Genomic DNA, 50,817 nt, shown 5'->3' with positions numbered 1-50,817 from the left:
GCCGCGGTGGTGACTAGGCTGTGGGTCAGGCCACTCTTGGCATCGACACCAATGTGGGCCTTCATGCCAAAGTGCCACTGATTGCCTTTCTTGGTCTGATGCATCTGCGGATCGCGTTGCTGCTCTTTGTTCTTGGTCGAGCTGGGAGCCTCAATGATGGTGGCATCGACCAAGGTGCCTTGAGTCATCATGACGCCTGCTTCGGCCAGCCAGCGATTGATGGTCTTGAACAATTGGCGGGCCAGTTGATGCTGCTCCAGCAGGTGGCGGAAATTCATGATGGTGGTGCGGTCCGGCAAGGCGCTATCCAGGGATAACCGGGCAAACAGACGGATGGAGGCGATTTCGTACAGAGCATCTTCCATCGCGCCATCGCTCAGGTTGTACCAATGCTGCATGCAGTGAATGCGTAGCATGGTTTCCAGCGGATAAGGTCGCCGGCCATTACCAGCCTTGGGATAAAACGGCTCGATGACTTCCACCATGTTTTGCCATGGCAGAATCTGCTCCATGCGGGACAAGAAAATCTCTTTTCTAGTCTGACGGCGCTTACTGCTGAATTCACTGTCGGCGAAGGTGAGCTGATGACTCATGATGAACCCTTTTTCATGGCTCCAGATGACAAACATGATCTCATATCAGGGACTTGTTCGCACCTTCCCTAGGGAAGGTGCGAATAAGTCATATGGCACGAGAGCATTTACTGGTAACCCATTGATATTAAATGACTAAAATTTTCATTTTTTGTTCTTGGGATACTTGTTCGCACTTTCCCTAGTGGAGTTTTTCTCACAGGTTTAGCTAACACTTGTTTTTGTAAAATCACTACTATTGAAAATATCTCAAAAATCAATTTGTGATTATTTAATGCAGTGTTGTTGATTATAATAACTGTACCGATATGGTTATCACCTGACACCGGCCTCAAACCGGTGTTTTGGTTACGCTGATTTAGAGCGCAGTTCCTTCGGTGTCAACTTTTGCCCCTTCTTGAACATACGATAGGAGGTATGTACCTCCAACATCCTACCCAGATGTGGCAGCTGGGTGTTGCAGCGCTCCAGGTAGCGATGTAAGTCTGTCTGAATCTGCCCCACTGACTCATTCCGGGACCTTACGGCTTGGTCGTCCGCCTCTTGATAAGGAAGTGTTCATCCAGCATGGTACGATGCAGTCGTTCGATAAAGTCATTGCTCTGTGGCCTGCGTACCGTGTTAGCCCAGAGTTCAATCCCCCAGTTGCAAGAACAGCTCGTTGGGATGATGGTCAGGGCGTCCGCAGAACGCGCGCCAGTTATCTGACAGGAGATGGGATAGACACACGGTTCATGTGCTTCAAAGAACGGCAGGACCGTTTCATTGAGCACATGAACCGAAGTCACCGGCAACTTGCCGGTATAGTGCCGTCCCCAGGCATGACGGTTTTAGCCGTCCAGCACGATTCCCAGATACACCTTGTCCCCCTTGAGTACACCGACGATGAAGGTATCGCACGCCACCAGTTCCCCAATGTAGTTAACTTCGATCTGGCGTTCGCGAAACTCAGGACTGAAGCGCTAGAGCAGGCGAACTTATTCATCATTGAGCTCCATCGTCTACTCCCGATGGGTTTTCTCGAGGCACAACAAGCGGCCGAGCTTGGAAAGCAGGTCGTGACGTTGTCATACGCCACTCAGATCGCCCGCACTGACGTTGATGCTTTGCAGACACGTCTTTGTGCAGACCACAGCGGGTACTGGGTTGGATTGGTGAGAGAGTTATCGAGGATGGCCTGTTCAATCTCGGGAGCGACCCGGTTGGGATGTGCCCTTTACAGCCGGGCAGTTTGTCGAGCAAGCCCTCGGCCGATCAGCTTGCAGGCTTTGCTTACGTTATTGAGATCTTTGGCGAGCTTTAACAAGCGGAGTTTACAGCGTACTATTTTCTCGTTGCAGGTCAACGGTGACTCCAGATAACACGGTAGGGATACCGTTTTGTTATCCGGTTTGAAGCCATATGACCACTCCCTTGTGGACAACAGTCAGGTGAATAGCACTTTCATACCTTTGTCACCTGCCTCGATTTGGCTTCTCGACATGACAGATAAAAAAACGGGGCGAACCTAGTGGTTCGCCCCTGATGCTTTTTACGTCAACCCCGAGGGGTCAACCCTGTTTGTCTGATGCCGGCTCTGCGTCCTTCGGCGCCTGCCAGCCGCCACCGACGGCCTTGTAGAGGGCGACCTGGTTACTCAGCTGGGCGAGCCGGGTGCTGATGAGCCCCTGCTTGGCGCTGAACAGGGAGCGCTGGGCATCGAGGCGGGTCAGGTAGCTGTCCACCCCTTGCTCGTAACGCACCTCCGCCAGCCTGAAGTAGGTCTGATTGGCATCCACCAGCGCCTGTTGCGCCTGCAGCTGCTGCGCGTAGTCAGCCTGGGCACCGAGGGTATCCGCGACCTCCTTGAAGGCGGTCTGGATGCTCTTCTCGTAGCTCGCCACCGCCTGCCTGGTCCCCACCTCGGCCACGTCCAGATCCGCAACGCGCTTGCCGCCATCGAAGATGGGCAGATTGATCTGGGGCATGAAGGTCCAGGTGCCGGTGCCGCCGTCAAACAGACCGCTCAGCTGGTTGCTGGCGGTGCCCGCCGTCGCGGTGAGCGAGATGGTCGGGAAGAAGGCGGCACGGGCCGCCCCTATGTTGGCGTTGGCCGCCTTCAGGTTGTGCTCCGCCGCCAGGATGTCCGGGCGTTGCTGCAACAGGCTGGAGGGCGCCCCCACCGGGATCGGCGCCAGTTTCACCTCGGCCAGGGTGGCCGGTTGTGCCGCCAGCACCGGGATATCGGTGCCAAGCAGCAGGGCCAGACCGTTTCTGTCCTGCTTCACCAGACGCTGGTATTGCGCCTGGCTGACCTTGGCGTTTTCCAGTGCCGTGCGCCCCTGGGCCAGCTCCATCTCGGAGGCGGCGCCCAGGCGGTATTTGTGCTCGGTCAGGGCATAGCTCTCCTGCTCGGTGGCGAGGGTCGCCTGGCTCAGGGCCAGCAACTCCTGATCCGCCAGCAGGGTGAAGTAGGCATTCGCCACCGAGGCCACCAGCGCAATCTGGGTGCTGCGCTGGGTCTCGATTTGCGCCAGATAGGTCTCAAGGGCCTGATCTTTCAGGCTCTGGATCCGGCCAAACAGATCCAGCTCATAGGCGGTGATGCCGATGTTGGCGCCGTACTGGCTGCTGATGGTGCCCTGCCCCGTACTACTGAGATCGTCGGATCCCTGCTGGCGGGTGCCGCTGCCACTGGCGGCCAGGGTCGGCAACTGGGCCGCCCGCTGGATACGGTATTTCGCCTCGTAGGCCTCGACGTTGAGGGCTGCCAGGCGCAGATCCCGGTTGCTCTCAAGGGCGGTGCCGATCAGCGTCTGAAGGGCCGGGTCCTGGAACTGCTGGCGCCAGGGGGCAAGTTCCCCCTTGGCGGCCAGGTCAGCTTGCCAGGAGGCGCCTTGGGGCAGCTCGGGGCGCTGGTAGTCGGGGGCCATGGAGCAGCCCCCCATCATCAGGGTCACGCCCAGGGCGATCAGGGTCTTAGTCATGGTTGATCTCCTTGGTGTGGACACTCTCTTCCCCGGCATGCTTGCGTTCGGTGAAATAGCGCATCACCAGCACAAAGAACAGCGGCACGAAGAAGATGGCGAGCACGGTGGCACTGATCATCCCCCCCATAACGCCGGTCCCGATGGCGTTTCGGCTGCTGGCGCCCGCCCCGGTGCTGATCACCAGGGGCAGTACCCCCAGGATGAAGGCGAGCGAGGTCATCAGGATGGGGCGCAGGCGCTGACGCGAGGCCTCCACCACCGCATCCCCGAGCCTCATCCCCTTGTCGTGCAGCTCCTTGGCGAACTCGACGATGAGGATGGCGTTCTTGGCCGACAGCCCGATCGTGGTGAGCAGGCCTACCTGGAAGTAGACGTCATTCTCAAGCCCGCGCAGGGTCGCGGCCAAAATGGCCCCCAGCACCCCGAGCGGCACCACCAGCATGACCGAGAACGGAATGCTCCAGCTCTCGTAGAGGGCCGCCAGACAGAGGAAGACCACCAGGAGCGAGATGGCGTACAGGGCCGGCGCCTGGGAGCCTGCCTGACGCTCCTGGAAGGAGAGGCCGGTCCACTCGATGCCGATCCCTTCCGGCAACTGCTTGACCATCTCCTCGATGGCCGCCATGGCATCACCCGTACTCTTGCCCGGGGCCGCCTCACCGACGATCTCCATGGCGGAGACACCGTTGTAGCGCTCAAGACGGGGCGAGCCGAAGCTCCACTCCGTGCTGGCAAAGGCGGAGAAGGGCACCATCTGGCCCGCGCTGTTGCGCACGTACCACAGCTTCAGATCTTCCGGGTTCATCCGGAAAGGGGCATCCGCCTGCAGATAGACCTTCTTGACCCGGCCTCTGTCGACAAAGTCGTTCACATAAGAGGAGCCCCAGGCCGCCGACAGGGTGTTGTTGATGTCGGTGATGGAGAGCCCCTGGGCCAGCGCCTTCTCGTAATCGATCTTGATGTCGAGCTGGGGCGTGTCTTCCATCCCGTTCGGGCGTACCCGCACCAGGTTGGGATCCTGCGCCGCCATGCCGAGCAACTGGTTGCGCGCCTGCATCAGCTTCTCGTGACCCAGACCGCCGCGGTCTTGCAGGAAGAAGTCGAAGCCGGTGGCCGTGCCGAGTTCCGGAATGGGGGGCAGGTTGAAGGCGAAGACCTGGGCTTCCTTGATGCTGAACAGGAACCCCATGGCGCGGCCGATGATGGCATTGGCGCTGCGCTCTTCCCCCTTGCGCTCACTCCAGTCCTTGAGCTTGATGAAGGCCATGCCGCTGTTCTGACCGCTACCGGCGAAACTGAAGCCCGCCACCGTCAGCACGGAGTCCACGTTCTCCTTCTCGTTCTCGAGGAAGTAGTCGCGCATCTCCCCGAGCACCACCTCGGTCCGCTCCTTGGTTGCCCCCACCGGGAGCTGCACCATGGACATGATGACCCCCTGATCCTCTTCCGGCAGGAAGGAGGTGGGCATGCGCATGAAGAGCACCGCCAGCACCGCCAGCATGGCCAGATAGATGATGCCGTAGCGGGTGCCCTGCTTGATCACCTTGCGCACGCCGTTCTGGTAACGGTTGGCGTTGGTGTCGAAGAAGCGGTTGAACCAGCCGAAGAAGCCGCGCTGGGCGCCGAATTCACCGTGCTTCATGGGTTTGAGCAGGGTGGCGCACAGGGCCGGGGTCAGGATCAGGGCCACCAGCACAGAGAGCACCATGGCCGAGACGATGGTGAGGGAGAACTGGCGATAGATGGCACCGGTAGAGCCACCGAAGAAGGCCATGGGCACGAACACCGCCGACAGCACTAGGGCGATGCCCACCAGGGCGCCGGTGATCTGGGTCATGGACTTGCGGGTCGCCTCGAGGGGGGAGAGATCCTCCTCGCTCATCAGACGCTCCACGTTCTCCACCACCACGATGGCGTCATCCACCAAGAGGCCGATGGCGAGCACCAGACCGAACATGGTCAGGGTGTTGATGGAGAAGCCGAAGGCCGCCATGACCCCGAAGGTGCCGAGCAGGACCACGGGCACCGCGATGGTCGGAATCAGGGTTGCCCGGAAGTTCTGCAAGAACAGATACATGACGCAGAACACCAGGAAGATCGCCTCGATCAGGGTCTGCACCACCTCCTCGATGGAGATCTTCACGAACGGCGTGGTGTCGTAGGGATAGACGATCTCCATGTTGGCCGGGAAGTACTCGGAGAGTTCACCCAGCTTGGTCCGCACGTGCTCGGCGGTGTCCAGGGCGTTGGCACCGGTCGCCAGCTTGATGGCGACGGCGGCGGTGGCCTGGCCGTTGTAGAGCGCGGTCGCGTCGTAGTTTTCACCGGCAAGTTCGACCCGGGCCACGTCCTTGAGCTGGACCTTGGAGCCGTCCTGGTTCACCCGCAGCAGGATGTTGTTGAACTCCTCCACGGTGGAGAGCCGGGTCTGGCCCATGATGGTGGCGGTAAATTGCTGATCGCTCACCGCAGGGGTCCCCCCCAGCTTGCCGAAGGCAACCTGGGCGTTCTGGGCCTTGATGGCGGCCTGAATGTCGGCCGGGGTCATCTGCACCCGGTTGAGCTTGTGGGGATCGAGCCAGACGCGCATGGAGTACTGGCTGCCGAACAAGGTGATGTCACCGACCCCGTCCAGACGGCTCAGGGGCTCCTTGATGTTGGCTACCACATAGTCCGCCAGGTCATCGTTGGTCATGGCGCCATCGGTGGAGATGAAGGCGGCCACCATCAGGAAGCTGCTGGAGGTCTTCTGTACCCGCACGCCCTGTTGCTGCACCTCTTGGGGCAGGAGCGACATGGCCTGTTGCAGCTTGTTTTGCACCTGCACCTGGGCGATGTCGGGATCCGTGCCCGGCTTGAAGGTGAGGGTCACGCTGACGTTCCCTGACGAGTCGGATTGCGCCGACATATAGAGCAGGTGATCCAGCCCGGTCATGTTCTGCTCGATGATCTGGGTCACCGAGTCTTCCACCGTCTTGGCGGAGGCCCCCGGGTAGCTGGCGGAGATGCCAACCGCCGGCGGGGCGATGGTCGGGTACTGGGCCACCGGCAGGCCGATGATGGCCATGGCCCCAGCCAGCATGATCACCAGGGCGATCACCCAGGCGAAAATGGGTCTATCTATGAAAAAACGTGCCATGAGGCGACTACTCCATCCTACTGCTTGGTTGCCGGGGTCTGTTGTGCGCTGTTACCGGCACGTTCAGTGGGCGCCACCACGACCCCGGGTTTGACTTTCTGCAGACCGGCGACGATCACCTTCTCGCCAGCCTTGAGACCGGACTCCACCACCCAGCTGTTGCCGGACATGCGGCCGACCTGCACTTCACGCAGTTCCACCTTGTTGTCCGCCGTCACCACCATGACGGTGGCACCGCCCTTGGGGGTACGGGTCACGGCAGTCTGGGGCACCAGCAGGCCTTGCGGGCGCTCGCCCTCCTGCAAGGTGGCGCGCATGAACATGCCGGGCAGCAGCAGTTGATCCGGGTTGGGCACGATCACCCGCAGGGTCACCATGCCGGTCGCCTCGTCCACGGTCACATCGGAGAACTGGAGGGTACCTTTCTCGCCATACTGGCTGCCATCTTCCAGCTGGAAGCTGACACCGGCCCCGTCCTTCTCCCCCTGGGTCAGCTTGCCCTCGGCCACCAGGCGCTTGAGGCGCAGCAGGTCGGCGGTGGACTGGCGCACGTCCACGTACATGGGATCGAGCTGCTGAATAGAGGTGAGGCTGTCCGCCTGCTGGGCGGTGACCAGGGCTCCTTCGGTCACCGCAGACTTGCCGATGCGGCCGCTGATGGGGGCCGTGATGCGGGTGTAGGCCAGGTTGATGTTGGCGGTCTGCAATGCGGCCTTGGCGGCCCCGATCTCGGCCAGCTGCTGTTTCCAGGCCGCGTCGGCGTCGTCATACTCCTGGCTGCTGATGGCTTTCACCTTCACCAGCTCGGCGTAGCGCTGGGCCTTGAGGCGGGCGCTGCGCTCGTTGGCCTCGGCCTTGGCGAGGTTGGCCTTGGCGGAAGCCACTTCGGCCTGATAGACGGCGGGATCAATCTGATAGAGCAGTTGACCGGCCTTGACGTCGCTCCCCTCGGTGAACAGGCGCTTGAGGATAATGCCGTTCACCTGGGGACGCACCTCGGCCACCCGCAGGGGGGCGGTGCGGCCGGTGAGCTCGGACAACAGTTGCAGGGGGGCCGTATGGAGGGTGACCACGTCCACGGCGGCGGGAGGCATCTCCCCCATGGCCTGCTGGGCCCCGTCCTTGTCACCACAGCCAGCCAGCAGGCCGCTTGCCAGCAAGGCAAGGCCGACCGAACGTGCGAGAATATGTTTATGCATCAAGTCTCTGAACCTCAGTTTCAATCAAAAAGAAGTGACAAAACCACAGGGTTTATAAGGCCCCTGTTGGTAAAACGGCGAAGATGATGCAATATACATACATTCATGAATGTATGTAAGAAACTTTTTTCACTTTTAAACAGGACCGGAGTCAATGGCCAGACGCACCAAAGAAGAGGCGCAGCAAACCCGCTGCAACATCATGAGCACGGCCCTGGATCTCTTCTGCCAACAGGGGCTGGCACGCACCAGCCTGACCGATATCGCCAAGGCGACGGACCTCACCCGGGGCGCCATCTACTGGCACTTCAAGAATAAAGAAGAGCTGTTCGTCACCCTGTGGGAGGAGCTGTGTGCCCCCCTCTCCCACCAGCTCGACGCCTGCGTCGACGAGGCGGAGCCGGATCCTCTGGGCAAGCTGCGCAGCTTTCTCAAGGAGGTGATGCTCAAGATCAGCACCGAGCCCGCCCACCAGCAGATGTTCACCATCATGTTCAATCTGGAATCCATGGAGGGAGAGGCCGCCGTCATGCGCGAGCACATGCACCTGCAATCCATGAATTTCTTCAGGGATCTGGAGATCACCCTGGCCAATGCCGTGCGTCGCGGCCAACTGCCCGAGGGGCTGGATCTGCGCCGCGCCGCCACCCTGCTCCACTGCACCCTGGACGGCTACATCATCAACTGGCTGCACTTCCCGGATCGCATCGATCTGATTGAGGAGTCGGACTTTCTCCTCGATACCCTGTTCACCCTCATCGCGAGCCCCACCCTTCGCCGCCACCCCTGAGTCTGCAAGACGCGCCGCCCCCGCCAATGCTCAACAGCCGGGGGCAAACCTGCTAGACTAACGCCCCCCACCACGATGAGCCCGACACCCTTGCCACACGCCCCCGCGCCGGCGCACGACGCCGCCCCTCGCCCCGCCCTCGTGGCAGGCGCCCATGCCCCCTTCCTGGCCCTGCTGGGCAGCGGCCGTCATCTGCTGGAGGCCGGTTGCGGGGCAGGAGAGGATCTGCGCCTCTTTCGCCAGCAGGACCTCACCGTGACCGCCTTCGATGCGAGCCGGGCGCAGGCCGCCGCCGCCTCGCGCCTGTGCGGCCAGCCGGTGCGAGTCTGCCGCTTCGAGCAGATGCAAAGCGTCGTTCCCTATGACGGCATCTGGGCCAGCGGCTCCCTCCCCTGTCTGCCCGAACACGAGATAGTCCCGGCGCTCGGTCATCTGGCCACCCTGCTCAAGGCCGGGGGCCCCCTCTACGCCTCCTTCCCCCACGGGAAGGGCGAACCGCTGCCACGGTCGGGGGAATATCCCCTGCAGACCCGGCTCGACGAGGCGGGGCTGCGACGCCTGATCGCTCCCCTCCCCTTCACCCTGCACCATGGCTGGGTGGGGGAAGATGAGGTGAACGGCCCCTGGCTGCACGCCTTGCTGGTGCGGTGCTGATCCGCGAAAGCCCCCGGGGACAGTGACACCTCACGGCATTCAGCCCATTAACAATATTTAACCCTGAGTTAACCACCATAAAGCAGACAAGATGCGGCGTTTGTGTTAAAAAGCGGCATTAAAATCAAAATTAAATAACAAATCAGACACCAACACCTGGATTCCCCCATGAAACTCGTTCTCAATCTGGTTGCCGGTATCCTCGCCGGCCTGCTGCTCGGTCTCTATGCCCCCGAATGGGTCGCCCGCGTGCTGTTCACCGCCAAGACGGTGATAGGCCAGCTCATCACCTTCACCATCCCGCTCATCATCCTCTTCTTCATCATGAGCGGCATCGCCAGCCTGCCGAAGAACTCCGGCAAGCTGCTGGGCAAGACGGTGGGGCTCTCCTACTGCTCCACCATACTGGCGGGCCTGTTCGCCTTCACCGTGGCGAGCCACCTGATCCCGCACCTGACCACGGCCGCCGAACCCACCGCCGAGGCAGCCACCAAGCTCGCTTCCTACATCAATCTCGAGATCCCGCCCCTGTTCGGGGTGATGTCGACCCTGGCCGCCGCCTTCGTGTTCGGCATCGGCATCAGCGCCACCCAGGCCACCGACCTGCGCCGGGTCGCCGATCAGGGCCGTGACATCATCGACCGCCTGCTGGCACGCGTGATCATTCCCCTGCTCCCCTTCTACATCGCCGGCGTCTTCGTCGAGATGACGGTGGAAGGCACCGTCTTCGCCACCCTCAAGACCTTCGGAGTGGTGCTGGTGATGGCCATCGTCATGCACTGGATCTGGCTCTGCGTCCTGTTCGTCGGCACTGGCCTCGCCCAGGGGCGCTCCCCCGTCATGCTCATCAAGAACATGCTGCCCGCCTACTTCACCGCCCTTGGCACCATGTCCAGCGCCGCCACCATTCCGGTGGCCCTGCAAGCCAGCAAGCGCAACGGCGTGAGCGACGGCATCGCCAACTTCACCGTGCCCCTGTGCGCCACCATCCACCTGTGCGGCTCCACCATCACCCTGGTGACCTGCGCCACGGCGGTGATGTTCCTCTCCGAACACCTGGCCATTCCGGGCTACGGCACCATGGTGCCCTTCATCATGATGCTGGGCGTCATCATGATTGCCGCGCCGGGCGCACCGGGTGGCGGTGTCATGTCCGCGCTCGGCCTGCTTACCTCCATGCTCGGCTTCGGTGAGGCCTCCATCGCCCTGATGATCGCCCTCTACCTGGCCCAGGACAGCTTCGGCACCGCCTGCAACGTCACCGGTGACGGCGTCATCGCCCTGTGGGCCGATCGTTTCGCCCAAAGTGGCGAGCCAGGGCTCAGCACCGAGCAGGACGCAGCCTGATAGCGTAGGCAATAAAAAACGGGAGCCATCGGCTCCCGTTTTTCGTTGGCGCAAGGGGGCGTCTCAGCCCCGGCGACGGATCACCCCTTCCTGCATGGTGCTCGCCACCAATACCCCATCCCGGGTGAAGAACTGGCCGCGTACCAGACCCCGACCGCCGCTGGCGCTCGGGCTGTCCACCACGTAGAGCAGCCAGTCGTCCAGCCGGAACTCCCGGTGGAACCACATGGAGTGATCGATGGTGGCCACCTGCATGTCCGGCTCCCAGTAGGAGACCCCGTGGGGCTGCAGGGCGGCGAACAGGAAGTGGAAGTCGGAGGCATAGGCCAGCAGGTAGTTGTGGACCCGCTGATCGTCCGGCACCGGGCCATTGGCCTTGAACCAGGTGTAGCGAAGGGGCTCGTGGACATCCGGGCGGATGGGGTCCACCAGGGTCACCGGGCGAATTTCGATGGGCTTCTCGCACAGGATCTTGTCCCGCAGGGCCGCCGGGATCATCTGCTCGTAGGGACGCACCAGCTCCAGCTCGCTCTTGAGCTGCTCGGGAGGCGTGATGCCGCCCGGCATCTTCGCCTGGTGCTCGAAGCCCTCGGCCTCCACCTGGAAGGAGGCGTTGAGGTAGAAGATGGGCTTGCCATTCTGGATGGCCTTGACCCGGCGGGTGGAGACGGTCTGGCCGTCGCGGATGTTCTCCACGTCGTAGACGATGGGCTTGTTGGCATCCCCGGGCCGCAGAAAGTAGGAGTGGAAACTGTGGACCTGGCGGTCGCTTGCCACCGTCTGCTTGGCGGCTGACAAGGCCTGCCCCATCACCTGTCCGCCAAACACGGATCGCAACCCGAGATCCTGGCTCTGGCCCCGAAACAGGCCCTCCTCGATCTTTTCGAGCGCCAGCAACGCCAGCAGCTCATCCAGTACCTTGCTCATTGGTTTCTCCTGTCTTTGTGCGCGAAAGGCTAACAAGCCCGTCCCGGCAGGGCAACAGCTCCCTCGGCAGGGTCGAAAAAAAGAAAGACAAATTAATGACAACAAAAATGCATTAGCAAAAGGAATGAAAAAGCCCCCTGCGCCGCCCTCTTTGTCGTACCAGGCCGGGAACATGTCCGGAACACAAAAAAGCCCGCACCTTGGGGGGCGGGCTTGTGGCGTGTCCGGGGCGAGCGGCCCGTGGCGGCGGCTTACTTGCTGCCGGTGCCGGAATTGCGGGTGGAGGAGGTCGGCTTGCGACGGGCGGTGGTGGCACGGGCGCGCGGCTCCTTGCCCTGCATCTCCTTGTGGCGCTTCACGGCGCGACGGATCTGGGCGGCCTGCTTGTGGCGGGTGCTCTTGCCATCCTGCTGCAGATCGACCTTGGATTCGGTCTCGTTGGGCAGGTTGACCAGGCCGCGCAGGTAGTTCACCTCGGGGAGTTTCAGCTCCTGCCAGCCGCCGCGGGGGATGCCGCGATCCAGCTTGACGTCGCCGTAGCGGATACGCATCAGGCGGCTCACCTGCACTTCCTGGGATTCCCACAGGCGGCGCACTTCCCGGTTGCGGCCCTCGGTCAGGGTGACGTTGAACCACTGGTTCAGCCCTTCACCGCCGGCCGGCTTGATCTTGTTGAACTTGGCCATGCCGTCTTCCAGCTGCACGCCCTTGCGCAGGCGCTGCAGCATGGCTTCGGTGATCTCGCCAAAGACCCGCACCGCGTATTCCCGCTCCACTTCGTGGCTCGGGTGCATCAGGCGGTTCGCCAGCTCGCCGTCGGTGGTGAACAGCAAGAGGCCTGAGGTGTTGACGTCGAGGCGGCCGACCGCAATCCAGCGGGCGCCATCCATCTTGGGCAGACGATCAAACACGGTGGGACGTCCTTCCGGATCGTGGCGGGTACACATCTCCCCTTCGGGCTTGTGGTAGGCCAGCACGCGGCAGATCACTTCCTCTGCGGCGCGGGTCTTGACCTGGTGGCCATCCACCCGGATCACGGCGTTCACTTCGACGCGATCCCCCAGCGTGGCGACCTTGCCATCCACGCTGACCCGACCTGCGGTGATCAGGGCCTCCATCTCACGACGGGAGCCTTGACCCGCGCGGGCCAATACTTTTTGCAGTTTTTCACTCATCGGGTTTACCTGATTGTTGATCGCTGCCCGCCGACATCGCGGACAACCTTGGCTCTTGTGGGACGGCCCCGTTGGCCTCCCCACCATGTTCATGCTCTGCACGGCCTGCCAGAGGCTGACCGTCACCGCCCTCGCCCGGCATGAGCGACAAGGGGGCCTGCAGCTCGGGGTCCAGCTCGGGGAGCTGCTCCAGACTCTGCAGGTTGAAATAGTCCAGAAATTCACGGGTGGTGGCGAGCAGCTCGGGGCGACCCGCCACCTCCTTGTGGCCGATGCTGCGCACCCAGCCACGCTCCTTGAGGGTGTTGACGATCTGGCTCGACACCGCCACCCCGCGAATGGCTTCTATCTCCGCCCGGGTGATGGGCTGACGATAGGCAATCAGCGTCAGCGTCTCCATCACGGCGCGGGAATAACGGGGAGCCCGCTCGCTCCACAGGCGCGACAGCTCCTCGGCGTACTCCTGGCGGGCCTGGAAACGCCAGCCGGAGGCCACCTCTTTGAGCTCGACCCCCCGCTCGCTGTAATCCTGTCTGAGCTCTGCCAGCAGCAACTGGACATAGCGGCCGGTGACCGGGTAGTCCGAGAGCACGCTGCCCTTGATTTCGCTCACCGTGAGGGGACGCCCCGCCACGAAGATCGCCGCCTCGATCAGGGTCTTCAATCGTTCAGCAGGCAGCGCCACGGTGGACCTCCCGGGTCCGCGCCCCTCGCTCAGTGTAGATGCTCATGCTCCTCCCCTTTCCCCTGACTGGCCAGGGCAAAATGGATGGGGCCCAGGGGCTCCGCCTGCAAGATCCAGATCAATTGCTCCTTGCACAGCTCCAGCAGGGCCAGGAAGGTCACCAGCACCCCCATGCGCCCCTCCTCGGCCCGCAGCACCTGCTCCAGGCGCAGGGTCTGGCCCAGGGAGAGCATGGCGAGGATCTCCGCCATCCGTACCCTGGTCGGGATCTGCTCGCGGCGGATCTGGTGATGTTCAAAATGAGTCGCGCGTTTTACCACACTTTGCATGTAAAGGGCGAGTTCAACCAGAGAAACATCGGGCGCCAATGGCTTCAAGGCACCAAAATCCGGCGCCATGGCGGCGGCGACGAAGATCTCCCGCTCCACCCTCGGCAGGGCATTGACCCGCTCCGCCCCCAGCTTGTAGCGCTCGTACTCCTGCAGGCGACGAATGAGGGTGACGCGGGGATCTTCCCCCTCCTCCTCGTCTTCCAGCTCCGGGGCCTTGGGCAGCAGCAGGCGGGACTTTATCTCCGCGAGCCAGGCCGCCATCAGCAGGTATTCCGCCGCCAGCTCGAGGTTGAGGCCCTGCATCAGATCCACGTACTCCATGTACTGGGCGGTGATCTGCAGGATGGGCAGGTTGAGGATGTCGAGCTGCTGGCGCCGGATGAGGTAGAGCAAGAGATCCAGCGGCCCCTCGAAGGTGTCGAGAAACACCTCCAGCGCATCGGGGGGGATGAATAAGTCCTGGGGCAGCTCATGGTAGGGCTGCCCCAGCACGGTGGCGATGGGCGGGGGAAGGGAAGCCTCCCCCGTCGTGCCCGCGGGGGTTGTCAGCGCGGGCACGGGGTCGGCAAGATCACTCAAACGGCGTCGGATCCCCGGCACCGCGGCGACGCAGCACGGGCTCGTCGTCGGAGAAGTCCACCACAGTGGTGGGCTGCTCGCCCAGATACCCGCCGTTGACCACCAGATCCAGCTGCTTGCCAAGCTTGTCGGCAATCTCCTCGGGGTCGAACTCCGCCATCTCGGAGCCCGGCAGGATCAGGGTGGTGGAGAGCAGCGGCTCACCGAGGGCCTCGAGCAAGGCCAGCGCGATGTTGTTGGCCGGGACCCGGATGCCGATGGTCTTCTTCTTCTCGTTCATGAGGCGACGCGGCACCTCCTTGGTGGCCTTGAAGATGAAGGTGTAGGGTCCGGGGGTGTTGTTCTTGACCAGCCGGAAGGCGGTGTTGTCCACCTTGGCATAGGTGGAGATCTCCGAGAGATCCCGGCACACCAGGGTGAAGTCGTGGTTTGGCTCGATGCGACGGATGCGGCAGATGCGCTCCAAAGCATCCTTGTTGCCCATCTGGCAGCCCAGGGCGTAGCCGGAGTCGGTGGGATAGACGATGACGCCGCCGTTTTGCAGGATCTGCACCGCCTGGCTGATGAGGCGAACCTGGGGATTGTCGGGATGTACGTAAAAATGCTGACTCATATGCTCTTCTCGCGATAGGGGGCACGCTCGTTGCCCGCTTCATGGTCAAGGGCCCCTTGGCCCATGACACTACCTTAACCTGTTTGACGCAGACTCGCCTGCATCAAAGATGCCGGCCCGGGGGGTCAGCGGCTGGCCAGCAGGCCCGCATGCTCCTCGGGGGTGAGCCCGAAATGACCGGGGTGACCGAGCCACAGCGGCATCCCCTCCTTGGGGAGCCAGAGGTGGCGGCCAAGCTCGGTCCAGTTGGAGGGGAAGTGAAAATCGGACCCCACCGAAATATAGAGATCGTGCTCCCTGGCCCACTGGCCGAGATTCGCCCGCTCCTGTGGGCTCTGCTGGGGCAGGGAGACCTCCATGGCATCCCCCCCGACGGACTTGAAGGCCACCAGCAACCGCTTGATCCACTTGGCGGTGAGATTGTAGCGGCTCGGGTGGGCCAGCACCGCCAGCCCGCCTGCGGCGTGGATGGCCTCGATGGCCTCCCCCATCCCAGGCCACTCGGCGGGCACATAGCCCTTGTTGCCCCGGCTCAGGTACTTCTTGAACACCTTCTGCATATTGTCGGCCACCCCGCGCGCCACCAGCACCCGGGCAAAGTGGGCCCGGGTCACGGCGGCGTCACCGGCAAGCTGCTTGGCCTCTTCATAGGTGCCCGGGATGAGGCACTTCTCCAGACGACGCCCGATCTCCTCGGCGCGCGCCTCCCGGCGGGCTCGCTGCCCTGCCAGAAAGGCGAGCAACTGGGGATTTTTCTCGTCCACCCCGAGGGCCACGATGTGGATCTCGTGATGCTCCCACCCGGTGGAGATCTCCACCCCGCTCACCAGGCGCAGTGGCAACTGGTCGGCCGAGATGGTCTGGCGCACCTCCTCAAGCCCGTCGAGGGTATCGTGGTCAGTGACCGCTAACACCTCCACCCCTTTTTCGGCGGCGCGGCGCACCAGGTCGGCGGGGCTCAGCACCCCGTCCGAGGCGGTGGTGTGGCAATGAAGATCGAATCTCATCGGCGTGTTTCGCTCTTGTTTGGGACCTGCCTGGAAAAGGCCGGCAAAAAAGCGACTTGACTTGGCCGCGGCTTTATCGTTTTCTGTAGGCACTTCATTGCAAACATCTTTTTACAGGACTCAATCTCATGCAAGCGACTTCCATCCTGACCATCTGGTGGTGGCACACTCCCTGACATGCGGGCGTGTGGTCGTTGCTGTACCTGTAATCTGACAGCAAGTTAAGAACCCAAAGAAAAAGCCCGCTGACCCCAGCGGGCTTTTTTATTATCCGGCAAATGGACCTGTGATGAAACCGACAATTCAGAGAAGCACACTGACATGGCGATGGCGAACTCGCTGACGTGACCCGAACCCGACCCATTTTCAAGAGAGACAGCGCCATGACCATCGGTGACACACAACACATGCAAGGGAAGGCATTATGACAGGCAACAAGACCCGTTTGTCCCTGGGCGAATTCGATACCATCCGGCTCAATGCCCCCTATGTGACAGACCCCCTGGCACTCTATACCCGACTCTGCCAGGACAGACCCAACAACCTGCTGCTCGAATCGGTGGAGATCGACTCCAAGGCCGGCACCCAGAGCCTGCTGCTGGTGGACGCCTGCCTGCGCATCGAGTGCCGCGGCCGCGCCGTGCAGGTGCGCCCCCTCGGCGACAACGGCGCCGCCCTGCTGCGCCTGCTGGAGCAGCGCCTGCCCGCCGTAATCACCCAGACCCGGGTGGCGGACGAGCTGCACCTCGACTTCCCGGCGTCCGATCGGGAGCTTGACGAAGACAGCCGCCTCAAGGGCAGCAGCGTGCTGGACGTGCTGCGCACCCTGCAGCGGGAGCTGCAATGCCCGCAGGGCAAAGAGGCCCTCTTCATGGCGGGCAGCTTCGCCTACGACCTCATCGCCTCCTTTGAAGACTTGCCCGAGGTGCCAGAGGGGAGCAACGACTGCCCTGACTACTGCTTCTATGTGGCCGAGACCCTGATCACCATCGACCACATCAAGCAGAGCACCCAGTTGGTGGCCTGCCTGTTCGGCGGCGAAGAGGATGAGCAGCTGGACGCGCGCTACGCCCGCCTGACCGCTCGCCTCGAGTCCTTCAAGCAGGCCTGTCAGCAGCCGCTGCATGCGCCGCAGGGCTCGGCGCCGCTGACCGGCGTCCTGGCCGTCGACAAGGGGGACAAGCAGTTCTGCGCCGAGGTCGAGAAGCTCAAGGGCTTCATCCGCCGTGGTGACATCTTCCAGGTGGTGCCGTCCCGCAGCTTCTCCCTCCCCTGCCCGGATCCTGTCGCCGCCTATCGCCGCCTCAAGCAGACCAACCCTAGCCCCTACATGTTCTACGTGCAGGACGAGGGCTTCACCCTGTTTGGCGCCTCCCCCGAGAGCGCGGTCAAGTTCTGCGCCAACAGCCGCCAGGTGGAGATGTACCCCATCGCCGGCACCCGCCGCCGTGGCCTCAACCCGGACGGCAGCATCAACCTGGATCTGGACGGCCGCATCGAGCTGGAGCTGCGCCAGGACGAGAAAGAGGTGGCCGAGCACCTGATGCTGGTGGATCTGGGTCGCAACGACATCGCCCGCATCTCCGCCCCCGGTACCCGCTACGTCAAGGATCTGCTCAAAGTGGATCGCTACAGCCACGTCATGCACCTGGTCTCCCGGGTGGTGGGCACCCTTCGCGCCGACCTTGACGCCCTGCACGCCTACCAGGCCTGCATGAACATGGGCACCCTGACCGGTGCCCCCAAGCTGCGCGCCAGCGAGCTTATCCGCATGGTGGAAGGCAAGCGTCGCGGCAGCTACGGCGGCGCCGTGGGTTACCTGAACGGCGCGGGGGAGATGGACACCTGCATCGTCATCCGCTCCGCCTTCGTGAAAGAGGGGGTAGCCCATGTCCAGGCCGGCGCCGGGGTGGTCTATGACTCCAAACCCCAGGCCGAGGCGGACGAGACCCGTGCCAAGGCGGCGGCCGTGCTGGCCGCCATCGCTGCCAGCCATGGCACCTCCCTGCAGGCCCTCAGCGCCCAGCAGGAACAACACAAGGACGTGAGCCATGACTAACATCTTCCTGCTCGACAACTTCGACTCGTTTACCTACAACCTCGTCGACCAGTTCCGCACCCTGGGCTACCCGGTGCGCATCTACCGCAACAGCCTGCAGGCGAGCCGCATCATGAGTGAGATCGACGCCTGCGAAGGGGACGCCGTCCTGGTGCTCTCCCCGGGGCCGGGCGCGCCCCATGAGGCGGGCTGCCTCATCGACCTCATCAAGCTGGCCCGGGGCCGGGTGCCCATCCTCGGCATCTGCCTCGGTCATCAGGCCCTGTGCGAAGCCTACGGCGGCACCGTCGGGGCGGCGGGGGAAATCGTCCACGGCAAGCGCTCCCTCATCGAGCACTACGGCCATGGCGCCTTCGCGGGGCTGCCGAGCCCCTTGCCGGTGGCCCGCTACCACTCCCTGGTGGCCACCTATGTGCCACAAGAGTTGCAGGTGATTGCCCACTATCAGGGCATGCCCATGGCCATCGAGCAGCGTGACGAGCGGGTGCTGGGCTTCCAGTTCCACCCGGAATCCATCATGACCAGCGAAGGGGCCCGCCTGCTCACCCAGGCCCTCGCCCATGTCACCCGTCCAGAAAGCCACGTGCGGTAAGGAAGAGACCATGCATCAACATCTCAACACCCTCTATCAGGGTCAGTCTCTCACCCGCGACGCCGCCCGCGACGCCTTCGGCCAGGTGGTTCGTGGTGAAGTGGATCCCATCGTGCTCGCGAGCCTTTTGACCGCTCTCAAGATCAAGGGGGAGACCCCGGAGGAGATCGCCGGCGCCGCCGAGGCGCTGTTGGCCGAAGCCCGCGACTTCCCGCGCCCGGACTATGCCTTCTGCGACATCGTCGGCACCGGAGGGGACGGCCTCAACACCATCAACGTCTCCACCACCTCGGCCCTGGTGGCCGCCGCCTGCGGCCTGAAAGTGGCCAAGCACGGCAACCGCTCGGTCTCGAGCAAGTCGGGGTCGAGCGATCTGCTCGATAAAATGGGCATCAAGCTCGACATGAGCCCGACCCAGGCCCGCCGCTGCCTGGACGAGCTCGGGGTCTGCTTCCTGTTCGCCCCCCAGTACCACGCCGGGGTGCGCCATGCCATGCCGGTGCGCCAGGCCCTCAAGACCCGCACCCTGTTCAACGTGCTGGGGCCGCTCATCAACCCCGCTCGTCCCAGCTTCCAGCTGATGGGGGTCTATGCCCCCGAGCTGGTGCGCCCCATCGCCGAAACCCTGCTGGCACTCGGCCTGAAAACCGGTATGGTGGTGCACGGCGCCGGTCTCGACGAGATTGCCATCCACGGCCCGACCCAGGTGGCGGAAATCCGTGACGGCGAAATTCGCGAGTACTTGCTCACCCCGGCGGACTTTGGCCTCGACACCTACCCGGTCAGCGCCATCCAGGGCGGTGAGCCCGAGGAGAACCGCGCCATCACCGCCGCCATCCTGGAAGGACGCGGCAGCCCGGCCCACAACGCCGCCATCGCCGCCAACGTGGCGCCGCTCCTGGTCATGGCGGGCGAGGCCCCGGACTTTAGGCAGGCCGCCGCCCGGGTGCTGGCGGTGCTGGCAAGCGGCCAGGCCGCCCTCCTCGCCCGGGATCTCGCCACCCTGAGCCATCAGGAGGCATGATGTCAGCCACCACCGCAGCGTGCCCCAGGGGCACTCACCCAGAACGCCCGACGGGCAACAGCCAGCTTCGCAAGGATAACGAGATGTCAGATGTCATTGCTCCCCACGCCTTTCTGAACATGGCCTCCATCAGCCAGACCATTCTCGGCAAGATCGTGGCGGCCAAGCAGGAGTGGGTCGCCGCCCGCAAGGAGAGCCAGCCCCTGGCGAGCTTCCAGGACGCGCTCACCCCGAGCGATCGGGACTTCGAGGGGGATCTGCGCCAAGGCTCCACCCGCTTCATTCTGGAGTGCAAGAAGGCCTCCCCCTCCAAGGGCTTGATCCGCAACGACTTCAGCCCGGAGGCCATCGCCGACATCTATGGCCACTACGCCACCGCCATCTCGGTGCTGACGGACGAGAAGTTCTTCCAGGGGGATTTCGCCTTCCTGCCCCGGGTACGGGGCCGCGTCCAGCAGCCGGTGCTCTGCAAGGACTTCATGATTGACCCCTATCAGGTCTATCTGGCCCGCCACTATCAGGCGGACGCCATCCTCCTGATGCTCTCCGTGCTCACCGACGAGGGGTATCGCGCCCTGTTCAAAGTGGCGAAAGAATTGGGCCTCGGAGTGCTCACCGAGGTGAGCAACGAGGAGGAGCTGACCCGCGCCATCGACCTCGGCGCCCCGGTGATTGGCATCAACAACCGGGATCTGCGGGATTTGAGCGTCGATCTCGCCCGCACCCGGCAGCTGGCGGCCAGGATCCCGGGGGATCGGGTGGTGATCAGCGAATCCGGCATCAACCACCGCGCCCAGGTGGCGGCCCTGCGCCACCACGCCAAGGGCTTCCTGGTGGGCTCTTCCCTCATGGCGGAGCCGGATCTGGAGGCCGCGGTGCGCAAGCTCGTGCTCGGCCAGAACAAGGTGTGCGGCCTGACTCGTCCCGAGCACGCCGCCGCCGCCCATCAGGCGGGCGCCGTGTTCGGCGGCCTTATCTTTGTGGCGAAAAGCCCGCGCTACGTGGACATTCCCGCCGCCCGCGCCGTGATGGCGGGTGCGCCGCTCTCTTACGTCGGGGTGTTTCGCAATGCCCAGCCCGCCACCATCGCCAAGACGGTGGATGCGCTGGGGCTCGCCGCCGTGCAACTGCACGGGGATGAAGATGCCGCCTATGTCGAGGCACTGCGCGCGCTGCTGCCGGCAGGCTGCCAGATCTGGAAAGCGGTTGGAGTCACAAGTGGCGAGCCCCTGCCCGCCCTCGACTACCCGGCGGATCGCCTGCTGCTGGATACGAAAGTCGGCAGCCAGAGCGGCGGCACCGGTCAGGCGTTCGACTGGACTCTGCTGGCTGGGCTCGACAAGAGCAAACTGATGCTGGCAGGGGGGCTCAACCCCGACAACGCCCTCGAGGCCGCCCGGGTGGGCTGTGTGGGCCTTGATTTCAACTCCGGGGTGGAGAGTGCCCCGGGCAGGAAGGATGCCCACAAGCTGGCGGCCGCCTTTGGTGCCCTGCGCCAACTGTGAGCGCCCCGTGACTCATTCAACGAATTAATGAACTGCGTTTGCCCATAAGCACAAGGAATAATGTATGACCCTGCTCAATCCGTTTTTCGGTGAATTTGGTGGTATGTATGTGCCCCAGATCCTCATCCCCGCCCTGCTCCAGCTGGAGAAGGCCTTTGTCGATGCCAAGGATGATCCGGCCTTCGTCGCCGAGTTTCAGGCGCTCCTGACCGAGTACGCCGGTCGCCCGACACCGCTCACCCTCACCCGCAATTTGACCAAGGGCACCAAGACCCGCCTCTACCTCAAGCGTGAAGATCTGCTGCACGGCGGCGCCCACAAGACCAACCAGGTGCTGGGTCAGGCCCTGCTTGCCAAGCGCATGGGCAAGCACGAGATCATCGCCGAGACCGGCGCCGGTCAGCACGGCGTCGCCACTGCCCTGGCTTGTGCCCTGCTCGGCCTCAAGTGCCGGGTCTATATGGGCGCCAAGGATTGCGAGCGCCAGAAGCCCAACGTATTTCGCATGAAGCTGATGGGCGCCACCGTCATCCCGGTGCACTCCGGCTCCAGCACCCTCAAAGATGCCTGCAACGAGGCACTGCGCGACTGGGCTGCCAACTATGAAACCGCCCACTACCTGCTCGGTACCGCCGCCGGCCCCCACCCCTTCCCCACTATCGTGCGGGAGTTCCAGAAGATGATCGGGGAAGAGGCCAAGGCCCAGTGCTTCGAGAAGGAGGAGCGCCTGCCGGATGCGGTGATCGCCTGCGTCGGCGGCGGCTCGAATGCCATCGGCATGTTTGCGGACTTTATCGACAACCCTGAAGTGCGCCTTATCGGGGTCGAACCCGGTGGTCACGGCATCGAGAGCGGCGAGCACGGCGCGCCGCTGGGTCACGGCAGCAAGGGGGTCTTCTTTGGCATGCACTCCTTCCTGATGCAGGACAACCAGGGCCAGATCCAGGAGTCCTACTCCGTCTCGGCGGGGCTGGACTTCCCCTCCGTCGGCCCCCAGCACGCCCACCTGGCCGCCATCGGCCGCGCCGAGTACCCCTCGGTGACCGACAAGGAGGCACTGGACGCCTTCCAGGAGCTGGCCAAATCCGAAGGGATCATCCCGGCGCTGGAGTCCTCTCACGCCCTGGCTCATGCCCTCAAGATGGCCCGCAGTGAACCGGAAAAAGAGCAGGTGCTCATCGTCAACCTCTCCGGCCGTGGCGACAAAGACATCTTCACCGTTGCCGACATCTTTGAAAAAGAAGGAACCTTGTCATGAACCGTTACGCTCAACTCTTCTCCCGTCTGGACAAGGCCAATCAGGGCGCCTTCGTGCCCTTCGTGATGCTGGGTGACCCCACCCCCGAACTGTCCCTGGCCATCGTCGATGCCCTGGTCCAAGGGGGCGCCGACGCCCTCGAGCTCGGTATTCCCTTCTCCGATCCGGTGGCGGACGGCCCCACCATTCAGGGTGCCGCCCTGCGTGCCTTTGCCAGCCACACCACCCCGGACGACTGCTTCGGCCTGCTCGCCCGCATCCGCGCCAAGTACCCGCAGCTCCCCATTGGCCTCCTGGTCTACGCGAACCTGGTCTATGTGCGCCACATCGACGGCTTCTACGAGAAGTGCCAGCAGGCGGGGGTGGATTCGGTGCTGGTGGCCGACGTGCCGGTGCAGATGTGCGCCCCCTACAAGGCGGCGGCCGACAAGTTCGGCATCGACAGCATCTTTATCGCCCCGCCCAATGGCGACGCCGAAACCCTGAAGCAGGTGGCGGAGCTGGGTAACGGTTACACCTATCTGGTGAGCCGTGCTGGCGTGACCGGTGCCGAGACCAAGGCCGGCATGCCGGTGGAGGGCCTCATCAACTCCCTGCGCGAGTTCAACGCCCCCCCCGCCTTGCTCGGCTTTGGCATCAGCGAACCGGCCCAGGTACGCGATGCCATCAAGGCTGGCGCCGCCGGCGCCATCTCGGGTTCGGCAGTGGTGAAGATCATCGAGACCCACCACCAGAACCCGGAGCATATGCTCACCCGTCTGAAGGAGTTTGTGGAAGGGATGAAGGCCGCGACCAATCGATAAGGGGCGCACTGGCCACATGCCCTTGGCCGTGAATGGTCCGGCTGCGTATCCGCCTCAGCCATAATGATATCAGCGTACCAAAGGGAGCCTAACCGGCTCCCTTTCTATTTCGTATTTGTTATGATCATTAACATCGTTGTACCGTTTCTTGGGAAGGCAATAGGAGAAGAACACTTGAGAACTAAACAATCAGATAATCCAACACTAAGCTTAAAGTGTTAGGCTTAATGACGAATATATTGACTCTGCACGTATTTTCATCAAAAGAGACTTTCATACCATCTGTATCTATGATGAGTGCACCGGTCATCCCCTCGAAAAGGCATCATATACCTTACAGTTTATCGTGATAACGAAAATCACCCCCATGAGCATTTCACAATAAACTAATCCTTGGTGCTATCTCACTGCAACAAGCTCAGCGCTAATTTGGGACGACTGTTAGCTTGACTTAATATACTGGCACTGGCCTGCTGCATGATCTGCACCCGAACCATGCGTGCAGACTCACTCGCTATGTCAGCATCCCGAATCCGTGCGCGAGCAGCACTCAGATTTTCATGGCTCGTACTCAAACTACGCCCTCTCGCTTCGAGTGAGTTAGCCTGAGCGCCAATCTGGGATCGCTGTACGCCAAGCTGCTTCATGCCTGCATCCAGGGTCCTAATAGCACGACTGGCGTTGCTCTCGCTCAGCACATCAATGTTATCAACTGTATATTTCTGCTTATCTTGAAGGAAAAATCCAAGAGAGCCCAACGTGTTACCTTCCATATCAATATTTGAATATCGAGTACCTGATGAGCTCAGTTCAAGTTGTCCAATATAAGTTGTACTACTCACATCCGTGAGAAGGGCAGAAAGTGACGGATTAGCAGAGATTGGTGGAATAGGAGGAGCCGGAGGTGCAGGCTGGGGTGGCTGGGGTGGATGAATGCTGCCATTTGCCAGAGTAAGGCTATTTCCTTGAGAGCTATATATCGTAAGCTGATTATTAGCAGGGTTGTTGTTATACGAACCACTGACGGAAAATCCAAGACCTGCAGATTGTGCCGCAATGTTGATCCGATGGACGACCGTTGCCATCAACCAACTATTTTCCGACGTGGGGTTCACAGGATCCCAGCCAGTCATGTCGATGCCCGTTGTCAAATCCACCGTCTGTCCTTCGATATCGATATAGGAAGGAAGAGTGGACAGATCGATTGACGATCTTACCGAGAATGGGTGCTGTACAGCTTCTATCGGGCTCTGGTTATTTGGGAAGCTAGTGCTATTGATGTCAGCAACAAACGCTTCTAGCGTTGGATAGTTTGTGTCGAACGTCACGCCGTTGAGTGTGATAGGTTGGGCACCTAACTGAAGACCATCAATGCTGTGAGCACCAGGTTTACTGCTGGTTGGACTGCGAGACTGCCAAACCATTTCTCCAAGGTTTTTGGTTTGCGCATTCATATCTGTGATGACCATGTTTTGACCAGCATAAGCTCCTATAGAAAACACCCCTTCATATGTCCCGGCCAATAGGCTCTGTCCAGCAAAAGTTGTCTTGGTTGCGATCCGATCCATTTCCAAACGCATCTGCTGGAACTCCATATTGAGTGCTGCCCGGTCATCTGCCGAATTGATGCCACTACCAGCCTGCAGAGCAAGTGTACGCATACGCTGCATGAGATTCATCGACTCGTCCATTGCCCCATCAGCAACATTGATAACGGAGATGGCATCATTGATATTTCGAATCGCTCCATTGCTACCATTGATTTCGCTTGTCAGACGATTACTGATCTGAAGTCCCGCAGCATCATCTGCTGCGCTGTTGATACGCAAGCCCGAAGATAAACGCTTGAGAGATGAGTCAAAAGACCCCATCAGACTACTAAGATTACGTTGTGCAGCTATTGCAGTACTATTGGTGCGAATTGAGAGTAACATAGTGTCCTTGCCGCAGAGTCTAAGATTCAATCTAGTCTTCAATTACTATCGGCATTACCATATGAATCTTTATTAAAAATTGACTTACGATGTGATCGGATTTAACTCCATACATCCAGACACTAGTCCCTACTCCACTGTGGAGGAGATAGTGTTGTAACTATGTGAATCGCCAACAGCTTTGTAGACTCCTCTACACTTTTATCTTGCAACCAGTACCAGAACCATCAAAAGTGCACTATCGTACACTTTTAATTGCTGTTTGCTCTTACCATGAGTTAAGGTGTAACAACCTACACTTTTTTTCGTGATCATGATGGCAGACGCATCGTTGCAAACCGGCCCGAAAGCACTGGATCCCGCCTCGCTGGGGCTGGCGATCCGCGAGAGACGCAAAGCCGCCAGGATGACCCAGGAGGTGACGGCCTCACTGTGCGGTATCTCCAAGAAGACCCTGATCAAGATTGAAAAAGGGGGGGATGTCTACCTCTCGACCCTGTTGCAGGTGATGAAGGCGCTGGGGCTGCGCTTGCAACTGGTGCAGGAAATGGGCTCACAGGTAGCGAGCGGCAACAGCCAACCCGAGGTCGGTGATGATGGGTGGTTCTGAGCACCATCGGCTGGAACTTCGGCTGGGTAACCAGCTGATCGGCCATCTCGAATATGACTCCAGCCGGGATGCGTTTCAGCTCGGCTATACACCTGAGTGGCAGGCGCGTGGCTTCCCGCTCTCCCCGCCGCTGGCGCTGGATGGTTCGGCCAGCAGCGCCCAGATCCGGGCGTATCTCGGCAACTTGCTGCCTGAAAATCGCGGGCTGGAGCACCTGATTGAGGCGCTCTCCGTTTCGCGCAGCAATCTCTTTGCCCTGATCCACGGCATCGGTCGCGATGTCTCAGGGGCGGTCACCTTTACCCTGCCCGCAGAGCCCGACGTCCCCACCCATTTTCGCCCCATCACCCCGAAAGAGCTGTTGCTGCGCCTCGATCAGCCCGAGATCTGGCCGCTGGAAGTCTGGGATGGTCGCCCCCGCCTCTCGGTTGCGGGCGTGCAGGCCAAGCTCAACCTGCTGCGACTCGAGGGGACGCTGGGATTTGGCGAGGGCGAGCTCTGTTCCACCCACCTCCTCAAGTTCGAGCATCACCCTCATCTGGTGATCAATGAGTTCGTGACCATGCGACTGGCCGCACTGCTGGGCATGCCGGTGGCGCGGGTCGAACTGCACAGGGTCGGCCAAGGCGATAAGTCCCACCGAAGCTTGCTGGTGGAACGGTTCGATCGGCGCCTTGACGAGGATGGCTTGAGGGTGCGCCGTCGTCACATGATCGATGCCTGTCAGGGGCTGGGGTTTCCCGTCGCCCGAAAATATGAACGCAACTTCGGTGACGGGCGGGACGTGGCCCATATTCGGGAAGGGGTGAGCCTGCCACGGCTGTTCAGTCTCAGCGCCCTCTGTGTCAATCCGGCGCAGGCCAGACTGGACATGCTGCAATGGCTGCTCTTCAACCTCTGCGTCAACAACCACGATGCCCACGGCAAGAACTACAGCTTCTTCGTATCAAAAGCAGGGCTGATGCCCACCCCCTGGTACGATCTGGTCAATGTGGGGCTTTACCCCGAGTTCAACCAGCATCTGGCCATGGCCATAGGCGACGAGTTTGCTCCCGAGGCGGTCAACGCATGGCAGTTGCTGGAGATGGCCGAGGCATGCGAGCTGCCCAAACGCCTGTTGCAGCAGACCTTGCACAAGATGGCCAGCGACATACTGCATCAGCTTGATGCCGCCATCGCCCTGGTTGAGACAGACAATCCCGCCGAGCTGGCTTATCTGGCACGTTACAGAGACGACGTTGAGCACCGTTGCCACCATTTTCAGGCGCAGGCGACGCTGTTGCCCGAGCTGCAACTGTAGCCAGACCTAGTCCCCCCCATGGGACGCAACCCAGCCTTGAGCCCATGACGGGCATTGCCTACAATGACCCACTTTTTATCACACTCAGGTAAATAAAATGAGCGACAACAAACCTGCACTGCCCGACCGTCTGGCGGCCAACCCGCGCAGCCCGCACCATGTGGCGGAGTGCTTCCAGCACGAGATCGGCATTCGCGTGAACGGCAAGGAGCGCACCAATGTCGAGGAGTACTGCATCAGCGAAGGTTGGGTGAAGATCCCCTCCCCCAAGGCCAAGGATCGCTACGGCAACCCCATGCTGATCACCGTCAAGGGCACCGTCGAGGCTTTCTACGCCTAAGCGGCCCTGACCGCGCGCCCCGCCGGGCCCGCCGCCATGCTGTTCAGAACACCGGCCTTGCGCCGGTGTTCTGCTGTTGAGGGCGGCCCAGGGTTACAGGCGCCTCTCTTTCATTGCTCTCTGTTGCCTTCCTGTTTCTTCCTTTCCCTCCCTTTCTTTCGCCTTTTCCTTTTCATCTGGGCCCTGAGCCGACAGGCGAGCCGCCTTTGGCATCCAGGCAGGGCGACACTCTTGTCATCCCTGCCGGTTTACCCAGACCATCACCGCATCACTCACCCTCGGGAGCGCGACTTGCCGCCCTGCCAGCGTTGCAGCGCAGCCCCCGCCAGCACCAGCAGGATGCCGAGCAGATCACTTGCGGCCAGCCGTCCGGCCAGGGCATCGAGCAGTGCGCCTCCCGCCAGCTGGCCCGTGACGATGAGCAGGGCGCAGGCCAGGGCGCCGATCCGGCCGATGGCCCAACTGCTGATGGCGACGAACAGCGCCCCCAGCACCCCGCCGAGCAGCAGCCAGGGATCGAGCCCGGCGAGCCGCTCCCAGGGTGCCCCTTTGAGGATGAGCAGGACGCCGAGCAGCCCGAAGCCGAGCAGGTGGTTGGCCAGCGACGCCGTCATGGCGCCCCGGGCGCTGGCGAGGCGGCCATTGAGGGTGCGCGACAGGCTCACCGCCACGCCGTTCAGCAGTCCCAGCAGGATCAATAGGGTCATGGTGTCTCTCCTAACGCAGCACGATAAGCAGTGCGCCGGCCATCACCAGCAGGGCGGCGAGCGCGTCTTTTCCCGAGGGGCGGCGGCGAGCCAGTCCGAGCCAGCCGAGGCCATCGCAGGCCAGGGTGCCCGCCATGCCGAGGGGCGAGTTGAGGCACAGGGCCGCCAGTACCACGGTGAGCGCCCCCGGCAGACCGCCGAGCCAGGCCCAGAGCGGGGCCGCCTCCGGCGTCGGGGGCCTTGGGGAGAGCCACCACAGGAGCCCGGCCACCAGGCTGCCGACCCCGTGGGCCAGCCAGCTCGCGAGCCAGGGGTCGGTGGCGCGGGACAGGGCGCCGTTCTGGGCGATCATCAGCGCCAGCAGCAGGCCGGCGGCGAAGGCGGCCAGGGCACCCAGGGTCTGGCCAAGTGTCTGGCCGAGGGCGGGGCGGCCGGGGCCGCGGTCAACAAGCGGGGGGATCATGGGGTTGCTCCTTGGTTGAACTGACGAGCAGGGTAAATTGTTTTTGATTTGGGGATAATCTACCATACTGGAACAACATTGTTTCCATATCGAGAACAACATGAACCAGGAAGCCTTCGCCCTGCTCCCCGCCTTCGTCGCCGTGGTGGAGTCGGGCACCTTCTCCGGCGCCGCCCGTCAGCTCGGCCTCAGCAAGTCGGTGCTGAGCAAGAAGGTGAGCCAGCTCGAGCAGGCCCTCGGCTGCCAGCTCCTCTATCGCACCACCCGCTCCCTCACCCTCACCGAGGCGGGGGAGCGCTACTTCGAGACGGTGCGCCATGCAGTGCGCCTGGCCAGCGACGGGGAAGATGCCATCGGCGCCCTGCAATCGGCCCCCCGCGGCCTGCTGCGGGTGACGGTGCCCATGGTCTATGGCCGGCGCCACATCGCCCCCCTTGTCCCCGAGTTTCTCGCCCTCCACCCCGAGGTGCAGTTGCAGCTGGAGATGAGCGACGCCCGGCAGGATCTGGTGGCCGAGGGGTTCGACGTGGCGGTGCGCATCGGCGAGCTGGAGGATTCGAGCCTGGTCGCCCGCCGCCTCGCCCCCTGTCTCAGCACCCTGTGCGCCGCCCCCGCCTACCTGGCGCAGGCCGGTACGCCCCGCACCCCGGCGGATCTCGAGCGCCACAACTGCCTCTTCTACTCCCTGTTTCGCGGCGGCACCCAGTGGCGGCTACACGGGCCCGAAGGAGAGGTGGCCATCACCCCCAGGGGCAATTTCGAGGTCAACAACAGCGATGCCATCCACACCGCGCTGCTGGCGGGGCTTGGCATCGGCAACATGCCGGACTTCATCGTGGCGCGGGATCTCGCCGCCGGGCGGCTGATGCCCGTCCTGCCAGACCATGCCCTGCCCGAGCACGGCATCTGGTGCGTCTATCCCAAGCGCCGCCACCTGCCCGCCAAGGTGGCGGCTTGGCTGGCCTTCCTGCAGGCGCGTCTGGGGCTGCGCTGAGGGGGGCATCGGGATAACCGGAACGGTTCACGTTTTTTTCATCGGGAAGGGAGTAGAGTAGGCAGCAAACCAAGCATCTGTTTTTATTGGAAAAGCATTCAGGGGACGAGCCACGGCATCGCGCCCCGCACCCCACAGGGAGCCCCATGATGAATAAAACCGCGATTGCCCTGACCCTGGCCAGCCTGCTGGCGCTGCCGCTCGTTATCTCATCCGATGCCTGGGCCGCCCCGGTGCGCTCCCTGCAAAAGGAGCAGAATTACGAGCAGTTCATCAGCAAGCGCCAGGTGGTGGATCAGCTGCTGGCAGACGCCGCCCGCATCTTCCACTCCCCCGCCCGGGTCTCCGATGCGGGCTTTACCGCCAAGATGCCGAGCAACATGGAGCAGGTGACCACCCTGCTGCTGGAGGCCCACCAGCTCGAGCCCTATCGCACCGATCTGCTCATCTCGGCGGCCAACGCCCAGATCTACAACGGCAACGTGGACAGGGCCATCGCCCTGTTCGAGCAGGCCCTCACCGCCGCCCCGGACGATCTGGACATCAACACCTATCTGGCCACCTGGCAGCGCTTCAAGGGCAACCAGGCCAAATCCGATGGCTACCTCAAGCGGGTCGGCGATCTCAATGCCGGTCGCGCCGCCGACTTGCAGCGGCTGTTCGCCACCGTGGACAGAGTGGTCGCCACCCCCCTCAAGGAGCGTCAGGGACGGGGCGAGAAGAAGGGGCGCCGCGCCATCGTCACCCTGGGCTATGCCCTCAATCCCGATGGCTCCATGCACGACATTCTGCTGGGACGCCTCGAGACCACCCGCGCCCTGGCCCAGGCCGATCCGGCGGCCCTCGTCATCCTCACCGGTGGCGTGCCCCAGAACCGCCAGACCGAGGGCAAGCTGATGGCGGACTGGCTGGCGAAAAAGGGCATCGACCGCTCCCGTATCATCGAGGAGAACTACGCCACCAGCACGGTGGAGAACGCCCTCTACAGCGGCTATGCCCTCGCCCGCCACGAGATTGAGTTCGCCACCCTAGTGAGCTCGGCGAGCCATGTGCGCCGGGGCCAGACCCTGCTGGAAATCGCCTGTTGGCAGAGCGGCCCGGCGAACATCCGCATCGACAGCGTCGCCTACCCGGACAAGCCCCTCTCGGCCCTGGCCAAGGCAAGCCCGGAGGAGCTGCTTGGCATCTACCGGGACGCCCTGCGCACCTATGGCCTGTGGAGCTACCGCTCGGCCCCGCTGGTGGAGCGCTGATCCCCCGGCATGGCGCCCAGCAAAAAGCCCGCCGGCTGGCGGGCTTTTTCATCATCTGACGGGCCTGGGTGTTGCCATCGGCCCTTGCGCTCCGGCCACCAGGGTGAAGCCCCGATGGCCGGTCTCAGCCCTTGAGCTCCAGCACGGTGGTGAAGCCTCCGAAGATCATGCGGGCGCCGTCAAACGGCATGGTCTGGTGCAGGGGATTGGCGGGGTCCATCCTGGGGTCATGCATCATCTTGCCCATGGCGTCGTCCCGCACCGCCTTGCTCGGCCATTCCACCCAGGAGAAGACCACGGTTTCATCCTCCCTGGCCGCCACCGCCCGATAAAAGTCGGTCTGCTTGCCGTGGGGCACGTCGTCCCCCCAGCACTCCAGCACCCGGGTGGCGCCGTATTCGAGGAAGATGGGGTCAAACTGCCCCGCATGATCGATCAGGGCCTGCTTGTTGGCCGTCGGCACGGCGAGCACGAATCCGTCCACGTATGACATCAGAGGTTCCTCCTGTGAGTGAGGATCTCAGCATAGCAGCCGCCCTTCAGCCCGCGCTCTGCGCCGCCAGCCATCACAAAGAGACCAGCCGCTCCAGATCGCTGCGGGTCAGGCGCTTGCTGTCCACCTTCACGTAGAGGGAGTGCTCCTCGCGCACCAGCAGCACGTCGCTCACCCCCTCGCAGGCGCGGATCCGCTGCTCCAGGGCCGGGGTGGCCTCGACCCCTTCCGGCAGCACGATGCGCAGGCTGCTCACATAGGGGGGCTCGGCCATGGTGAGGCTCACCCCGAGCCAGGCGAGGGCCAGGGCGGCGCAACCGCCAAACACCAGGGGGCCGCCCCCCAGGCTGTAGAGCAGGCCGCCGAGACTGCCGCCGATGGCGACCCCGAGGAACTGACTGGTGGAGTAGACCCCCATGGCGGTGCCCTTGTAGCCCGGCGGGGACTCCTTGCTGATGAGAGACGGCAGCAGCGCCTCCATCACGTTGAAGCCGATGAAGAAGAGCTGCAACCCGGCGAGCAGACCCCACAGCTGTTGGCCGCTCTGCCAGAACACCAGCTCGGCGGCCAGCATCACCACCACGCACCCGATGAAGACCCGCTTCATCTGGCGGTGCTTCTCGGCATAGATGATGAAGGGCACCACGCTCACGAAGGCGATCAGCATGGTGACCAGATAGGCCTGCCACTGGCTGTCACGGGGCAGGCCCGCACGCTCCAGCAGGGGCGGCAGGGCCACGAAGCTCGACATCAGCAGGGTGTGGACGCAGAGGATGCCGAGGTTGAGCTTGAGCAGGCGAGGGTTGGTGAGCACGGTACGAAAGCTGCCTCGCACCATGGCGGACTCGCGATTTTGCAGGTGGGCCGCCGGGGTCGGCACCACCCAGAGCACCATGGCGATGGCGGCCAGGGCCAGCAGGGCGATGAGCCAAAAGAGGCCGGACAAGCCCAGGGCATGGGTGATGAGGGGGCCGGTCACCATGGCGATGGCGAAGGTGATGCCAAAGCTCACCCCGATGAAGGCCATGGCCTTGGTGCGATTCTGCTCCCGGGTGAGATCCGACAGGAGCGCCATGACGGCGGCGGAGATGGCGCCGCTCCCTTGCAGGGCGCGCCCGACGATGACCCCCCAGATGGCCTCGCTCAGGGCGGCGATGACGCTGCCAAGGGCAAACATCAGCAAGCCGCCGACGATGAGGGGCTTGCGCCCCACCTTGTCGGAGAGCAGGCCGAAGGGGATCTGGAACAGGGCCTGGGTCATGCCGTAGATGCCGATGGCAAGCCCGATGAGCGCCTCGGAGGCGTCCGCCAGGGACATGCCGTAGGTGGTCAGCACCGGCAGCACCATAAACATGCCGAGCATGCGCAGCGAGAAGACGGAGCCGAGCGCCCAGGTCGCGCGTCGCTCGCCCCTCGTCATGGTGAAATCATTCATGAGGGCCTCGATGAGTCAAAAAGAAGAGGAAAAGAAAGGGGTGACAGGCGCCCGGCCGCCCCCGAAAATCGGCGATGCCCCTCGCAGGGCGGCGCCCATAATAGCAGAGCCGGGAAGATTCCCGGCTCTGGATTTCATGCATTTCAGGGGTGCAGTTCACACTATCAGGGCAGCATGCTCACCAATACAGGCGCTGCGTCCGGCTGGAAGTCCACCGACATCATCACGCTCAGGCAAGTAATGGTGACGATGGAGAACATGAACAGCTTGCGCGCCCAGAGGGAGTCGTCCACCGCCGCCTTGTAGCCCGACAGCGCCATCCCCAGCCACCAGACGCTCACCGCGGTGGCCACCACCAGATACTTGTACCCGGCGTAGCCGCCGAGGAACAGCATCAGGGTCGGCACCATGAACGCCAGGATGTAGAGGGTGATGTGGAGCTTGGCCACCGGGATCCCCTTCACCACCGGCAACACCGGGATGTTGGCGGCCTGGTAGTCCTTGAAGCGGAAGATGGCGATCGCATAGGAGTGCGGCATCTGCCACAGGCTGAAGATCGCCAGCAGGATCAGGGCCCCCGAGTCGAACTGCCCGCTCACCGCGCAGTAGCCGATGACCGGCGGCGCGGCGCCGGAGAGGCTGCCGACCAGGGTGCCATAGACCGAGTGGCGCTTCATGTAGAGGCTGTAGATCCCCACATAAACCAGGAAGCCCAGCACCGCCAGCAAGGCGGCCAACGGATTGGCCGCAAAGTAGAGCAGTGCAATGCCCGCAACGCCCAGCGCCGTCGCATACCAGAGGGAGACACCGGGGGCGATGAGCCCCCGCACCAGGGCGCGGTTCTTGGTGCGCTCCATGATGCAGTCGATGTCCCGGTCGATGTAGTTGTTGAACACGCAACCGGAGGCAACCACCAGTGACACCCCCACCATGGTCAGGATGAACAGGGGCACATCCAGGCTCCCCTTCGAGGCCAGCAGGAATCCCCCGATAACCGAGATGAGGTTGCCGAAGATGATGCCCGGCTTGGTCACTTGCAGGTATTGCTTCATCATCATCAACCCGCTCAGTGAACCATCATGTTGATGTTGAGGTTGTACATGATCCACAGGGAACCCACGACCACGATGGCGATGATGAGCACGGTAAAGACCAGTGCCACCAGGTTCCAGCGCTCCTCGGAGGAGGTGTTCATGTGCAGGAAGTAGACCAGGTGTACGAAGATCTGCACCACCGCCATGGCCACCACGGTGCCGAGCACCACGGCGTGGGAGGCGGAGCCGTCCATCACCATCCAGAACGGCACGGCGGTCAGGATGAGTGACAGCACGAAGCCGATCATGTAGGACTTGACGCTGCCGTGGCTGGCGCCGTGATTGTCAACGGAATGACTCATTTACATGACCCCCATCAGATAGACCACGGTGAAGACGCAGATCCATACCACGTCGAGGAAGTGCCAGAACAGGCTCAGGCACATCAGGCGAGTGCGGTTGCGCTCGGTCAGCCCCTTCTTGGTGATCGACACCATCATCACGATGATCCAGACCAGGCCGCTGGTCACGTGGATACCGTGGGTCCCCACCAGGGTGAAGAAGGCAGAGAGGAAGCCGCTGCGATCCGGGCCCGCCTCGTGCACGATCAGGTGATGGAACTCGTAGATTTCCATCGCGATGAAGCCGGCACCCAGCAGGAAGGTGACGAACAGCCAGGTGTTGACTGCCGCGACCTTGTTCTTGTTCATGGCCAGCATGCCGAACCCGAAGGTGATGGAGCTCAGCAGCAGCAGCATGGTTTCGGCGAACACGAACGGCAGTTCGAAGATGTCCTTGCCGGTGGGGCCGCCGGCAGTGCCGTTGACCAGGACCGCATAGGTCGCGAACAGGGTCGCGAACAGGATGCAGTCACTCATCAGGTAGATCCAGAAACCGAATACCTTGGTGGCACCGGCATCGTGGTGCCCATCCTCATGGGCACCGTGAGAGTGATGTAGTACGTCAGTCGCCATGGAATTAAGCCACCTTGTTGATGTTGTCGAAATGCTGACCTTCGATGCGCTCGATCTCGTCAACCTGTACGTAGTAGTCCACATCGTCGTTGAAGCTGTGGATGATCCAAGTGGCGATCATGCCGATGAAGCCGGCGATAGCCATCCACCAGATGTGCCAGATCATGGCAAAGCCGAACACCACGCTGAAGGCGGCGATGATGACACCGGCACCGGAGTTCTTCGGCATGTGGATGGGGGCATACTGGGCAGGCTTCTTGTAAGCGCTGCCGTCAGCCTTGGCTTCCCAGAAGGCGTCCAGACCGGTGACCTTCGGCTCGATGGCGAAGTTGTAGAACGGCGGCGGAGAGGACGTCGCCCACTCCAGGGTACGGCCACCCCAGGGATCGCCGGTCAGGTCGCGGTTCTTCTCGCGGTCGCGGATGCTGACCACGATCTGGATGACCTGGCACAGCACGCCCAGGGCAATCAGACCGGCGCCGCAGGCGGCGACCACCAGCCAGCCGTGGAACTCGGGATCGATGTTCTGGCTGACACGACGGGTCATGCCCATGAAGCCCAGCACGTAGAGCGGCATGAAGGCCACGAAGAAGCCGGTGATCCAGCACCAGAAGGCACGCTTGCCCCAGACGTCATCCAGCTTGAAGCCGAACGCTTTCGGGAACCAGTAGGTGATACCGGCGAAGCAGCCGAACACCACGCCGCCGATGATGACGTTGTGGAAGTGGGCGATGAGGAACAGGCTGTTGTGCAGCACGAAGTTGGCGGCCGGCACGGAGAGCAGTACCCCGGTCATGCCACCCACGGTGAAGGTGATGATGAAACCGACGGTCCACAGCATGGGCGAGGTGAACTCGATGCGACCGCGGTACATGGTGAACAGCCAGTTGAAGATCTTCACCCCGGTCGGGATGGAGATGATCATGGTGGTGATGCCGAAGAAGGCATTCACGTTGGCGCCGGACCCCATGGTGAAGAAGTGGTGCAGCCAGACGATGAACGACAGCACGGTGATCGCCACGGTTGCCCACACCAGGGAGGTGTAACCGAACAGCTTCTTCTTGCAGAAGGTCGCCACCACTTCGGAGAAGATCCCGAACACCGGCAGCACCAGGATGTACACCTCGGGGTGACCCCAGGCCCAGATCAGGTTGATGTACATCATCATGTTGCCACCCATGTCATTGGTAAAGAAATGGGTACCCAGGTAGCGGTCTGCGGTGAGCAGGGCGATGGTGACGGTCAGGATCGGGAAGGAGGCGATGATCAGGATGTTGGCACACAGGGCGGTCCAGGTGAAGACCGGCAGGCGCATCATGGTCATGCCAGGGGCACGCATGCGGATGATGGTGGCGAAGAAGTTCACGCCGGTCAGCAGGGTCCCCAGACCCGAAATCTGCAGACTCCATATCCAGTAATCGACCCCGACCCCGGGACTGAACTCCAGCCCCGACAAGGGCGGATAGGCCAGCCAGCCGGTCTGGGCGAATTCACCGACCCCGAGGGAGACGTTGATCAGCACCACGGCCGCGGCGGTGAACCAGAAGCTCAGGTTGTTCAGGAAGGGGAAGGCCACGTCACGGGCACCGATTTGCAGCGGCACCACGATGTTCATCAGACCGATCACCAGCGGCATGGCCACGAAGAAGATCATGATGACGCCGTGGGCGGTGAAAATCTGGTCGTAGTGATGGGCGTTCAGGTAGCCTTCGCCACCCCCGGAGGCGATGACCTGCTGGCCACGCATCAGCACGGCGTCGGCAAAGCCACGCAGCAGCATGACCATGCCCAGAATGAGATACATGATACCGAGGCGTTTGTGGTCGACCGAGGTCAGCCACTCTTTCCACAGATATTGCCACTTGCCGTAGTAAGTGATGAGACCGGCGATGGCCAGGCCCCCCAGAATGATACCGGCTATCGTGACCATGATGATGGGTTCATGGTACGGAATAGCCTCGAGTGTCAATTTTCCAAACATCGATTATTCCTCGGATCCTGCTTTCACACTCTTGTCGGCCGACATGGCCATGTGTCCGGCATGGGCGTCATGGTTCATGGCCTGGTTCTCCATGGCGTCCTCTTGCGAGGCCTCATGGTTCATCCCTTCGTGGTCCATGGCACCCGCTTTCGGGGCGGCGTCATGGTTCATGGCCTCGTGGTTCATGCCCTCGTGATCCGCGGAGCCCGCAGCCGGGGTGGCGTGACCACCATGGGACATGCCGCCCATGAACTTGTTGATGATGTTGACGAACAGCTTGGGATCGGCGCTGGCGAAGTACTCCACCGGGTGGTTTTCGCTCTTCTTGGCCAGGGCATTGAACTCATCCATGGTGCTCAGGGCCTTGGAAGAGGCCTTCACCTTGGCTACCCAGGCGTCGAAACCGGCTTGGTCCTGGGTCGCGATGGCCTTGAACTTCATGCCGGAGAAACCGGCACCGCTGTAACCGCCGGAGATGCCCTTGTACTCGCCCGCCTCGTTGGCAATCAGGTGCAGCTTGGTCTGCATGCCGGCCATGGCGTAGATCTGGCCGCCCAGTTGCGGGATGAAGAAGGAGTTCATCACGGTGTCGGAGGTCACCCGGAAGTTGACCGGGGTGTTGACCGGGAAGGCCAGCTCGTTGACCGACGCAATGCCCAGCTCCGGATAGACGAACAACCACTTCCAGTCCAGGGAAATGACATCCACCTGAACCGGTTTGACGTCCGATTCCAGCGGCTTGTAGGGGTCGAGGGAGTGGGAAGTTTTCCAGGTGATCACCGCCAGGATGACGATGATGATGACGGGTACAGTCCAGACGACTGCCTCAATCTTGTTGGAGTGGGCCCAGTCCGGCGCATAGGTGGCACTGGTGTTGGACGCCCGGTATTTGTAGGCGAACGCCACCGCCATGACAATCACGGGCACCACCACGATCAGCATCAAGCCGAGTGCGGTGAGTATCAGTGACTTCTGCTCCATACCGACCTGCCCCTTGGGGCTCATCAGTGCCATGTCGCAGCCACTCAGCAAGCTGGCGGTCGCGAGCAGCAGCAAAGCGCCCAAGCCCCTCTTCACATCAAAGAGTCTCATGCAATGTCCTCATCTTTTGAAGGCTTATTGGTATAAAAAAATGCAGTATTTTATTGCATCAGACCGGCATGTGAACAACATGAAAAATTAATCCCAAAAATGTTCAAAAGGTGATGGAAAGCGGTATCAGATGTTAATCCCTTGACAATGACCAATTTATTCAAGTTACACCGCGGCAATTCATCTTCCGTTAATCTCTTGCGCCACCAAAAGTGACCACCAATTAACCAAAAAGATCCATCTGGTCTGTTTTTAACCCGCCATTGCGATCAAAAAAGAGCCATACAGCCCCTTTTCGACTCACAGGTCATTTCTCCACACCTTGATCTGGATGGGTATTTTTCTGGGAAGATTAAAAAAATAATTAATCAAACGAATGTATGATTAACTTCCCGTCCCCCGACAACGGTCGCAACCCCTGGCGCCAGAAGGCACACTTCGTAACAAAACGGGCCCTTGTGCGGGCCCGTTGACAATCGTTTTCTCTCCCTCACTCGGAGTCGGAGTCGGAGTCAGGAGTGATCGTGTTCCATCCGGGTCGCCACGGCGATCCGGTTCCAGGCGTTGATGGTGACCACCTGCATCAGGCACTGGGCCAGCAGGGTTTCCCCCAGTTGGGCCAGCGCCGCCTCATAGGTCTGCGTCGTGAGCCCCTTGTCGGCGATCAGGGTCACCTCGTCGGTCAGGGCCAGCACCGCCCGCTCCCGGGCGTCGAACAGCGGCGACTCCTGCCAGGCGGCCAGCGCCAGCAGACGCTGGGCGCTCTCCCCGTGCTTCATCGCCACGTCGGCGTGCATCTCGATGCAGTAGGCGCAGCCGTTGATCATGGAGGCGCGCAGCTTGATGAGCTCCTTGAGCGACAGGGGAATGTCGGTGCCCCCGAGGTAGGACTCAAGGCCCATCATGGCCGAGACGGCGGCGGGCACCTGGTTGGCGAGCTGGATACGGTGTGACATGGCAAGACTCCGGTGATGGACCCCGGATGGGGCGGTGAGCTGATTGTTCACTTTTTCATTGTTGATTAGAATATCGTCATAACCTGCAACAGTTTTGCGTTTATCGCAAAGGTGAATCCATGCTGGATCGCATCCGCATCCTGGCCCAGGTGGTGGAATCGGGCAGTTTCTCCCGTGCCGCCCGCGCCCTCAAGCAGGCCCCCTCCTCCGTGACCCGTGCCATCGACGCCCTGGAGCAGCAGCTCGGGATCCCGCTCTTCAAGCGCAGCACCCGCCAACTGGTGCTGACCGAGCAGGGCGCCTATTTTCTCGCCCGCTCCCTGCCCCTGCTGGAGGAGGCGGATCAGCTGGTGCAATCCCTGCAACCCCTCTCGGTGGCGCCAGAGGGGCCGCTGCGGGTCTCGGTGTTCGAGAGCTTCGGCGCATCCTGGCTCTCTCCCCGCCTGCCCGACTTCCTCGCCCGCTACCCCGGGGTGCGCCTGGAGGTTGCGCTGGACAACCGCATGGTGGATCTCGATGCCGAGAACGTGGACGTGGCGGTGCGCATCGGCAAGCCCGCCGACAGCAGCCTGCACACTCGCCATCTGCTCACCAACCGCTCGCTGCTGGTCACCTCCCCCGCCTATCTGGCCCGCCATGGCGAACCTGCTCATCCCGCCGAGCTGGCCCACCACAACTGCCTCATTCGCGGCCATGGGCGCCAGCGCCAGCACTGGTACTTCCAGCAGGGCACGGAGCGCGAGAAGGTGGCGGTGCAGGGCAACCTTGCCTCGGTCGGGGGCACGCCCCTGCTCTGCGCCGCCCTCGCGGGATGCGGCGTGCTGCTGCTGTCGAGCTGGATGGTGCAGCAAAGCATCGACGAGGGCACCCTGCTGCCGCTGCTGCCAGAGTGGCTCGCCTCCCCCTACGAGGATCGCCAGGACGAGATCCACGCGGTGTTTCGTGGCGGCCGCTTCCTCAAACCCCAGACCCGTGCCTTCATCGACTTTCTAGTCGAGGCGATCAGGCCCTTGCAAGGGCCGCGCTGACCGCAACAGGGCCTCCTGGCGAAACGCTGAAAACGCAGACGCCGGGCACAGGGCCCGGCGTCTGGAAATGAGGGTCGCCACGGCGACCGCTCAGCGTGATTTTCGCCCGTCAGGGCTCGGGGAGAGCCCCCGATAATCCCCGTAGGGGAAGATGTTGCGCAGGCGCTGGGCCACGGGCTCGGGGATGGAGCGGGAGAAGACCAGCCTCACCCCGTTGCCGTCCCGCAGACCCAGGATGCGCCCGCGCACCGGCTCATGGTGCAGGATCTGGGTCGCCTGGGTCACAAAGCGCGGCGGCACCGAGCCCCGCTTCACCACCACCTTGCCCGGCGCGAGCCGGACCTCGAACAGGGCACCGCGCCCCAGCGTCATCAACCACCCGATCAGGGCTATCGCCACCAACAGAGACAACCAGGCCATTGCGTCTTCCTCCCGTCAACCCGATGTTCGCCAGTATAACCGGGGGCGCCCCACCATGACCCGGCCGCCATCACGCTTTCACTCACTGCCGGGCCTTATCGGCGCCACTTGCCCCAGGCCACCAGGGTATCCCGATAGAGGGCGAGCAGGGCCTGATCCCGCACCGCAACCCCGACCTGCTGGGCCGGGCATTGGGCCCACTCGTCATGGGGATGGCGGGTGTCGTCAAACTTTTGCAGGGTATGGCCGATGGCGGGCCCCTCGGTGATGACCCGCACCGGCCCCTTGCGCAGGGTGAACAGCGCAGGATCGATCACATAGGCGATGGCGGAGGGATCGTGCACATGGCACCCCGCCATGCCGATGCGCTCGGAATAGAAGCGCAGGTAGAAGCGGCTGACATCCCACAGGAAGCGGCCCGGCTCCCCCGCATCATCCCGCAGGGCATCCAGATAGTCGGCGGTGAAGATGCTCTGCTGGGTGACGTCGAGCCCGATGATCACTAGGGGCCAGGGGGCGGTGAAGACCCGGTCCGCCGCATCGGGATCGTCGTGGATATTGGCCTCGGCATAGGGGGTCACGTTGCCGCGATGGCCGTTGACGCCAAAGGCGCCGCCCATCACGACCACTTCTTTCACCAGGGTGGCTACCTCGGGGGCCGCCTCGAGCGCCAGCGCCAGGTTGGTGAGGGGCCCGATGGTCACTAGCGTGATCTCGCCGGGGTGGGCCTTCACCGTCTCGACGATGTATTGCCAGGCCGGGCGGGGATCCGGGATGAGGGTCACCTCCCCCGCCTGGACGTCGCCAAAGCCGCTCGGGCCGTGCACCACTGTCGTCGGCCCCACGGGCTCGCGCAGCAGCGGCGCGGCGGCGCCCCGGGCCACGTCCGCCTTCATGCCATATTTTTGCTTGAGCCAGAGGGCGTTGCGGGTGCCATTTTCGATGGTGGCATTGCCAAACACCGTGGTGATGGCGAGCAATTCGATGGCAGGGTGCGCCTCGGCAAACAGAATGGCCATGGCATCGTCGATGCCGGGATCGGTATCCAGAATGATCTTGTGGGTCATGGGTCCTCCGTGAAACGAGCTGCCAGTGTAGCGGGCCGCCGCCGCTTTGACAGCACCGGGATCACAACCTCGGGGCTTCCTTTGCATCAGGCATACTGGCGGGAGCACTCACCCCTGGGGTCAGGGCAGGAGTCACTCGGAAGGGGCGACCACGGCCTCCTCTCCCCTGGCGGTGCGTTTCAGTTGCCCCATGAATTGCTTGAAATGGGGGAGAAACCCCTTGAACAGCTCCTCTTTGCGATGCTGCATCATGACTTCGCCAAACAGCTTCAACCCGACGATAAACGCCTGATGTTCCTGCTCCGACATGGCCAGCTTCCCCTTGCTGAGCGCCAGGATGGCAAAGATGTCGTCGTGATTCTGGCAGTCGAACTGCAACGGGGGCACCTCGCGGTCCAGCGCCTGGACCTGTACACGATAGGTGTGTGGCATCTTTCATCTCCTCTCGGGCTGGGCTTTTGCCCATATGGTTGATAAAATCAATTAAACCCTTTCAAGTTGACTTTATCAACCATGAAGTTATCAAACCGCCTCTTCCGGATCCTCGATCAGTACAAAATCGCCATGACGCAGCATTTTCGGGCACAACAGATCGCCCTTAGCCCCCTCCATTACAAGGTGCTGCAACTGATCAATGCGCTGGATCCCGCCACGCCGCAGCTCATCGCACAGCGGTCGGGCCGCGACAAGGCGCAGGTGACGCGCCTGCTGCAGGAGATGGAGAAACAGGGGCTCATCGAGAAGCGGCCCCATCCCACTGACAGACGCAGCATCTGTCTGGCCTTGACCCCGCTGGCCTGCGAGCGGGTCAGCCAGGGGGAGCAGCAGGCCGCACGGCTCGACGAACGGCTGTGTTCCCTGCTGGCGCCGGCGGAGATAGCGCAGTTGCAGCAACTGCTGGACAAGATAGAAAAAGGGCTTGAGTCAACCGATTAGGGTCAGCGTCAGGGGGGCCGCTGCCTGATTTGTGGCCAACCAGCGCGGCCTGCGCTGGCGGCGCCTTGTGAGCCACTCCCGGAGATGGTATCACTGGCCCCACTCTCCCCTTCCCGCCGAGGCGCCATCGTGATCACCCTGATTAAAGAGTCCGACCAGTTGAAAATGCCCTGGAAGAACAGGCAGGGCACCACGGCCCAGATCCTGATCTCTCCCCCTGGTTCGACCCTGGACAAGCTCGACTTTGACTACCGGCTGAGCTCGGCCCCCATCAAGGAAGCGGGGAGCTTCTCCCACTTTCCCGGCTACCAGCGCATCCTGCTGCCCGTCAGCGGTGCCGGTTTCGTGCTCAACGGCCACCCCTACGCCACCTTCGAGGCGGCCCACTTCAGCGGGGATGACGAGACCCGCTGCGAGCTGCTGAAAAAAGAGGTGACGGATCTCGGGCTCATCTACCACCCGGCGCGCATCAGCGCCAACGTGCGGGTGCTGAACCTGCCCTTCCCCCTCAGCCTTACCCTGGAGGCGGACAAGTGCTACCTCTGCCACCTGCTGGAGGGCCAGCTCACCGTGCAGGGGCAACAGGTCGCACCGGGCGAGACCCTGGTGGTGCAGGGGGAGGAGAGCATCCGCTTCGAGTGCGGCAAGAAGACCACCCTCGCCTTCTTTACCCTGCAAGCAAACGTACAATAACCGCAGCCCATTTATGACTAGGCCAAAAAATCATCTGAAGATTGATATTTGGCCTCATGGGAGTAGTATGGGTCTCTCTGGTTTATGTGATGAGAGATCCTATGCAATACACATTGGACGGATTTGAAGCACCACCTGAGCTCAGTACTGAAGAAGAAAAAAGTAATCAACAGTTGCAGACAAAAATAAGGGGCATCTTAGAGGAATTTAAATATGCAGAAGGAAATAACCTTGCTATTCCCAAGACGTTCAAGACTAGAGTCCCCTACGAAGATCTGTATGGATTGAAAGCCTTTAGTGCTTTTGTCATTAACCATCCACTCGATGGCTTGACTAGAGTGGAACCTCACCAACAACAGGTTTCAGGCTCAGTTGACCGTAAGTTTCCTTTCTTTTTACAAAGTGCCCATAAAGCACCAGAACCTAATGTCATTATCTTGATTGAAGGCCAAGGGCACAAAAAAGCAGCATTCGAATGGTTGAAGTCTGAAGCAACGAAGTGCGCAGAAAAGAATATCAAATGCTATGACCTGGCGGAGTTTACCCTCTGGCTATAAGGGTCAAAACAAAAAGCCGGGACCCTCCCGGCTTTTGTTTGTGCTGGCGGCGACACGCCCCTTGGCACTACCCCACCTTGAAACTGCCCTTCATCAGGGCGAAGTGGCCCGGGAAGGAGCAGAAGAAGGTGAGATCCTTGCCCGCCAGGCCGTCGGTCTTGAAGGTGACGCTGGTGCTCTCGCCGCCCCCCACCAGCTTGGTGTGGGCCAGGATCCTGGGGTCATCCTTGGGCAGGTAGTCGTGATCGACCCCGGCGCTCATGCCGGCGGTGGCGATGGCCTGATAGTCGGCGGTGTTGGCCAGCACCCAGTTGTGGCCCATGTTGGCCACCGGCAGCTTGCCCGTGTGATTGAGGGTCACCGTCACCTCCTTGCAGGTGGCCGGCACGCTCATCGCCGTCTGGTTGTACTGCATGGCGTCATTGCCTTCGATCACCAGTGCGCACTCGTCGGCCAGGACCGGGGTGGCGAGGGAGCCAAGAAGCAGCAGGGTTAACATCTTTTTCATCATTTTCTCCTTTGATTGACGAAGGATGACAGCACAGGCATCTCGCCCCCGTGGGTGCGACCCGCAAAGATGCTGTCAGGATCGATCTTCATTGTATTCAAATGTCGCCGAAGGACGACCGCTTTTGGGCCAGCCTGCGGGCCCGGTCACTTCTTTTCTCCCGACCCCGGGCCCAAAGCGGGTTGATCACATCCCCGTCTGGCTTAATTATTTGCGGCCTTCCCGCCCACGGCCACTCGCCAACACCGCAGCCGTTGGCTAAGCTGCCCCCCCGTCGATGACTCCCGCGAGAATGAGAGATGAAGTTCCCCTTTGCGCCTGCGCTGACGCGCACCCTGCTGCTCTCCCTGATCCTGCTGCTTGGCGCCTGCCAGCCGGCCCCGACCCAGACCCGCATCCAGGGCAATACCATGGGCACCTATTATGCGGTGACCCTGAGCGATCCCTTCCCCGGCGGACAGGGGGCACTGCATCAGGAGGTGGAGGCACTGCTGGCACGCCTGAACAAGGAGATCTCCACCTATGATCCGGGCTCCCTCATCTCCCGCTTCAATCAGGGAACGGGGCAGCCCCCCCAGGTCATCCCGGCCACCATGGCGAAGATTGTGCAACAGGGCATTGACGCCGGGCACCTCACCCGGGGGGGTCTCGATGTCACCGTGGGACCCCTGGTCAATCTGTGGGGGTTCGGGCCGGACAAGCGCCCGGTCAGGCGGCCCAGCGCAGAGCAGATCGCCAAGGCGCGGGAGCGGGTCGGCATCGACAAACTCACCCTGACCCCCGAGGGGGATCACTTCCTGCTCGGCAAGGCCATCCCAGATCTCTATCTGGATCTCTCCACCCTGGGCGAGGGGGCGGCCTCCGACGAGATAGCCGGGCTGCTGGAGCAAAAAGGGGTCCACAACTACCTCATCGAAGTGGCGGGGGCGGTGCGCAGCAAGGGGCACAACGACAAGGGCAATCCCTGGCAGGTGGCCATCGTCGAGCCCTCGGACAGACCGGGCGCCATCGAGGATGTGGTGACCCCGAACGGCATGGCGGTGAGCACCGCCGGCAGCTATCGCAACTATTACGAGCTCGACGGCAAGCGCTACTCCCACATCATCGATCCTGCCACCGGCGAGCCCGTGACCCACAAGCTGGTCTCCGCCACCGTCATCACCCCCACGGCCCTGGAGGCCGATGCCCTCGACACCGCCCTCATGGTGATGGGTCCCGAGCGGGCGATGGCCTTTGCCAGGGAGCACAAGCTGGCGGTCTATCTCATCGAGAAGACCGCCACGGGCTTTGCCGCCAGCCACACCCCCGAGTTTGCCCCCTATCTGGTGCGCAAGCAGCCCTGAATGACGAGGCCCCGCAGTGCGGGGCCTCGTTCACTGACCGCCTATTCGATGGGGATGCGGTGGGGCGCGGGGCTGGCCGCCTGCTTGGGCAGGCGCAGGGTGAGGATGCCGTTGTCAAAGCGGGCGCTCACCTGCTCTGGCGACACCTCCACCGGCAGCTCGACGCTGCGCGACACGCTGCCATAATAGCGCTCGCTGCGCAGGGCCCGTTCATCCTTGTTCTGGCTGTCAAACTGGCGGATCTCCGCCTTCAGGGTCACCAGCTTGCCGTGCACGTCCACGTGGATGTCCTCCTTCGCCACCCCGGGCAATTCCGCCTGCAGCAGGTAGTCATCCCCGCTCTCCCGCAGATCCAGCTTGATCTGGCTGGGCAACGGGTCCCCGTGCAGGGGGCGGATGTAGAAGCCGGAGGCCATGTCGTGGAACAGGTCATCAAACAGGCTGGTGCGACTCGGTAGCAAACTCATCTGATCCCTCCTTGTGAGCGGGCAAGGGAGCAGACGGGCACCCTGCCCTCTGTTGCCTCCCGCATGCTGACGCTCTTCAAGTCTAAAAACCGGGACAGCGCCTGCCAGTGCCAACTCGCCTTCCCTTGACCGGGATCAAAGGCAAGACACCCTTTTTTTCACCCAAGGTCTGCGGGAAAAACCGGGAGGCCTCCCCATGTGCAATTGCCTGCCTGCGGACTTTGGTGGCACACTTCTCCCACCAGCCCGTAGCGCCTTGATGCCAGACAGATGCAGACACCGGACTCCGTACCCGAGAAAAAACCCCAGCCCAAGCCCAAGCGCATCCTGCTGGTCAACGAACAGCGTTCCTTCCAGATGATGATGAAGGCGATGCTGATCAACATCGGCATCAACCGCATCACCTACACCAACTCCGCCGACGAGGCGCGCCGCCGCTGCCAGAAAGAGAGCTTCGACATCTATCTGCTCGACTATGAGCTGGGGGCGGGCGAGAACGGCCGCCAGTTGCTGGAAAGCCTGCGGGATCAGCAACTCATTCCGCCCCAAAGCGTGGTGATCATGGTCAGCAGCGACGGCTCCCGCGCCATGGTGCTGAGCGCGCTGGAAGCCGAGCCCGACGAATACCTGATGAAGCCCTTCTCCCAGGAGCAGTTCTCGTTTCGCCTCAAACGCGCCCTCGCCCGTCGCCAGGCACTGGAGAGCGTCTTCAGCGCCCTCACCCGGGACGATCTGCCCGCCCTGGTGGAGGCCTGTGCCAAACAGGCGGACGCGGTGCCACGCTTTGCCAACTTCTGCCGCTGCCTGCAGGCCGACACCCAGCTCAAGCTGGGCCAGGCCAAGGAGGCCCGCAGCCTGATGCGCCAGCTGCTGGCGGGGCAGGAGAACAGCTGGGCTCGCCTCACCCTGGGCAAGGCGTGCCATACCCTGGGTCTGCACGAGGAGGCGGTAAGCCACCTGCAAGCCACCCTGAAACACACCCCCCTGATGGTGGAGGCTTACCTCTGGCTCGCGGAGTCCCTGCTGGCGCTGGGCAATGACGAGCAGGCCCAGCAGGAGCTGCGCCGGGCGGTGGACATCTCTCCCCAATCGGTGCAGCTCTCCCGCCGTCTGGCGGAAGTGTGCCTGCAACGGCACGACTACGCCCAGGCCAAGGACGTGCTGCTCGCCCTCATCGATTTGTCGCGCAACTCGATCCACCGCACGCCGCATTATCTCGGGGCCTATATCCAGACCCTTACCCTCTATGCCCTCAACAGCAACGACGGCTACCACATCGCCAACCTGCAAAAGCAGGTGAACTCCGCCCTGTCGCGCATCCGCGACTCCCTGATGATGTCGGAGTTCAACTACCCGGTGTTCGAGCAGATCTGCCAGGCCCGGGTGCGCATCGCCCTGGGGGAGCTGCTAAAGGGCAAGAAGATGCTCTATCGCGCCAACCAGAACTGGCTGGACGAGCCCGCCACCATGCCTCCGGCCCTCCTTGGCGAGACCATACTCGCCCTCTATCAGCTCGGGGAGTTCGAGTACGCCGAGAGCCTGCAATCCCTGCTGGCGGAGGATGAGGATCGGCTGCTCACCACCTGCATCCAGGTGACCCGGGATGACAAGACGGTGCAGGAGCGGCGCCAGCGCTATCAGCAGCTCAACGATCTGGGCATCAAGGCCTATCAGGCCGGGGAGCTGGAGCAGGCCCTCGGCCACTTTCGCGAGGCCCTGCGCCGGGCGCCCGCCAATACCGGCGCCGCCCTCAACAAGATCCAGGTGCTGCTGCAACTCATGCAGAAGAACCGCAAGAGCCCGGAGTTTGGCACCGAGTGCAAGGAGACCCTGGAGGTGCTGGAGGGCATCCCCCTCAACCCCGCCCAGCAGGAACGTTTTCGCAAGCTGCGCCAGGAATATCATCAGCACAGCTGATATCCCCCCTCCTCCCCTCACCTATGCTGATACTGACTCAGGGAAGGGAGGGGCAACACCATGGCAATGTGCCGATACCTGGTGGCCGATGGCCGCCACTGCACCGAAGAGGCAGGGGATCATGATCTCTGCCGCTGGCACGACCCCGCTGCGGCCCACAACACCCCTGATACCGCCCAGGCGCTGGAGCGCTATGTGCGCCAGGGGGGCCTGTGCCACGGCCTGCAACTGGCCCGCGCCGAGCTGGCGGATCTCAACCTGGTGAACAGGCAGGGTCCGGAGGGATTCTTGCTGGAGCAGTGCAACCTCTATCGCGCCAACCTGCGGGGGGCCCATCTCTACGGCATTCGCATCAAGGGCGGCAGCCTGATGAAGGCCGATCTGAGCGAAGCGAACCTCCACTGCGCTACCCTCGACGACGTCAACCTGCTCGGCATCCGCTGGAAGAACACCCGCCTCGACAACCTGGAGACGGGCAAGCGGCTGATGCAGGACAGAAAGGGGCGCCGCGAGCGGGACCCGGCGCAGGCCCGCGTCTGGTTCAAGGAGGCGGAGGAAACCTACCGGGATCTGCGCAAGGCCTCGGAGGCCCAGGGCTTCTTCACCATGTCCGGTCGCTACATCCAGCAGGAGCTCACCATGCGCCGCCTGCAGATGCCGTTCTGGTCCTACCGCCGCTTCGCCTCCTGGATAGTGGATCTCTTCTGCGGTTACGGCGAGGCCCCCATGCGGGTGGTGCTCTTCTCCCTGCTGCTCATCGTCATCTGCAGCATTTTTTACTTCTTCTGCGGCCTCAACTTCGCGGGCACCCACCTCATCTATCGCCCGGACGCTCCTCTGGAGCAGAACGCCATCTTCCTGATGGAGTGCCTCTACTACAGCGTGGTGACCTTCACCACGCTGGGGTATGGGGACTTCACCCCGGTGGGGTTGTCGCGGATCTTCGCCGCCTTCGAAGCCTTTACCGGCAGCTTCACGCTGGCACTGTTCGTGGTGGTGTTTGTCAAGAAGATGACCCGCTAGAAACCTGTCCACGATCTTGCTGGGAAGCCGCTTCCAAGGCTCATGTGCTGCTCGCTTATGTGTCGCCAGGCGCTTCCATGTATACATATGCACTCAGGCTCCTCTGCTGCGCGTCACCTTGCTGACAGACTCTCGCGACAGATCGTGAACAGATTACCGAGCCGCTGCGCCAGTCACAGCCCCCGAACTTGCATCCATCGCGGATTCCTAGTCCAATAAGCGACGAACAAAAACGACATGAGCACCCCGAACATGAAGATCATCTCTTTCAATATCAATGGCCTGCGCGCCCGTCTTCATCAGTTGCAAGCCCTTATCGACAAGCACCAGCCGGACGTGATCGGCCTGCAGGAGATCAAGGTGCACGACGAAGCCTTCCCGGTCGCGGATGTGGAGGCCATGGGCTACCACGTGGTCTTCCACGGCCAGAAGGGGCATTACGGGGTCGCCATCATGAGCAAGCAGGCTCCCATCGAGGTGCAAAAGGGTTTCCCCACCGATCCGGAAGATGCCCAGCGCCGCATGATCATGGCCAGCTTCAAGCGGGAAGACGGCTCCGTCATCAAGGTGATGAACGGCTACTTCCCCCAGGGGGAGAGCCAGGATCACGAGACCAAGTTCCCGGCCAAGCAGAAGTTCTATGAAGACCTGCAGCACTACCTCGAGACCCACCACACCCCGGACGACCAGATAGCGCTGATCGGGGATATGAACATCTCCCCCACGGATCTCGACATCGGCATCGGCGAGGCGAACCGCAAGCGCTGGCTGCGGGATGGCAAGTGCTCCTTCCTGCCCATCGAGCGTGAATGGATGGAGCGCCTGAAAGGCTTCGGGTTGACCGACACCTTCCGCGCCGCCAACCCCACCGAGTGCGAGCGCTTCTCCTGGTTCGACTACCGCTCCAGGGGCTTTGACGAGAACCGGGGCCTGCGCATCGACCTCATCATGGCCTCCGACGCCCTCAAGGACAAAGTGACCGAGACCGGCATCGACTACGAGCTGCGCGGCATCGACAAGCCCTCGGATCACGCCCCCATCTGGACCTGCTTCGCCTGATCCCCACGCTAGGCTAGCCCTCGCCAAAAGACCCTGCCCCCGCCCATGCGGGCAATGCTGTTCACTTAAGCGGAGCCGCATTGCGATTTACCGGAAAACGGGTCTTTGATATCTTCACCGCCCTGGGTCTCGATGGCCTGGGGCGTTTTTCTATGAACATGACGCCTATGCAGCCCCGCAACTCCGCCAACCTCCGTGGCGTATGGGCTGGCGATAACGCGCCCGCCATCACTGCCATCTGGTTCGCGATGAAATGACAGGCAAACTTAAAGCTCACCTCATTGGGCGCTCGCTGATGGGCTACGGCGGCCTGGCTGGCCTCCCGCCTGACCAGATTGTATCCAAGCAGCAATCCCCACAGCTCCTGATAGACCAAGTCCACTTTCTTGCTTCTCAGCGTGATGGCGTTGTGCTGCATCGCGCTTTTGATATCCCGGTATCCCAGCTCGATTTCCCAGCGCTCGTGGTACAGGGTCGCCACCTGAGCTGCGCTGAATCGCGCCACGGGCAGGGAGGTAAAGACCGTTTTCTCCTTGCCTGCCACCTCATAGGTCACTGCGCGAACTTGCCAGTGTGTCGGCAACGCCGGGTTTTTCTTGCTAGCCTGAGGCGAGACCGTCATTTGCAACAGACGGTCACCGTCGCCATAGCGCTCAAGTTCCGTGTATACCAGCCCCTTGCGTTCCGGGATGAGCCAGTGACGGTCGGTGTCTTCGGCCTGAATACGCAGCAACAGGTCGGCACCGAAGAAGCCTTTATCCAGCAGGGTCACTGATTTGTCCGGCAATGAGTGAATGAACTCGCTGGCCAGGGGATTTCCCCTTTGCGGTACGGGCTGATGGCCGCGTTGGCAATGACATGCGAGCGGACATTCATGAGCGTGACCAACCGCAGCATCGGGTAGGGTGTCTGCCGGTTGGTTGAGGTGTTACCCGAGCCGAAATGTGCTCTGAGTTCAGGCATATCCTGGGTTCGGAACAGGG

General features: G+C 62.2%; 47 protein-coding genes and 3 pseudogenes. 22 read left to right on the top strand and 28 right to left on the bottom strand.

The window, feature by feature from the left end:
- The 5 genes and pseudogenes from J9893_RS21450 to J9893_RS21430 all read right to left on the bottom strand — a co-directional run.
- Nucleotides 1-593 (bottom strand): annotated as a pseudogene (locus J9893_RS21450) (IS5-like element IS5B family transposase); the annotation flags it as partial.
- A gap of 348 nt (nucleotides 594-941) precedes the next feature.
- Nucleotides 942-1,938 (bottom strand): annotated as a pseudogene (locus J9893_RS21445) (IS481 family transposase).
- Nucleotides 1,939-2,143: 205 nt separating this feature from the next.
- Complete coding sequence (locus J9893_RS21440) at nucleotides 2,144-3,559, bottom strand: efflux transporter outer membrane subunit (RefSeq protein WP_043155092.1); 1,416 nt, start codon at nucleotides 3,557-3,559, stop codon at nucleotides 2,144-2,146.
- The gene (locus J9893_RS21435; RefSeq protein WP_041213203.1) at nucleotides 3,552-6,701 is read right to left on the bottom strand and encodes an efflux RND transporter permease subunit; all 3,150 of its coding nucleotides are present in this window, start codon (nucleotides 6,699-6,701) and stop codon (nucleotides 3,552-3,554) included. The genes J9893_RS21440 and J9893_RS21435 overlap by 8 nt, the downstream gene beginning before the upstream one ends.
- Nucleotides 6,702-6,718: 17 nt before the next feature.
- Nucleotides 6,719-7,900: an efflux RND transporter periplasmic adaptor subunit gene (locus J9893_RS21430; protein WP_210600786.1), complete on the bottom strand. Its 1,182-nt coding sequence runs from the start codon at nucleotides 7,898-7,900 to the stop codon at nucleotides 6,719-6,721.
- 154 nt (nucleotides 7,901-8,054) lie between these two features.
- Here J9893_RS21430 and J9893_RS21425 point away from each other — a divergent pair, with 154 nt between their 5' ends.
- From J9893_RS21425 to J9893_RS21415, 3 genes are all read left to right on the top strand, one after another.
- Nucleotides 8,055-8,690, top strand: coding sequence for a TetR family transcriptional regulator (locus J9893_RS21425; protein WP_010673709.1), 636 nt, complete (start codon nucleotides 8,055-8,057; stop codon nucleotides 8,688-8,690).
- 90 nt (nucleotides 8,691-8,780) lie between these two features.
- On the top strand, nucleotides 8,781-9,344 hold the full coding sequence (locus J9893_RS21420) for a methyltransferase (RefSeq protein WP_246875672.1): 564 nt from the start codon (nucleotides 8,781-8,783) through the stop codon (nucleotides 9,342-9,344).
- Nucleotides 9,345-9,512: 168 nt separating this feature from the next.
- On the top strand, nucleotides 9,513-10,691 hold the full coding sequence (locus tag J9893_RS21415) for a dicarboxylate/amino acid:cation symporter (RefSeq protein ID WP_119197468.1): 1,179 nt from the start codon (nucleotides 9,513-9,515) through the stop codon (nucleotides 10,689-10,691).
- 63 nt (nucleotides 10,692-10,754) lie between these two features.
- Here the strand turns inward: J9893_RS21415 and tesB are convergent, their stop codons facing one another.
- From tesB to J9893_RS21385, 6 genes are all read right to left on the bottom strand, one after another.
- On the bottom strand, nucleotides 10,755-11,618 hold the full coding sequence (gene tesB, locus J9893_RS21410) for an acyl-CoA thioesterase II (RefSeq protein WP_041214836.1): 864 nt from the start codon (nucleotides 11,616-11,618) through the stop codon (nucleotides 10,755-10,757).
- 251 nt (nucleotides 11,619-11,869) lie between these two features.
- Nucleotides 11,870-12,793, bottom strand: coding sequence for a 23S rRNA pseudouridine(2605) synthase RluB (gene rluB / locus J9893_RS21405; RefSeq protein ID WP_039039190.1), 924 nt, complete (start codon nucleotides 12,791-12,793; stop codon nucleotides 11,870-11,872).
- Nucleotides 12,786-13,478: an SMC-Scp complex subunit ScpB gene (gene scpB, locus J9893_RS21400; RefSeq protein WP_043155571.1), complete on the bottom strand. Its 693-nt coding sequence runs from the start codon at nucleotides 13,476-13,478 to the stop codon at nucleotides 12,786-12,788. Before scpB ends, rluB begins: the two co-directional genes overlap by 8 nt.
- Nucleotides 13,479-13,507: 29 nt before the next feature.
- Entirely contained in the window at nucleotides 13,508-14,389 is an 882-nt protein-coding gene (locus tag J9893_RS21395; protein WP_010673703.1) for a ScpA family protein, read from the bottom strand.
- Complete coding sequence (locus tag J9893_RS21390) at nucleotides 14,382-15,002, bottom strand: L-threonylcarbamoyladenylate synthase (protein WP_010673702.1); 621 nt, start codon at nucleotides 15,000-15,002, stop codon at nucleotides 14,382-14,384. The genes J9893_RS21395 and J9893_RS21390 overlap by 8 nt, the downstream gene beginning before the upstream one ends.
- Nucleotides 15,003-15,127: 125 nt before the next feature.
- Nucleotides 15,128-16,009 carry a PHP domain-containing protein gene (locus J9893_RS21385; RefSeq protein WP_010673701.1) on the bottom strand — a complete coding sequence of 294 codons (882 nt, stop codon included), beginning with the start codon at nucleotides 16,007-16,009 and terminating at the stop codon, nucleotides 15,128-15,130.
- Nucleotides 16,010-16,433: 424 nt separating this feature from the next.
- Here J9893_RS21385 and J9893_RS21380 point away from each other — a divergent pair, with 424 nt between their 5' ends.
- The 6 genes from J9893_RS21380 to trpA all read left to right on the top strand — a co-directional run bounded on the left by J9893_RS21380 (nucleotide 16,434) and on the right by trpA (nucleotide 23,250).
- Nucleotides 16,434-18,068, top strand: coding sequence for an anthranilate synthase component 1 (locus J9893_RS21380; RefSeq protein ID WP_210600785.1), 1,635 nt, complete (start codon nucleotides 16,434-16,436; stop codon nucleotides 18,066-18,068).
- A complete protein-coding gene (locus J9893_RS21375; protein ID WP_210600784.1) occupies nucleotides 18,061-18,660 on the top strand; it encodes an aminodeoxychorismate/anthranilate synthase component II in 600 nt (199 codons plus the stop codon). The genes J9893_RS21380 and J9893_RS21375 overlap by 8 nt, the downstream gene beginning before the upstream one ends.
- A gap of 10 nt (nucleotides 18,661-18,670) precedes the next feature.
- On the top strand, nucleotides 18,671-19,684 hold the full coding sequence (gene trpD, locus J9893_RS21370; RefSeq protein ID WP_053288294.1) for an anthranilate phosphoribosyltransferase: 1,014 nt from the start codon (nucleotides 18,671-18,673) through the stop codon (nucleotides 19,682-19,684).
- Complete coding sequence (gene trpCF, locus J9893_RS21365; protein WP_069785303.1) at nucleotides 19,684-21,189, top strand: bifunctional indole-3-glycerol-phosphate synthase TrpC/phosphoribosylanthranilate isomerase TrpF; 1,506 nt, start codon at nucleotides 19,684-19,686, stop codon at nucleotides 21,187-21,189. The genes trpD and trpCF overlap by 1 nt, the downstream gene beginning before the upstream one ends.
- Before the next feature lie 64 nt (nucleotides 21,190-21,253).
- Nucleotides 21,254-22,447 (top strand): tryptophan synthase subunit beta, encoded by a 1,194-nt coding sequence (gene trpB, locus J9893_RS21360; RefSeq protein WP_041213214.1) that lies wholly within the window; start codon nucleotides 21,254-21,256, stop codon nucleotides 22,445-22,447.
- Nucleotides 22,444-23,250, top strand: coding sequence for a tryptophan synthase subunit alpha (gene trpA, locus J9893_RS21355; RefSeq protein ID WP_041213215.1), 807 nt, complete (start codon nucleotides 22,444-22,446; stop codon nucleotides 23,248-23,250). The genes trpB and trpA overlap by 4 nt, the downstream gene beginning before the upstream one ends.
- Nucleotides 23,251-23,654: 404 nt before the next feature.
- On the opposite strand, the gene J9893_RS21350 is transcribed toward trpA, so the two are convergent.
- On the bottom strand, nucleotides 23,655-25,184 hold the full coding sequence (locus J9893_RS21350; RefSeq protein WP_210600783.1) for a flagellin: 1,530 nt from the start codon (nucleotides 25,182-25,184) through the stop codon (nucleotides 23,655-23,657).
- 316 nt (nucleotides 25,185-25,500) lie between these two features.
- Between J9893_RS21350 and J9893_RS21345 the strand changes: the two genes are divergently transcribed.
- The 3 genes from J9893_RS21345 (at nucleotide 25,501) to J9893_RS21335 (ending at nucleotide 27,434) form a co-directional block, all read left to right on the top strand.
- Nucleotides 25,501-25,794 (top strand): helix-turn-helix domain-containing protein, encoded by a 294-nt coding sequence (locus J9893_RS21345; RefSeq protein WP_223917222.1) that lies wholly within the window; start codon nucleotides 25,501-25,503, stop codon nucleotides 25,792-25,794.
- The gene (locus J9893_RS21340; RefSeq protein ID WP_201985066.1) at nucleotides 25,778-27,094 is read left to right on the top strand and encodes a HipA domain-containing protein; all 1,317 of its coding nucleotides are present in this window, start codon (nucleotides 25,778-25,780) and stop codon (nucleotides 27,092-27,094) included. The genes J9893_RS21345 and J9893_RS21340 overlap by 17 nt, the downstream gene beginning before the upstream one ends.
- A gap of 97 nt (nucleotides 27,095-27,191) precedes the next feature.
- The gene (locus J9893_RS21335) at nucleotides 27,192-27,434 is read left to right on the top strand and encodes a DUF3297 family protein (RefSeq protein WP_005302916.1); all 243 of its coding nucleotides are present in this window, start codon (nucleotides 27,192-27,194) and stop codon (nucleotides 27,432-27,434) included.
- Between the two features lie 272 nt (nucleotides 27,435-27,706).
- On the opposite strand, the gene J9893_RS21330 is transcribed toward J9893_RS21335, so the two are convergent.
- Nucleotides 27,707-28,141, bottom strand: coding sequence for a DMT family transporter (locus J9893_RS21330; RefSeq protein WP_113736103.1), 435 nt, complete (start codon nucleotides 28,139-28,141; stop codon nucleotides 27,707-27,709).
- Nucleotides 28,142-28,151: 10 nt separating this feature from the next.
- Nucleotides 28,152-28,604, bottom strand: a complete 453-nt coding sequence (locus J9893_RS21325; RefSeq protein ID WP_210600782.1) for a DMT family transporter — start codon at nucleotides 28,602-28,604, stop codon at nucleotides 28,152-28,154.
- Between the two features lie 100 nt (nucleotides 28,605-28,704).
- On the opposite strand from J9893_RS21325, the gene J9893_RS21320 reads away from it, so the two are divergent.
- Both J9893_RS21320 and J9893_RS21315 read left to right on the top strand, forming a co-directional pair.
- The gene (locus J9893_RS21320) at nucleotides 28,705-29,598 is read left to right on the top strand and encodes a LysR family transcriptional regulator (protein ID WP_202211476.1); all 894 of its coding nucleotides are present in this window, start codon (nucleotides 28,705-28,707) and stop codon (nucleotides 29,596-29,598) included.
- A 149-nt stretch (nucleotides 29,599-29,747) separates the two neighbouring features.
- Nucleotides 29,748-30,851: a YdcF family protein gene (locus tag J9893_RS21315; RefSeq protein ID WP_119197462.1), complete on the top strand. Its 1,104-nt coding sequence runs from the start codon at nucleotides 29,748-29,750 to the stop codon at nucleotides 30,849-30,851.
- A 124-nt stretch (nucleotides 30,852-30,975) separates the two neighbouring features.
- Here J9893_RS21315 and J9893_RS21310 read toward each other — a convergent pair whose 3' ends face one another.
- The 8 genes from J9893_RS21310 to J9893_RS21275 form a co-directional block, all read right to left on the bottom strand.
- The gene (locus J9893_RS21310; protein WP_119197461.1) at nucleotides 30,976-31,344 is read right to left on the bottom strand and encodes a DUF1428 domain-containing protein; all 369 of its coding nucleotides are present in this window, start codon (nucleotides 31,342-31,344) and stop codon (nucleotides 30,976-30,978) included.
- A gap of 73 nt (nucleotides 31,345-31,417) precedes the next feature.
- Nucleotides 31,418-32,779 carry an MFS transporter gene (locus J9893_RS21305; RefSeq protein ID WP_210600781.1) on the bottom strand — a complete coding sequence of 454 codons (1,362 nt, stop codon included), beginning with the start codon at nucleotides 32,777-32,779 and terminating at the stop codon, nucleotides 31,418-31,420.
- 164 nt (nucleotides 32,780-32,943) lie between these two features.
- Nucleotides 32,944-33,837 (bottom strand): heme o synthase, encoded by an 894-nt coding sequence (gene cyoE, locus J9893_RS21300; protein WP_119197460.1) that lies wholly within the window; start codon nucleotides 33,835-33,837, stop codon nucleotides 32,944-32,946.
- Between the two features lie 8 nt (nucleotides 33,838-33,845).
- Nucleotides 33,846-34,175 carry a cytochrome o ubiquinol oxidase subunit IV gene (locus J9893_RS21295; protein WP_010673684.1) on the bottom strand — a complete coding sequence of 110 codons (330 nt, stop codon included), beginning with the start codon at nucleotides 34,173-34,175 and terminating at the stop codon, nucleotides 33,846-33,848.
- Nucleotides 34,176-34,871 carry a cytochrome o ubiquinol oxidase subunit III gene (locus J9893_RS21290; RefSeq protein WP_080560441.1) on the bottom strand — a complete coding sequence of 232 codons (696 nt, stop codon included), beginning with the start codon at nucleotides 34,869-34,871 and terminating at the stop codon, nucleotides 34,176-34,178.
- On the bottom strand, nucleotides 34,792-36,768 hold the full coding sequence (gene cyoB / locus J9893_RS21285) for a cytochrome o ubiquinol oxidase subunit I (RefSeq protein WP_041211612.1): 1,977 nt from the start codon (nucleotides 36,766-36,768) through the stop codon (nucleotides 34,792-34,794). The genes J9893_RS21290 and cyoB overlap by 80 nt, the downstream gene beginning before the upstream one ends.
- Nucleotides 36,769-36,771: 3 nt before the next feature.
- Nucleotides 36,772-37,860: a cytochrome o ubiquinol oxidase subunit II gene (gene cyoA, locus J9893_RS21280; RefSeq protein WP_080767819.1), complete on the bottom strand. Its 1,089-nt coding sequence runs from the start codon at nucleotides 37,858-37,860 to the stop codon at nucleotides 36,772-36,774.
- 512 nt (nucleotides 37,861-38,372) lie between these two features.
- Entirely contained in the window at nucleotides 38,373-38,816 is a 444-nt protein-coding gene (locus J9893_RS21275; protein WP_041214824.1) for a carboxymuconolactone decarboxylase family protein, read from the bottom strand.
- 119 nt (nucleotides 38,817-38,935) lie between these two features.
- Here J9893_RS21275 and J9893_RS21270 point away from each other — a divergent pair, with 119 nt between their 5' ends.
- Entirely contained in the window at nucleotides 38,936-39,844 is a 909-nt protein-coding gene (locus J9893_RS21270) for a LysR family transcriptional regulator (RefSeq protein ID WP_210600780.1), read from the top strand.
- A 90-nt stretch (nucleotides 39,845-39,934) separates the two neighbouring features.
- On the opposite strand, the gene J9893_RS21265 is transcribed toward J9893_RS21270, so the two are convergent.
- The 3 genes from J9893_RS21265 to J9893_RS21255 form a co-directional block, all read right to left on the bottom strand.
- Nucleotides 39,935-40,264: a DUF3634 family protein gene (locus J9893_RS21265; protein WP_039039207.1), complete on the bottom strand. Its 330-nt coding sequence runs from the start codon at nucleotides 40,262-40,264 to the stop codon at nucleotides 39,935-39,937.
- 95 nt (nucleotides 40,265-40,359) lie between these two features.
- Nucleotides 40,360-41,331, bottom strand: coding sequence for a nucleoside hydrolase (locus J9893_RS21260; protein ID WP_210600779.1), 972 nt, complete (start codon nucleotides 41,329-41,331; stop codon nucleotides 40,360-40,362).
- Between the two features lie 132 nt (nucleotides 41,332-41,463).
- Entirely contained in the window at nucleotides 41,464-41,763 is a 300-nt protein-coding gene (locus J9893_RS21255; RefSeq protein ID WP_042014216.1) for a DUF3861 domain-containing protein, read from the bottom strand.
- Between the two features lie 81 nt (nucleotides 41,764-41,844).
- Between J9893_RS21255 and J9893_RS21250 the strand changes: the two genes are divergently transcribed.
- The 3 genes from J9893_RS21250 to J9893_RS21240 all read left to right on the top strand — a co-directional run bounded on the left by J9893_RS21250 (nucleotide 41,845) and on the right by J9893_RS21240 (nucleotide 43,517).
- Nucleotides 41,845-42,267: a MarR family transcriptional regulator gene (locus tag J9893_RS21250; protein WP_210600778.1), complete on the top strand. Its 423-nt coding sequence runs from the start codon at nucleotides 41,845-41,847 to the stop codon at nucleotides 42,265-42,267.
- Nucleotides 42,268-42,396: 129 nt separating this feature from the next.
- Nucleotides 42,397-42,960 carry a HutD family protein gene (locus J9893_RS21245; protein WP_210600777.1) on the top strand — a complete coding sequence of 188 codons (564 nt, stop codon included), beginning with the start codon at nucleotides 42,397-42,399 and terminating at the stop codon, nucleotides 42,958-42,960.
- 101 nt (nucleotides 42,961-43,061) lie between these two features.
- Nucleotides 43,062-43,517: a PD-(D/E)XK nuclease superfamily protein gene (locus J9893_RS21240; protein ID WP_052130404.1), complete on the top strand. Its 456-nt coding sequence runs from the start codon at nucleotides 43,062-43,064 to the stop codon at nucleotides 43,515-43,517.
- 67 nt (nucleotides 43,518-43,584) lie between these two features.
- Here the strand turns inward: J9893_RS21240 and azu are convergent, their stop codons facing one another.
- Nucleotides 43,585-44,025: an azurin gene (azu, locus tag J9893_RS21235; RefSeq protein ID WP_210600776.1), complete on the bottom strand. Its 441-nt coding sequence runs from the start codon at nucleotides 44,023-44,025 to the stop codon at nucleotides 43,585-43,587.
- Between the two features lie 299 nt (nucleotides 44,026-44,324).
- On the opposite strand from azu, the gene J9893_RS21230 reads away from it, so the two are divergent.
- Complete coding sequence (locus J9893_RS21230; RefSeq protein ID WP_210600775.1) at nucleotides 44,325-45,368, top strand: FAD:protein FMN transferase; 1,044 nt, start codon at nucleotides 44,325-44,327, stop codon at nucleotides 45,366-45,368.
- Nucleotides 45,369-45,409: 41 nt separating this feature from the next.
- Here the strand turns inward: J9893_RS21230 and J9893_RS21225 are convergent, their stop codons facing one another.
- On the bottom strand, nucleotides 45,410-45,835 hold the full coding sequence (locus J9893_RS21225) for an Hsp20/alpha crystallin family protein (protein ID WP_039039212.1): 426 nt from the start codon (nucleotides 45,833-45,835) through the stop codon (nucleotides 45,410-45,412).
- 270 nt (nucleotides 45,836-46,105) lie between these two features.
- Between J9893_RS21225 and J9893_RS21220 the strand changes: the two genes are divergently transcribed.
- From J9893_RS21220 to xthA, 3 genes are all read left to right on the top strand, one after another.
- On the top strand, nucleotides 46,106-47,752 hold the full coding sequence (locus J9893_RS21220; RefSeq protein ID WP_180911109.1) for a response regulator: 1,647 nt from the start codon (nucleotides 46,106-46,108) through the stop codon (nucleotides 47,750-47,752).
- Between the two features lie 60 nt (nucleotides 47,753-47,812).
- Nucleotides 47,813-48,775 carry an ion channel gene (locus J9893_RS21215; protein ID WP_210600774.1) on the top strand — a complete coding sequence of 321 codons (963 nt, stop codon included), beginning with the start codon at nucleotides 47,813-47,815 and terminating at the stop codon, nucleotides 48,773-48,775.
- A 252-nt stretch (nucleotides 48,776-49,027) separates the two neighbouring features.
- The gene (xthA, locus tag J9893_RS21210; protein ID WP_010673667.1) at nucleotides 49,028-49,834 is read left to right on the top strand and encodes an exodeoxyribonuclease III; all 807 of its coding nucleotides are present in this window, start codon (nucleotides 49,028-49,030) and stop codon (nucleotides 49,832-49,834) included.
- A gap of 61 nt (nucleotides 49,835-49,895) precedes the next feature.
- On the opposite strand, the pseudogene J9893_RS21205 reads toward xthA, so the two are convergent.
- Nucleotides 49,896-50,817 (bottom strand): annotated as a pseudogene (locus J9893_RS21205) (IS4-like element ISAeme15 family transposase); the annotation flags it as partial.

It is taken from the genome of Aeromonas sp. MaB10011B, from assembly GCF_017939325.1.
GTDB classification, from domain to species: Bacteria; Pseudomonadota; Gammaproteobacteria; order Enterobacterales; family Aeromonadaceae; genus Aeromonas; species Aeromonas caviae.
Note: the sequence above shows the minus strand (reverse complement) of the source record. Positions and strands in the feature narration are given on the sequence as shown.

What these genes read in the sequence shown, in the direction of transcription:
- J9893_RS21440 (WP_043155092.1), bottom strand. Translation starts at nt 3,559, where the DNA reads ATGACTAAGACCCTGATCGCCCTGGGCGTGACCCTGATGATGGGGGGC.
- J9893_RS21435 (WP_041213203.1), bottom strand. Translation starts at nt 6,701, where the DNA reads ATGGCACGTTTTTTCATAGATAGACCCATTTTCGCCTGGGTGATCGCC.
- J9893_RS21430 (WP_210600786.1), bottom strand. Translation starts at nt 7,900, where the DNA reads ATGCATAAACATATTCTCGCACGTTCGGTCGGCCTTGCCTTGCTGGCA.
- J9893_RS21425 (WP_010673709.1), top strand. Translation starts at nt 8,055, where the DNA reads ATGGCCAGACGCACCAAAGAAGAGGCGCAGCAAACCCGCTGCAACATC.
- J9893_RS21415 (WP_119197468.1), top strand. Translation starts at nt 9,513, where the DNA reads ATGAAACTCGTTCTCAATCTGGTTGCCGGTATCCTCGCCGGCCTGCTG.
- tesB (WP_041214836.1), bottom strand. Translation starts at nt 11,618, where the DNA reads ATGAGCAAGGTACTGGATGAGCTGCTGGCGTTGCTGGCGCTCGAAAAG.
- rluB (WP_039039190.1), bottom strand. Translation starts at nt 12,793, where the DNA reads ATGAGTGAAAAACTGCAAAAAGTATTGGCCCGCGCGGGTCAAGGCTCC.
- J9893_RS21390 (WP_010673702.1), bottom strand. Translation starts at nt 15,002, where the DNA reads ATGAGTCAGCATTTTTACGTACATCCCGACAATCCCCAGGTTCGCCTC.
- J9893_RS21385 (WP_010673701.1), bottom strand. Translation starts at nt 16,009, where the DNA reads ATGAGATTCGATCTTCATTGCCACACCACCGCCTCGGACGGGGTGCTG.
- J9893_RS21380 (WP_210600785.1), top strand. Translation starts at nt 16,434, where the DNA reads ATGACAGGCAACAAGACCCGTTTGTCCCTGGGCGAATTCGATACCATC.
- J9893_RS21375 (WP_210600784.1), top strand. Translation starts at nt 18,061, where the DNA reads ATGACTAACATCTTCCTGCTCGACAACTTCGACTCGTTTACCTACAAC.
- trpD (WP_053288294.1), top strand. Translation starts at nt 18,671, where the DNA reads ATGCATCAACATCTCAACACCCTCTATCAGGGTCAGTCTCTCACCCGC.
- trpCF (WP_069785303.1), top strand. Translation starts at nt 19,684, where the DNA reads ATGTCAGCCACCACCGCAGCGTGCCCCAGGGGCACTCACCCAGAACGC.
- trpB (WP_041213214.1), top strand. Translation starts at nt 21,254, where the DNA reads ATGACCCTGCTCAATCCGTTTTTCGGTGAATTTGGTGGTATGTATGTG.
- trpA (WP_041213215.1), top strand. Translation starts at nt 22,444, where the DNA reads ATGAACCGTTACGCTCAACTCTTCTCCCGTCTGGACAAGGCCAATCAG.
- J9893_RS21350 (WP_210600783.1), bottom strand. Translation starts at nt 25,184, where the DNA reads ATGTTACTCTCAATTCGCACCAATAGTACTGCAATAGCTGCACAACGT.
- J9893_RS21345 (WP_223917222.1), top strand. Translation starts at nt 25,501, where the DNA reads ATGGCAGACGCATCGTTGCAAACCGGCCCGAAAGCACTGGATCCCGCC.
- J9893_RS21340 (WP_201985066.1), top strand. Translation starts at nt 25,778, where the DNA reads ATGATGGGTGGTTCTGAGCACCATCGGCTGGAACTTCGGCTGGGTAAC.
- J9893_RS21335 (WP_005302916.1), top strand. Translation starts at nt 27,192, where the DNA reads ATGAGCGACAACAAACCTGCACTGCCCGACCGTCTGGCGGCCAACCCG.
- J9893_RS21330 (WP_113736103.1), bottom strand. Translation starts at nt 28,141, where the DNA reads ATGACCCTATTGATCCTGCTGGGACTGCTGAACGGCGTGGCGGTGAGC.
- J9893_RS21325 (WP_210600782.1), bottom strand. Translation starts at nt 28,604, where the DNA reads ATGATCCCCCCGCTTGTTGACCGCGGCCCCGGCCGCCCCGCCCTCGGC.
- J9893_RS21320 (WP_202211476.1), top strand. Translation starts at nt 28,705, where the DNA reads ATGAACCAGGAAGCCTTCGCCCTGCTCCCCGCCTTCGTCGCCGTGGTG.
- J9893_RS21315 (WP_119197462.1), top strand. Translation starts at nt 29,748, where the DNA reads ATGAATAAAACCGCGATTGCCCTGACCCTGGCCAGCCTGCTGGCGCTG.
- J9893_RS21310 (WP_119197461.1), bottom strand. Translation starts at nt 31,344, where the DNA reads ATGTCATACGTGGACGGATTCGTGCTCGCCGTGCCGACGGCCAACAAG.
- J9893_RS21305 (WP_210600781.1), bottom strand. Translation starts at nt 32,779, where the DNA reads ATGAATGATTTCACCATGACGAGGGGCGAGCGACGCGCGACCTGGGCG.
- cyoE (WP_119197460.1), bottom strand. Translation starts at nt 33,837, where the DNA reads ATGATGATGAAGCAATACCTGCAAGTGACCAAGCCGGGCATCATCTTC.
- J9893_RS21295 (WP_010673684.1), bottom strand. Translation starts at nt 34,175, where the DNA reads ATGAGTCATTCCGTTGACAATCACGGCGCCAGCCACGGCAGCGTCAAG.
- J9893_RS21290 (WP_080560441.1), bottom strand. Translation starts at nt 34,871, where the DNA reads ATGTGGACTACTACGTACAGGTTGACGAGATCGAGCGCATCGAAGGTC.
- cyoB (WP_041211612.1), bottom strand. Translation starts at nt 36,768, where the DNA reads ATGTTTGGAAAATTGACACTCGAGGCTATTCCGTACCATGAACCCATC.
- cyoA (WP_080767819.1), bottom strand. Translation starts at nt 37,860, where the DNA reads ATGAGACTCTTTGATGTGAAGAGGGGCTTGGGCGCTTTGCTGCTGCTC.
- J9893_RS21275 (WP_041214824.1), bottom strand. Translation starts at nt 38,816, where the DNA reads ATGTCACACCGTATCCAGCTCGCCAACCAGGTGCCCGCCGCCGTCTCG.
- J9893_RS21270 (WP_210600780.1), top strand. Translation starts at nt 38,936, where the DNA reads ATGCTGGATCGCATCCGCATCCTGGCCCAGGTGGTGGAATCGGGCAGT.
- J9893_RS21265 (WP_039039207.1), bottom strand. Translation starts at nt 40,264, where the DNA reads ATGGCCTGGTTGTCTCTGTTGGTGGCGATAGCCCTGATCGGGTGGTTG.
- J9893_RS21260 (WP_210600779.1), bottom strand. Translation starts at nt 41,331, where the DNA reads ATGACCCACAAGATCATTCTGGATACCGATCCCGGCATCGACGATGCC.
- J9893_RS21255 (WP_042014216.1), bottom strand. Translation starts at nt 41,763, where the DNA reads ATGCCACACACCTATCGTGTACAGGTCCAGGCGCTGGACCGCGAGGTG.
- J9893_RS21250 (WP_210600778.1), top strand. Translation starts at nt 41,845, where the DNA reads ATGAAGTTATCAAACCGCCTCTTCCGGATCCTCGATCAGTACAAAATC.
- J9893_RS21240 (WP_052130404.1), top strand. Translation starts at nt 43,062, where the DNA reads ATGCAATACACATTGGACGGATTTGAAGCACCACCTGAGCTCAGTACT.
- azu (WP_210600776.1), bottom strand. Translation starts at nt 44,025, where the DNA reads ATGAAAAAGATGTTAACCCTGCTGCTTCTTGGCTCCCTCGCCACCCCG.
- J9893_RS21230 (WP_210600775.1), top strand. Translation starts at nt 44,325, where the DNA reads ATGAAGTTCCCCTTTGCGCCTGCGCTGACGCGCACCCTGCTGCTCTCC.
- J9893_RS21225 (WP_039039212.1), bottom strand. Translation starts at nt 45,835, where the DNA reads ATGAGTTTGCTACCGAGTCGCACCAGCCTGTTTGATGACCTGTTCCAC.
- J9893_RS21220 (WP_180911109.1), top strand. Translation starts at nt 46,106, where the DNA reads ATGCAGACACCGGACTCCGTACCCGAGAAAAAACCCCAGCCCAAGCCC.
- J9893_RS21215 (WP_210600774.1), top strand. Translation starts at nt 47,813, where the DNA reads ATGGCAATGTGCCGATACCTGGTGGCCGATGGCCGCCACTGCACCGAA.
- xthA (WP_010673667.1), top strand. Translation starts at nt 49,028, where the DNA reads ATGAAGATCATCTCTTTCAATATCAATGGCCTGCGCGCCCGTCTTCAT.